Raw genomic sequence first — 57,671 nt, 5'->3', positions numbered from 1 at the left:
CCATCCACCAGTTCCACATCGGCACCGCGGAAGCGGGCGTCGTACCAGAGCGAGTCGAGGCGCACGCGGCCGCGCGCAAACCCGTTGAGCTCCGCGAAGAGCGGATTCACATGGCGCGGCGTACGGAAATCCAGATAGTCGATCTGGAGGTCCACGCCCTTGAGAATGGCTTCGGCCGGCTGGAAGATGTTGAGCATACCGGTGGCCCGTGCCCGCGACACCGCGCCGGGGACATGCTCGTCGGCGAATGACACGCGCGCGGCATCGAGCTTCCAGTCCGTCACGAAACCGCCGCGAGCGACCACCGTGCCGCGCACGTCCCCCCTCCAGTCGTACGGAAACGGCTCGCCGTTGAACCACTTCAGCAGATCCGTGTGCGCCGGCTCGAGATCGAGATTCACGTCGGTCAGGCGCGTAACGAACCCACCCACCCCCCACGTCATGTTGCCGCGGATGCGTGACCGGAGCGATCGCGCATCCATGTTGGTGATCGCGTAGTCGATGATGCTCAGGTTGGCGGGATCGTTCCGCATGCGCAGGAATGCCGTGCCACCCCCCGTATGCGGCACGGTGGGGCTGATCCACGCGAGATCACTGAGCGCCACGGTGTCGAGGTGCAAGCGCACATCGTAGCGCACGGGGAGGTTGCCGCCCCACACGATCTTTGCCTCGCCGCGCGCCTTGCTCCCGGGCAGCGCGAAGTCGGCGTTGTCCACCCACAGGGAATCACCGAGCCGACGGAAGTCCCCCTTGAGGTCCTTGAACCAGAAGGGGGGATACACCCACATCACGTCGAGACGGCGCACCGGGAACACCATCCCCGCACTGTCCGGATGCGCGAGCCGGGTGCGCCCGAGCGCCATGTTGCCGCGCACGAAGCGGTACACGCGCACGGTCCGTCCGTCGTCCTGCCGCACTTCGCCGTCGAGGCGCGTGAGGTTGAACGTGAGCGCGCTGTCACGCTTGGCGCCCTTCAGCGAATCCGCCAGCTGCCACGGCAGCCGCATCACGAATGTCGCCTCGTGCAGCGACGTGGTGTCGATCACGATGTACTTGCCGAACCGGCTCGTGCTCGGCGTCTTCTTCTTGCTGCGGTTGCGCTGCAGCGCGCGCCGCCAGTTCCAGTCGTCCTGCCCGTAGTCCACGAGGGTGATCACTGGACGCGTCACGTCCAGTGACCGGATCACGATGCGCGCGTCGAGCAGGTCACGCGGCTCGTACGTGAGCTTGATGGGACCGGTGGTGAGGAACGGCGTGCCATCGGGTGCGCGCAAATCCACGCTATCGATGGTGATGTCGCGAAAGAGGTTGCCGCCCACGGCGCCCACGTACAGCCGACCCGGCACCGCGGCCCGCGCCAGCGGCAGGACGGTGCGCAGGATCAGGGCGCGCCCACCGCGCGTTTGCGTGAGCGCCACGAGGCCACCCACGATCCCCGCCAGCAGTAGCAGCAGCACGGCTGCCGTGCCCAGCACGATGGTGCGACGCCGAGGGGCCATCAGAACGCCTGCCCGATCCAGATGCTCGGATTGAGGCGCCCGAACAATCCGGTGCGACGCGACGGGCGATAGGACCCGGGGCAGCTGCCGCTCGCCTGGAAAGGCGGCTGACCGCTTACGTCCGATGCGGCGACGACCAGCGTGTTGCCTGGGCTCACGCAGTAGAGCGGCGCCACGCCACCCTGCAGCGGCGCGTTGAAGTACGCCGCGCCGGCGGGGAGCGCGTACGGGTTGTAGCCGAAGTCAATACGGATCGCGCCGAACGGTGACGCCACGCGCACCCCAAGGCCCGGCGTGATCTTCACGAGCGGCCCATCGGCACGCAGGTCAGCGCCACGCTGCGACGCCTCCCCGCGGTTCCAGAGGCGCCCGCCGTCCACGAAGGCGGCAAGCTGCAGCAGCCGGGGGAGCAACGGGCTCGCCCATTGCGCCTCGAGATTCCCCACCACCAGCGTATTGCCGCCGGTGGGGACCACGCGTTCGGCCACGCTGCGCTCGTCGGCGCGATAGTACGTGATGCCATTCACCACGTCGGTGGTGTATCCGCTCACGATGTAGACCGCGGGGCCCAACTCGTTCTGGCGGAAGCCACGCACCGTGGTCGGCCCCCCCGCGTACAATCGCTCCTGCGGCGGAATGAAGTTGCCCACCCCGTTGCCGCTCCCCTGCCCCTGCACCATCCCGGCGCGCAGGTGGGCGGTGAGGGTGGCCCCCGCAATCCGGCGATACCACGAGACGTCACCCGTCGCGCGGTTGAACTGCTGCGTGCGGTCGGAACCGATCCACGTGCTGGCGTGCCGCACGGAAGCCCGCACGATCGTGCCCCCGGTGGGACGCAGTGGATCGTTGAGCCGCTCCCGCGAGATGGAGTATTCCAGGGCAGCGAGGCGGTTGTTGCGCTGCAGGAAACTGCGCAGCTCCGCATCGCAGGCGTTGAATACCGCACAGAAGAACGCCGGCTCCGCCTCGGTGCGTCCGAGCTCCAACTGATAACTGAGGGAGCTTGGCGTGCGCGGCGAGGGGCGGAGCGCGAAGGGGTCCGACAAGGAAATCACACCGCCGATCGGCGTGCGCCGGAGATACGCCTTGTACTCCGACAGCGTGGAGCTGAACACCGTGAGCGACGGCACCCGGGCCTGGTCGGCGCGTACCGGCTGCCGCAACGTCATCGACGTGTAGTAGTTGAGCGTGCGGCTGTATGGATCGCTGCGCGCCTGTCCCTGGCAGAAGTCACTCGCGCCGTCGAGGGGCGCACCGAGACCGATCTTGCTGACGCGCGCCGTGAGTTCGAGACGTTGGGCGAACGGCAGAAAGTCGCGATCGGTGAGTGTGCCCTGGGCACGGAAGCAGTCGAGTGTGGCCCACCCCACTCCACCGCGTGCCGCGTAACGGTCACTCTCCAGAAGCCGCGCCGTGAGGTTCACGATCGTGTCGCCGGGCGGCTGGAGGCTGTCGGGCCGCAGCTCCACACGCTGAAAGGCGTCGGTCTGGTAGAGATTGCGCTGGGCGTCGATGATCTGCCGCACCGAATACCAAGCGCCGGAGCGCAGCGCCATGGTGCGACGGATGGTCGCATCGGATACATGCCGCGGCCCGCTGCTCGTGTCCACCTCGAGTGCGATGCGCCCCACGCGCGCCCGCGCACCGGGCACCACGGTCACTTCCACATCGGCGGTGCGCTGCCGAGTGTTGGTGGTGTAGGCCAGCAGCGCCTCCGCCTGTGGCCACCCTAGATTGCGGAGGCGCCGCACAAGCGTATCGCGGCCCGCCTCGAGCGCACTGCGATCGAAGAGACCGCCCACCCGCAGGGGGAAGTCGCGCGTGGCATCGGTGATCTGCGCATCGCGATCGGCGCCCCGCAGCGCGAACGCCGACACGCGCATCGGCTCCCCCTCGCGGACGGTGAACGTGATGTCGATCACCATGGGCTTCACCGTCGTGACGGTGGTGTCCACCTGCACATCGGGATAGCCGCGACGACGGTAGAGCGTCTCCAGGCGTTGCACGTCACGCGCGAACTCCACCGGATCGAGACAGCGACGGGTGCCAAGGAGCGGCACACCGGGCATGGTGGACGGGGTCGTGGCCACTGTCGCCGCGAGGACCGATGCAGGATATTCGCGATTGCCGGCGAAGCGGAGCGCCCGCACCTCACGATCACCACGGTCACAGGAGAGATCCTGCGCGGCGAGCGGAGCGGCGGCCAGCAGCACACCGTACGCAACGGCGGCAGAGAGGAGATGGAGGAATAATCGCACGTTCTATAGCCTACAAAGCTCAACCAGCACGCCCACCCCGTCAACCACGTCATGCGCCTCGCTTCGCGCCCTGTGTCGTCCGCCGCCGTTCGTTTCGCACCGTGCGTGCGCCCGCTCGCACGTGCACTCGCGTTACCTCTCGCGCTGCCGATCGCGGCGCTGCTGACGGGGGCCTGCCGTCAGGGCGACTCATCGCCGGCCCGCCGTGCGGTGGTGGACTCTCGCGACTGGTCCGATCCGGTCTCCCTCGATCCGGCGCGCGCCCCCGACGTGCCGTCGGGGCGCGCGGTCGCCTACCTCTTCGACGGACTCACCCGCTTCTCCCCCGCCGGGGCGGTGGAACCGGCGCTGGCCACCCGATGGGAGGTGTCGCCCGACGGCCTCAGCTACACCTTCCACCTGCGCGCGGGCGTCCGCTTCCACGACGGGTCGCCGCTGCTGGCGCGGCACGTGGTGCAGTCGTTTCGCCGGGTACTCGACCCGGCCACCAAAGCCGGCACGGTATGGCCGCTCTACCCCATCAAGGGCGCCCGGTCGATGGCCGACGGCAAAGGCACGACGCTCGGCGTGGCCGCCACCGACGACACCACCGTGGTGATCACGCTCGAGGAACCGCTGGCCATCTTCCCCAAGCTGCTGGCCATGCCGGTGGCATCGATCGTCCCCGACAACGTCGGCGCCGACTTCAGTGAAAAGCCGGTCGGCACCGGGCCGTGGCGGCTGGTGGAGTGGAAACACGACGACTACCTCAAGTTTGCGAAGAATCCCACCTACTTCGGTGGCGCACCGGCCATCGACACGCTGATCGCGCGCATCATCCCCGAACCCTCTACCGCGGTGGCGGAGTTTGAGGCGGGCACGGTAGACCTGCTATACGTGCCGGAGGACCAGACGCGTGATTGGGAGGACACGGACGACAAGAAGGGACGCCTCGTGAGCGCTCCGGCGCTCCGCCTCTGGTACATGGGGGTGAATACCACGCGCGGTCCGCTCAAGGACGTGCGGGTGCGGCAGGCGATTGCGCAGGCGCTCGACGTACCGACGCTGCTCTCACAGCTCCTGGCCGGCCGCGGCACTGTGGCCGCCGGGGTGATCCCCCCGTCCCTCGCCGGCGCCGATGCGTCGCGCAAGCCGTACGCGTACGACACCGTAGCCGCGCGGCGGCTGCTCACGGACGCCGGCTATCCGAACGGCGTCGACCTTGAGCTGTGGAGCTCACAGACCACGCCGTGGCCCCGCCTCGCGCAATCCATTCAGGCGTACCTCGGCGCCGTGGGAATCCGCCTGAAGCTCGTGCAGCGCGACGCCCCCAGCATGCGCGCCGCCGCCCGCGCGGGCCAGACGGACCTCGTCGTGAAGGATTGGTACGCCGACTATCCCGACGCCGAGAACTTCCTGTATCCGCTGCTGCACTCCGCCAACACCGGCGCCGGCGGCAACGTGAGCTTCTTCAGCAACCCCGACTTCGACCGCCTCGTGAGCGCCTCACGCCGCGAAAGCGACGACGCGAAGCGCACGGCGCTCTACAAATCCGCCGACTCGCTGGCCTACGCCCAGGTGGGGATGGTGCCGCTGTTCTTCTACAATGAAGTGTATGCGGTGCAGCCGTGGATCAGCGGATTCGAAGTGCCGGTGATCTTCAACGGGCAGCGATGGGACAAGGTGAAGCTGGTGGGGATGGAGCAGCGATAGCGGGGAAGAGCGGAGAGGCGCCGACGGGACAACTGACCGCGGTGTCTCGCGGCCGCGGCGGCCGATGGACCGGCTCCCGTGGTCGCGCGCCCGCAGTCGCGCGCCCGCAGTCCCCCGCTTCCGTCGTTAGCTTTTGCGCATGCTCGCGCTGCTTGCCCGCCGCCTCATCCTCTCGATCCCCACGCTTGCGGGCGTGCTCGCCGTCGTCTTCCTGTTGCTCTATGTCGCTCCCGGTGACCCTGTGCAGGCCATGGTCGGTGAGCGCGCCGACACGGCCACGATCACTCGGCTACGCGCGGAGCTCCGGCTCGACGATCCACTGCCGGTGCAGTTCACCAACTATGTCGGTCACATCCTCACCGGTGACCTCGGGCGCTCGTACATCACGGGCCGGCCCATCGTGGATGACATTGCGGAACGTTTTCCGCGCACCTTGCTGCTCGCGGGCGCCGCAATGCTGCTCGCCACCATTTCCGGCATCACCATCGGCGTCCTGGCCGCCATTCGCCCCAACGGCTGGTTCGACCGGCTGGCGCTCGCCGCCACCTATCTGGGCATCTCCTTTCCGGTCTACTGGATCGGCCTGTTGCTCATCGTCCTCTTCGCTGTCACGCTGCGCTGGCTACCGGCATCGGGGTTCGGACGCCTCGAGTACCTGGTGCTCCCCGCGCTCGCTCTCGGTTCGCGTAGCATCGCCTACCTCGCACGCGTCACCCGCGGGGCGATGCGCGAAGTCCTCAGCGCCGACTTCGTGCGCACCGCACGCGCGAAGGGGCTTGCCGAAGGCACGGTGATCGTACGGCACGCCCTGCGCAATGCGCTCATGCCCGTGGTCACCGTCATCGGCCTCGACTTCGGGGCGTACCTCACCGGTAGCATCCTCACCGAGACCATCTTCAGCTGGCCCGGTATCGGCCGCTACGTGGTCATGGCTATCTCGCGCCGCGACCTCCCCGCCGTACAGGGGTCGGTCCTCTTCCTGTCGCTCGTGTTCGTGACCGTCAACCTGATCACGGATGTGGCGTACCGGAAAGTCGATCCGAGAGTGGGGTGAACGGAGCAGCCTCCCACGACGCCCGACCAACCGGCCAGCGGCGTCGGGCGCTGTGCCTGAGCCCGTTCCCCGATTGCCCCGGCGCCCCTCGTGCCGTCGGAAGTTTCGCTGTTTGCCGGTTCCGGCCCTCGCTACATTGCGAGCATGAAGATCTATACTCGCTCCGGCGATGAAGGCGCCACCGCCCTGTTCGGCGGCGGCCGAGTCGGCAAAGACCACCCGCGCGTCGACGCCTATGGCGACGTGGACGAATTGAATGCCTCGCTCGGTATGGCGCGCTCCATTCAGATGATCCCACGGATCGACGAAGTGCTCGTGCCCATCCAGCGTGATCTCTTCGCCATCGGTGCGTTGCTGGCCACCCCCGATCTGGAGAAGATGCGCGATCACCTCACCAAGGCGCGCATCGACGAGGGGCGAATCGACGAGCTCGAGAAGGCGATCGATGCCTGCGAGCAAGAGCTCGAGCCGCTGCGCAGCTTCATCATCCCCGGGGGCACGCCCAAGGCGGCCGCATTGCACGTGGCGCGCACGGTATGCCGCCGCGCCGAGCGCCGCGTGGTGCACCTCGCGGCCGAAGTGGAGCTGCCGCACCTCGTCGTCATCTATTTGAATCGCCTCTCCGACCTGCTGTTCATGTTGGCCCGAGTGGCCAACAAGCGGGCCGGTGCCGGAGAAGTCACCTGGTAGTCCGCAGCACCTGACGATGCCGCCCGCGCCGACCCCGGTGCCCGCGCCACTCCATCTCCCGCTCGACTATCCAGTCTATTGTGAGGCGGGAGCCGTGGCGTACGTGGGGCGCATCGCCCAGCGTGCGGCGCCGTCACACCGCGTGGCCGTGATCACCGATCACACCGTGGCGTCGCATCACGCCGCCGCTCTGGTGGCGCAGTTTCCGGCGGAGCGCACGCGGCTCTTCGCCATCCCGCCCGGCGAGCAGGAAAAGACCCGCGCGCGGTGGGCCGAGCTCACCGATGCGCTTATCGCGTGGGGCGCCGGACGCGACACCACCGTCGTGGCACTCGGCGGCGGCGTGATCGGGGATCTCGCCGGATTCGTGGCCGCCACGTTCATGCGGGGGCTACCGGTGATTCAGGTCCCCACCACGCTGCTCGCCATGGTCGACGCCTCGGTCGGCGGCAAGACGGCACTCGATACGCCCGCAGGAAAGAATCTCGTCGGGGCGTTTCACAATCCGGCGGCGGTCGTGATCGACCCCGGCGTACTGGCCTCGCTCCCGCCGGCCACGCTGCGCAGTGGGTTGGCGGAGATGCTCAAGCATGGCGTGATCGCCGACGCGAGCTATTTCGACGCGGTGCTGCAGGCGCTCCCCGACCTGCTGTCGCTGGGAGCGGCGGCACCGCAATTCGCGCCACTCATTGCCGCCAGTGTGCAGATCAAGGCCAATGTGGTCGCCGAAGACACGCGCGAGGGCGGGCTGCGGCAGATCCTCAACTTCGGCCACACCATCGCGCATGCCATCGAGAAGGTGCAGTGCTACGACATGCGGCACGGCGACGCCGTAGCGATGGGGATGGTGACTGAGGCGCGGCTGGCCGAACAGGTGGGGGTGGCGGCGCCCGGTATTGCCGTGGCCGTGCGCGATGCGGTGCACCGCGCTGGCCTGCCGTGGCAGTTGCCGATCGGGATCGCCCTCGACGCCGTGATCGCCGAAACCCACGGGGATAAGAAGGCCCGGGGTGGGGCCGCACGATACGCGCTCCCGCGCGGCATCGGCGAGATGGAAAGCGCCGAGGGCGAGTGGGCCGTGCCCGTCGCCGACGACCTCGTGCGGACCGCGTTGCTCGAACAGGTCGCCTGACAGGACGGCCCGTCACTAGGAGGCCCGCGCGCCACACGGATGTGGGGCGCGCGGCGGGACGAGCGGCGGGACGAACGCTGGGACGAGCCTAATCGCGACAATCGAAGTCGGCCAGAAAGTGCCCCATCTCCCCGCTAATGTCGCTATACTGATTTGTTAATGATTTAATACGTCACATCCAGAAAATTTTCATTGACCGTCCCGACCGTGACCGTTATCGTGGCGCTCCCACCCAGATCGGGCCGGTCCCGACCCGATCTTCCGCACCATGCACGGCGAGGGCGTATGCAGGCAGCAGCTGCAACCAGGACTACCGAAGCACGCGCCAAGGGCTTCTTCCGTTCCGCTCCTTCCACGGCCTTCGACCAGTATCTCCACGATATTCAGAAGCTCCCCCTGATCACCGATGCGGCCGAAGAGCGCCGCCTCGCCCGCCTCGCCCAGAAGGGTGACGAAGCCGCGGCCGAGCGGCTGGTGACGGCGAACCTCCGGTTCGTGATCAGCTACGTGAAGAAGTATCAGGGGCACGGTCTCGATCTGTCCGAACTCGTTGCCATCGGCAACGAGGGACTGCTCAAGGCGGTCCGCAAGTTCGATCCCGATCAGGGCGTGAAGTTCATCTCCTACGCCGTGTGGTGGGTGCGCCAGGCCGTGCTCAAGGCACTCGCTGAACAGACCCGCTCCGTCCGCATCCCGCTCAACCAGAACTCCCAGCTCATTCGCATGGCGCGCGGCGAGATGATCCTCTCGCAGGTGCTCAACCGCGAAGCCAGCGACGCCGAGCTCGCCAAGCTGCTCGACGAACCGGTGGAACAGGTGCGCAATGCGCGCCAGATCAGCAGCACCGAAGTCTCGCTCGACGCGCCGGTCGACCGGCAGGACCGCGAAGCAAGCACCCTCGGCGAGCGGTTTGCCGGCGAAACCCACGCCGACATCGAGGACGGCACCGACTTCCGCCTCATGCGCGAGTTCATCGACCGCGTCTTCCGGAAGTACCTCACCCCGCGCGAGCGCAAGATCCTCTATCTCTACTACGGGCTCGACGAAGGGGCGGAAGCCATGACGCTCGAGCGCATCGGGGCCCTGATGGGCGTCACGCGTGAACGCATCCGGCAGATCCGCGAGCGAGCCTTCGAGAAGCTCCGCGAGTCGCCCGATGGCAGCGCCCTCGCGGGGTTCTGGGGCGCCGCCTGATCCCGACGGCGGTTCCCACGATCAGGTAACGCGGCAGACAGGAGAAACGGCGGGCACTCGAGAGAGCGAGTGCCCGCCGTTTCTTTCGCCGTCCGCATATCTTGCAGCATGCTCGTTTCGTCCCTCTCCACCATCGTCGGTGCCCGCTGGGTGAAGGTGCGGCGCCCGGAGCTGGCGCCGTACGACGCCGACGGACTGCCCGGCTACCGCGCCACGCCGTCGCTGGCGGTGCTGCCGGGCACGAAAGACGAACTGATCGCCGTCGTGTGTGAACTCGCGCGGCAGGGCGTGCCCTGGGTGCCGCGCGGCGCGGGCACCGGGCTCTCCGGCGGAGCGCTCGCCGACGACGTGGTGCTGATCGGGCTCAATCGCCTCACGCGCATCATCGAGGTGGATCCGGTGAACCGGCTCGCCCGCGTGGAACCGGGCGTGGTCAATGCGAAGCTCTCGCGCGAAACCACGCGCTACGGGCTGCAATATGCCCCCGATCCCTCGAGCCAGACGGTCTGCACGATCGGCGGCAACGTCGCCGAAAATGCCGGTGGGCCGCACTGCCTCAAGTACGGGGTGACCATGAATCACGTGGTGGAGTGCGAGGTGCTGCTCCCCGACGGGACCATCACGCGCCTCGGCGGGGCCTATCGCGAAGCGGATGGGTACGACCTCCTCGGCGCATTCGTGGGAAGTGAAGGCTGTTTCGGCATTGCGACCGAGGTCACCGTACGCCTCGTGCCGCTCCCCGATGCCGTGCACACGTTGCTCGCCGATTTCTCGAGCGTGAACGATGCCGCGCACGCGGTCTCGCGCATCGTCGCCACCGGGATCGTGCCCGCCGCCCTCGAGATGATGGACAACGCCACCATCCGTTGCGTGGAAGCGAGCATCTATGCCGCGGGCTATCCGGTGGATGCCGCGGCGATCCTGCTCTGCGAGGTGGACGGCGTGCCCGACGGCCTCGACGACGACGTGGCCCTCATTCGCGACGCCTGCATGACGAGCGGTGCCCGCGGGGTGCGCGTGGCCACCGAAGCCGCGGATCGCCTGCGCCTCTGGCAGGGGCGCAAGAAGGCGTTCGGCGCCATGGGGCGCCTCGCCCCCGCGCTCGTGGTGCAGGACGCCGTCGTACCACGCACGAAACTGCCCGACGTGCTCGCCGCCATCGACGCCATCGGTGCGCGCCACGGAGTGCGCGTGTGCAACGTGTTCCACGCCGGCGACGGCAACCTGCACCCGAACATTCCGTACAACGCCGACGATGCCGACGAAAGCGCGCGCGTGCACGCGGCGATGTCGGAGATCATGCACGCCTGCGTTCGCGCCGGCGGCACCATCACCGGCGAACACGGCGTGGGGCTCGACAAGTTGCCGTACATGGACTCGCTCTTCGACGCCGAGTCGCTCGACGCGATGTGCCGCGTGCGAAGCGCCTTCGATCCCGATCGGCGCGCCAACCCTGGCAAGGTGGTGCCGGTACATGCCTGTCGTGAATGGCACGGGACGCGCGCGTCGCGGAGCGGCGCCCGCCCATGAGCGGCACCGACACGACGATGATCACACCGGCCTCGGTCACCGAGTTGCGCGACGTCTTGCGTACCGCCACCGAGCCGTTGCGCGTGCAGGGGCGCGGCAGTTGGCTGCACGGCGGCGGCCCGTGGGCGACCGCCCAGGCCTTGTCCACGACGGCATTGCGTGGCGTGGTGGAGTACATCCCGGGAGACCTCGTCATCACCGTACGCGCCGGCACCACGCTCGCGGAGCTCGCCGAGGTGACTGGCGCACACGGGCAGATGCTCGCGATTGCCCCCTACGCCACGCAGGATCGCGCCGCACCCGGGATCGTCGACGCGACCGTGGGGGCCATGATCGCCACGGCGTCCCCAGCGCCGCTCCCCTTGGCCGACATGACCGCGCGCGATCTCGTGCTGGGGGTGCAAGTCGTCACCGGCGACGGCGCCGTGACCAGGGCCGGTGGCCGCGTGGTGAAGAACGTGGCCGGTTTCGATCTGGTGCGACTACACACCGGCGCCTTCGGCACGCTTGGCGTGATCACCGAGGTCAGCCTGCGCCTGCACGCACGCCCGCCGCACGACACCCTCGTGCGCGCCCCGCTGCGCGACTCGGTCGCCGAGGTGATCCCGCGGCTGGTGATGCAGCGGGCGCCGCTCCCCATGCTGCTCGAACTGTCCGCCCACGACGACCCGGTGCTCTGGGCACGCTGCGCCGGCAACGCGGCGCGCACCAGCGCACTCATGGATCGGGTCGGCGCGATGGGCCTCCTCCCACAACACGGGCAACACTGGTCGCTGCGGGAGGAGGGGGGCGCTCACCTCGATGCCGTGCGGGCCACGCCCCGGAACACGGTCGTCGTGCGGGCACGCATGCCACTCTCCGACGCCGTGCCGTTGGTGCGGGCGGCGCGTGAGGTGTTTCCCTCCAGTACGCTGCGCTTCGATCCCGCCACGGGGGGCCTGCGCGTGCTCGTGCCGGTCGCACACGCGTCGGCGCTCGATCACGACATCGCCACCCTGGGTCGACGCGCGGCCGCGGGCGGCGCCACGCACCCCATCTCCGTCGTCGTCGACCAGTACCGCGCCGCGCCGCGTGTCCTCACGCCGATCGAAGCGGAGATCAAGCGGGGCTTCGATGCACGCGGCATACTCAACCCGCTCGCCGCGGTGCCACACACGACCAACGCGCCCGCCGCGTACTGACGTCCTTACCATCATGGCGCCCTCCGCATCGACGACGCGTATCCCCGCACCGGGGTGTGCCCTGCCCGGTTCGCCGCTCGCACAGGCCTCCGCTGGGCTCGACGCCTGCGTACACTGCGGCTTCTGCCTGCAGGCGTGCCCCACCTACGTGAATCTCGAGGACGAAAACGATTCGCCGCGCGGGCGCCTCGTGCTCATGCGGCGCATGCTCGAGGGCAGCATCCCGCTCACCGATGAAGGTGCCGCCCAACACATCGACCGCTGCCTCGGCTGTCGTGCTTGCGAAACCGCCTGTCCGTCGGGCGTGCCGTACGGCGACCTGCTCGAAGCCACGCGCGCCACGATGGCCCCCGCGCGCGGTCTGCCGCTGATCGCGCGGGTGATCCTTGCCGTGTTCAGCAACCACCTGCTGCTGCGCACGGCGCTGCGTGGTGCCCGCGCCTTCCGCGCCACTGGACTGCCGCGGGTGCTCGCCCGCCTGCTCCCCCGCCGCCTCGCCTTCCCCATGGCGATGCTCGCGTCCACCTCTCCGACCCGCATTGTGGGCTCCCGCAGTTCACGCTCCCGCACTGCCAGCGCCCGTCCCTCGAGCTCCCGCAGTGCCGCCGCTCCCCACGCCAGTCCCTCGCGCGTTTCGCTGCTCGACGGGTGCGTGATGTCCGGCCTCTTCGCGCACGTCAACGACGCCACCCACACCGCGCTCCAGGCCAACGGGTTCACACCCTGCACCACCAGCGGCCAGCGCTGCTGCGGTGCCTTGCACGCGCACGCCGGGGATCTGAACGGTGCACGCGCGCTCGCCCGCGCCAATATCGCCGCGTTCGAGCAGTCCGATGCCGCCCTCGTGGTGGTCAACGCCGCCGGCTGCGGTGCGATGCTGAAGCAGTACGGCCACCTGCTGCACGACGACCCCACCTGGGCCGCGCGCGCCGCTGCGCTCTCGCACAAGACACGCGACGTGAGCGAACTGCTCGCGTCCGCCGGCCCCGTGCCCGGCGACCGCGCCGTCCCGGTGCGCGTGACGCACGACGCCCCGTGCCACCAGATGCACGCACAGCGCATCGTGCAACCGCCGCTCGCCGTGCTGCAGGCGGTCCCCGGCCTCGAACTCGTGCCGCTGGAAGACACCGATCAATGCTGCGGCTCCGCCGGCATCTACAACCTGATCGAACCTGGGACCTCCGACGCCGTGCTCGCCCCCAAGCTGCAACGCATCCACGACACCCGCGCCCAGATCGTGGCCTCCGGCAACCCGGGGTGCATGATGCAGATCGGCGCAGGACTGATTCTGGAGCGAAGCGAGACCGCGGTGGCGCACCCGGTCGAACTGCTCGCGGCCAGCTACGAGCGGTGAGCGGTGAGCGGTGAGGGCTGAGAGGGAGCGGTGAGCCCCTCACCACTCGCCCGCGCCGCTCCCCTCTGGCCCCAGAGGAAGCAGGTTCGTAACGTGTGGTATGCCGCGTCTCGTCCTGCCCCTCCTGCTCTCGTCCGCGCTGCTGGCCGCTCACCTCCCGGCGCAGCCCCCCGTGCGCGCCCGCGTGCGCGGTGAGGTGCTCGACAGCATCCGCCAGAAGCCACTGACCGGTGCCACGGTGCAGCTCGTCGCGGCCGACACCCCCGGCCGCATCCTCGCCGCGGTGTCCAACCTCCAGGGGATCTTCCAGTTCGACGATGTGCCCGCGGGCGTCTATCTCGCCGGCTTCCTCCACCCCGTGCTCGACACCCTTGGCGTGGAGAGCAATCTGTTTCGCGTGGAAGTGAGCACGACCGAAACGATCACCATCGGCCTCGGGACCCCATCGGCCGGCACGCTCATCGAGGCCCGGTGCGGCGCGCCGAGCGCCGAGCTCCCGCGCGGCATGTTCTTCGGCACCGTCAGGCAGACCAACGGCACGCCGCTCACGGGGCCGGCCCGGGTACGCGCCCAGTACAACACCAATCGCATCGTGGACAAACGCCTCGAGCGCGTCCCCAATGTGCGCATTGCGAGCAGCAACGCGGAGGGCACCGTGGCGGTCTGCGGCGTCCCCCCCAACGGCACCATCATCGTGCGCGGCTTCGCGGGCAGCGACAGTAGCGGCTTCGCCGAACTCGCGGTTCCGCGCCACGGCCTGCTGCTGCGCGACCTGTACATCGGGCCCGCCACCCGCGTGGCAGCCAAGTCGTCACGTACCTCCAGCACGCTCACCGGCGCCGCCTCCGTGCGCGGGGTGGCGCGCAACCAAACCGGCCAACCGATCACCGGCGCGCGCGTGACGGTGTGGGGCACCGGCGTGGAAGTGGCCAGCAACGCCGCGGGACAGTACCAGATCGTGGCGATGCCCGAGGGTACCTACACCATTGAGGCACGCGCGCTCGGCTACCAGCCGCATCGCGCCACGATCGATCTCAGTGCCGCGCGCGAGAGCGTGGCCGACATGGTGCTCACACCGCTCGTCACCAGCATCGACACCATGCGCGTACGCGCCAACCGCGCGGTACCGCTCGACGAATTCAATCGCCGTCGCAAGACCGGCTTCGGCCACTTCCTCGACGAAGACGACATCAAGAAGAAGGCGCCCACCTACATGGGCGACATCTTCCGTGGCATCCCCGGCGTGGTCACCATGCCCGGCCAGTTTGGACGCGATCGCGTGCTGATCCGCAGCACGGGCATGACCGGTGACTGCGCGCCGGCGATCTTCATCAATGGGTTGTACGTGAATATCGAGGACGGTGACCTCGACAACATCATCAACCCCAAGGACGTGCGCGCGATCGAGCTCTACTCGCGCATTGCCAGCATTCCGCTGCAGTTCCAGACGCGCAACGGCTGCGGCTCCGCCGTGATCTGGACCGGCGCGCGCACCGACGACCCGCCCGCGCGCCGCTGATGCGGCCCTCGCTAGTGCGACCCTCGCTGAGGCGCATGAGACTCGCCGCCTTGCCGGCACTGTGCCTCCTGACTCCGTCGCCCGGGCGGGCGCAGCCCTCGGCGCAGGCCTCGGCGCAAGCGTCGGCGCCACCACTCTCCGCCTTCGCCTCCGCCAAGGCCGAACGATTGATGCGCGAAAAGGCCAGCTGCCTGGGCTGCCACCAGCTCAGGGGCGAAGGCGGCGTGCTGGCCCCATCGCTGCACGACGTACGCACCCGCCGCGATCCCGCCTATATCGCCGCCATGGTGAGCGACCCGCAGCACACCAAGCCAGGCGCCGCCATGCCGCGGGTGCGCATGCCCGCCAGCGAACGCGCGCTCCTCGTGCGCTATCTCGGCGGCGATCCCGCGCGCATCGTGGACCAGCCCGCACCCATGGTTGCAACCACCACGCCCGACGGCAAGGCGCTCTATCGGCAGTGGTGCGCCGGCTGCCACGGCGCCACCGGCAACGGTGACGGCCCCAACGCCAAGGCACTCCCCGTGCCTCCCGCGAAGCACAGCAGCCGTCAGGCCATGAGTGCCCGCAGCGACGACGCCCTCTTCGATACCATCGAGGCCGGCGGCAGCGTGATGAACCGCAGTCACCGCATGCCCGCCTTCGGTGGTTCACTCGGCACACCGGACATTCGTACGCTCGTGGCGTACATCCGCACGCTGTGCAAGTGCCAGGGGCCGCAGTGGTCCCGCGACGGGGGAACACCGTGAGCTCCGCCGCCTCCGCTGCCGTCGCCGTCATCGTGGCCGTTCTCTGCCTATCGGCCTGCTCGGAACCGGCCGCCACAACCGACGAGCCCACCGCACTCACCACCGCCGCCCTCGAAGCACCCGCCCCCGCACCGCAGCCCACCGATTTCGCCGGATCGGCCTCCTGCGTGGGCTGCCACGCGGAGCAATCGAAGGCGTGGAGCGCCTCCACGCACGGGAATGCCGGTGGCGTGCCGGGAAGTCGCACCAACCCCGCAAAGGTGATCGCCCCCTTCGACGGGCGGGTCATCCGCTTCGCCGACGCCACCGTCGTGCCGCGGGTGCGCGACGGCGCGTACGAGTTCGTGGTGCAACGCGCCGGGGAGACCGACACGACCTATCGCGTGACCGGCGTCATCGGCGGCGGGCACATGGAGGGCGGCGGTACGCAGGGCTTCGTGACCAACTGGCGCGACGGCACCGTGCGCTTTCTCCCCTTCGACTGGAGTCGCCACAACCGCACCTGGTTCTGCCATACGGGCACGCGCGTCGATCGGGGATGGCAGCCCATCACCCCTCGCCTGAAGCTCGCCGACTGCGGCGACTGGCCGCCGTCGCGCATCCTCGGCGACGACCCCCGCTTCAGCAACTGCCAGTCGTGCCACGGCAGCAACATCACCGTCTCGTTCGACGAGACCCGCCAGCAGTGGTCCACCGACGTGCGCAGCTATGCGGTGGATTGCGAAAGCTGCCACGGCCCCGCGAAGACGCACGTGCAGCGCATGCAGGCGGGGAGCACCGCGGCCGACATCGGCCTCGTGTCGCTCGCCACCCTCTCCAAGGACGAGTCGGTGGGCACCTGCATGGGGTGCCACGCACTCAAGACCCGCTTGGCCAACGGCTACGTCCCCGGCGCGAAGCTCACCGACTACTACGCGGTCCACCTCACGCAGCTGGGAGACAAGCCCTTCACGCCCGACGGGCGCACGCGGACGTTCGCGTATCAGGAGGGGCACTACGCCAGCGACTGCTATCGCAACGGCGGTATGACCTGCGCGTCGTGTCACGATCCGCATTCGCAAGGCTATCGCACCGTGGACGGCCAGCCCATCCCCGGGCGGGTCGACGACCGGCAGTGCACCAGCTGTCACGCTAGCAAACGTGACAACGTGACGGCCCACACGAAGCACCCCGTGGGCAGCCGCGGCAGCAACTGCGTGTCATGCCACATGCCGTACGAACAGCAGCACGAACTCGGGCGCGCGATCCGGTACGGGCGGAGCGATCACACGATCGCCATTCCGCGCGTGGTGCTCGACGCCTCGCTCGGCCTCGTAGGCGCCTGTCGCTCCTGCCACGCCAACCAAAGCGTGCAGGCGCTCGACGCGCAGGCCACCGCGTGGTGGGGCACCCTCAAGCCGCACGAGCCCGCGGTGGCCGGGGTGCTCGCCGCGCGTGGCGTGACCGACGAAACGCGGGCGACACCCCTGCTGTTGCACCCCACCTCCCGCCACGTACCGGCGCAGATCGCCGGGCTGGGCGAATGGCTCGATCGGTTCGGCACGGCCCCGCGCAGCGACCTGCCGGCAGCGGCCCAGGAGCGCCTCACCGCGCTGGCCGACAGCCCGGAGCTCGATATCCAGGCCCTCGCGCTGGCCACCCTGCACTACACGCGCGGCGACGACCGACGCATCCGGGCGCTGCTCGCGCGGCACCTCGAACCCGAAGCCAACCGGAGCGCGCTGCGCCGCCGCTGGGCCGCCGTCCTGGGGGGGATCGGCGACGCCGCCCGGGAGGCCGGCCGCTTCGATGCGGCCACGGCCGCCTACCGCGCCGCACTCGAAGTCACCCCCAACGCCCCGGCGCTGCTCGTGAACCTCGGCCTCGCCCATGCCGCCCGCGGCGATGTGGATCAGGCGCTGACGGCCTACCAGCGTTCGCTCCGGGCCGACCCCCGCCAGCCGCTGGCAGAGGTCAACCTGGGGGTGACGCTGGAGCAGCGGGGCGACGCGGCCGGCGCGCAGGCCGCCTACGAACGCGCCATCGCCCTCGACCCCACCATGGCCCTCCCGTACCTCAACCTCGGCACCACCTTGCTGCGGGCCGACCGGGCCGCCGAGGCGCGTCCATGGCTGGAACAGGCGCTGGCGCGCGATCCCGGGCTGGCAAGCGGCCATTTCCAACTGGCTCTGGTGCACCTCAAGGCGGGCGACCTGGCCGGCGCCGAGCGCGCCGTCCGCCGCTCGCTGGCCCTGGATGCAGCGAACCCCGAGGCCGCCAAGCTGCTCGACGCGTTGCTCGAGGCGAAAGGGGCGGGTCGCTGACGGCGGACCGCTGACGGCGGACCGCTGACGGCGGACCGCGGTTCGTCCCACGGAGTCCGTGACCTGAGGCCGGACTTCCCGATACGCCGTTTTCAGTAGACGACAAGACGCGAAAAGAGGGGACGAACGCCCCGAATGATTGTTGCCGGTTTGAGACACGAGGCGCATATTCGGGAGCTTGTTCGTCGTACCCGACCTCCACGTCGGGTTCATCCCTCGTACCTGCAGGAGGCAAGGAATGCCCGGAGCTCTTCTCGCGCGAAGCTCACGCTTCGTCGCCGCGTTGCTGCTCGCCCTGGCCGTGCCGTTGGCACGCAGTCATGCCCAGGGGAACCCAGCCATCATCGAAGGCCGCGTCACGGACGCTGCCACCCAGCGCCCGCTCGAAAACGTGCAAGTCACGATCGACGGCACCACGCTGGGCGCGATGACCAACGCATCAGGCAACTACCGCATCACGGGTATTCCCGTCGCCGGCGCCACGGCCGACGTGGTCGTGCGGGTGCGTGCCATCGGTTACTCGCGCGAAACCCGCACGGTGCAGGTCAGCGCCGGCCAGACGGTGAAGCGCGACTTCGCCGTGACCGTGTCGGCCATCCAGCTCAACCAGGTCGTCGTGACCGGTTCGGGCCAGAAGACGGAAGTGAAGCGCCTGGGCAACACGGTGGCCGTCATCCAGCCCCCCGCCAACGCGCCCATCAACGACATCTCGAACCTGCTCACCGCGCGTGAGCCGGGCGTGTCCGGCCTCGTGTCGGGCGGTCTGTCGGGCGAAGGCGCGAAGATCCGCATCCGCGGTAACGCGTCGCTCTCGCAGTCCAACGAGCCGATCATCTTCGTCGACGGCGTGCGTATCAACTCCGGCGGCGGCTTCGGCATCGGCACCGGCGGCGGTGGTTCGCCGTCGCGTATCGACGACATCGACCCCAGCACGATCGAGCGCGTCGAAGTGCTCAAGGGCGCGGCCGCGGCCACGCTGTACGGCACGGAAGCCTCGAACGGCGTGATCCAGTTCTTCACCAAGGCCGGCTCGTCGTCGTCGCCGCGCTGGACGATGCAGCTGCAGCAGGACGCGGTGAGCTTCGGCGACGCCGTGGCCCACAACTCCGGCTTCGCCCGCTCGCAGCCGCGCGCCGACTCGCTGGCGCAGTTCTGGGGCATCCCCGGCCTCAAGGCGTTCCAGGTCTTCGAGGTACCGATCTTCCGCGACTACTTCACGGAAACGGGGCTCGGCAACACGCTGTCCACGAGCGTGCAGGGTGGCGGCCAGTCGCTCACCTACTTCATGAGCGGCCGCTACTACAACGAAAACGGCCCGTTCGGCGGTGAGGACATCGGTCCGGCCCGCGACAAGGTGCGCCGCATCCAGACGTCGGCCAACTTCTCGCTCATCCCGACGAAGAACCTCCGCGTCCGCTTCAACAACTCGTACTTCAACACCGCCAACGAAGCGCCCGAGAACAACAACAACATCTACGGCGTGAACTCGTTGTCGTACATGGCGCGCCCCGAGCTCGCCAACTGCAACCTCTCGTCGTACGTGTCGCCGGGCGTCTGCTCGGGCGCCGGCAACCGCTTCGGCAACCAGGCCTTCATGACGGCCCGCGAAGCGATGTACCAGACGAACAAGTCGAACGTGCAGCGCTACGTGGGTACGCTCGACGGCTCGTACACCGCCACCGAGCGCCTCACGCTGTCGTCGACCTTCGGCTTCGACTACGCCGCGCAGCGCGACTTCGGCTTCTCGCCGTTCGGCTACAACGTCGACCTCTTCACGTCGAACAACCCGGACGGCTCGCGTGCCGTGTTCTCGGGTGGCACGCGCGTGCTCACGCTCGACGGCAAGATCGCCTACAACCGTGACTTCGGCCCGTTCACCACGAGCAACGTCGCGGGTCTGCAGGTCTTCAACAACCGCACGGAAACGAACTCCGGGTCGTCGAACTTCTTCCCGGGCCCCGGCATCGAAGTGGTGGGCGCGGGCGGCCAGAACATCTCGGCCGGTGAGTCGTTCCTCACCACCGTCAACGGCGGCTACTTCGCGCAGTCGCAGATCGGCTGGAAGGATTGGGTGTTCGGCACCGTCGGCGGCCGCTACGACTTCTCGTCGGCGTTCGGCGAAAACGCCGGTGGCGTGTTCTACCCGAAGGTCTCGCTCTCCGTGGTGCCCTCGGATCGCTCGGGCTGGAACAGCACGCTCGTCTCCACGTTCCGCCTCCGTGCCGCCATCGGGCAGTCGGGCCGTCAGCCCGGCGCCTTCGACCAGTTCACCACCTTCGCGCCGCAGGTCACGGCGGTCGGTGCCGGCCTCATTCCGTCGGCGCTCGGCAACCCGGACCTCCGCCCGGAAATCTCCACCGAAATGGAAGGCGGCTTCGAAGCCGGCCTGTTCAACAACAAGGTCGCCCTCGAGTACACCGCGTGGCGCCGCACTGTGGCCGACGCCCTCGTGCCGCGCACCTTCCCCACGTCGGGTGGCTTCCGCAACGCGCAGCTCACCAACATCGGTGAGATCAACGCCAACGGCATGGAAATCGGCCTGCGCTCGCAGGTGATCAACAAGAACACCAACAAGCTCGAGCTGTTCGCCAACGCGGCGTATCTCAACCAGACGCTGGCCAGCCTCGGCGGCGCGCCGGCCATTCGCGTGTCGGGCGGCTACGCGCGCTACCGCATCTACCTCAAGGAAGGCGCGCCGCTCGGCTCGATCTACGAGCCCCGTCTCGCCGGTGCCTGCGGCCAGGTGCCCGCCACCAACTCGGCCAACAAGCCGATCACCTGCTACAACGCGGCGGACCAGATCCCGATCAGCTTCAACGGCCGCGGCACCGCCGCGACGCGTGCGGAACTGCTCGCCTACTTCGCGCAGCCGCGTGACATCCAGACGTCGGCCGTCCAGTCGGCGCTGCAGCCGCTGATCGCCGACTACGACGGCAGCGGCATCCTCTTCGAGCAGAACGTGGGCAAGAGCATCCCCACGTGGACCGGCGCCTTCGGTGGCACGTGGTCGTTCGCGAACCACTGGAAGATCCAGTCCACGCTCGAGTACCGCACCGGCTACATGATCTCGAACCTCACCGACGGCTTCCGCCTCTCGCAGCATCCGTCGATCGGTTCGAACCGCAAGGAATTCTCCGAAATCCAGGCGGTCATGCAGAACCCGGCCAGCACGCCGGAGCAGCGCGTGGCGGCCGCCGAGACGTACATCCGCGGCTATCGTCGCCTCCTGGAGCCGGGCCTGTACCAGGCGCAGAACGGCAACTTCCTGCGCTGGCGCGAACTCGCGGTCACCTACGACCTCGGCGCTGACCTCGCCAAGAAGCTCGGCTTCCGCAACGCGGCCATCACGTTCGCCGGTCGTAACCTGCTGCTCTTCACCAAGTATCCGGGTCAGGACCCCGAGTCGAACGAAAACGGTCGCGGCTCCGTGGGCGCCCTGCAGGACAACTTCCAGAATGCGACGGACGGCTTCGGTCTCCCGATCCCGCGCCGCATTTCGCTCGCGCTCAACCTCAACTTCTGATAGGAGCCCGAACCCGTATGCATCATCGAAACACGATCGGGGGATCGGCACGCCTGCGTAAGGCGCTCGGCACGGCAGCCGCCGTACTGGGTGCCGCCTCGCTGGCCTCCTGCACGGTCTTCTCCACGGAAGTGAAGAACCCCAACGCCGTCACCGAAGACGCCATCGCCACCGCGTCGGCCGCTGCCGGCTCGCTGGTGACGGGCCTGTACGGCGCCGTCAACGCGGCAGGGAACCAGCTCACCGGCACCAGCGGCGCGGCGTCGGACGAGCTCACGTGGGTGGGTTCCCGTGAATACTGGAACCTGCTCGACGTGGGTGACCTGGGTGACCCGCTCAACGAGTACACCGACGGCCAGTATCCGTATGTGAGCCAGGCCCGCTGGATGGCGAACTACGTGATCCCGAAGCTCGAGGGGTACGACAAGACCAACTCGCTGCGCAACCGCGCCGATCTGGCGCAGGCGTATTTCCTGGCGGCCACGATCTACACGCTCATCGGCGAGAACTACGAGAACTTCATCATCTCGTCCGATCGCGTGAACAACGGCGACCCGGTGGGTGAGAACAACATGCGCGTCATGTTCGACTCGGCCATCGTGTACACCGGCAAGGGCATCACCGTGGCCACGGCGCTCAACAACCAGCCACTCCGGGCCCGTCTGCTCGGCATGCAGGCGCGCGCGAAGTGGTCGAAGGCGGTGTGGGCCACGCTGCGCACCCCGCGCGGCTTCCCGGCCAACCCGCTGATCAACGATGCAGGCGCCAACGCCGATGCTGCCGCCGCGCTCGCCGCGTTCGGCAACAACGGCGCGCGCTACCGCTTCGACGTGATCGCACAGAACGCCGGTGGCTGGTTCTCCACGGGCTCCGAGATGAACTCGCGTCTCGAAATCCGCGCCGGCAACCGCTACATCGTGCCGAACGCGGCCGGCACGCGTCCGGTCGATGGAGCCGCGGGTATCGCCATGCGTGACCCCATCACGGGCACCACGGATCCGGTGACGCTCAAGAACATCGACGAGTGCTGCCGCCTCTCCTCCACGGTCAACGTGGGCTGGACGGCGAGCTCGGCGAAGGAAATGCTCCTCATCCTCGCCGAAGCCGCACTCGCCTCGGGCAACACCGCCACGTTCCAGCAGCGCATCAACGAGATCCGCGCGGTGGACGGCCTGCCGGAGTGGACCCCGGCGAGCCCCGTGTCGGCGCGCGACATCCTGGTCCATTCGCGCCAGGTGAACCTGTTCCTGCAGGCCCGTCGCCTCACGGACCACTACCGCTTCCAGATCCGTGCGGATCGTTGGGTGAGCACGCGCGGCAACAAGCCGTGCTTCTTCCCGATCTCGTACAACGAGCGGCAGCAGAACCCCAAGGCCCCGCAGCCGGCGCAGGATCGTCCGGCGGCGTGCCAATAAGCAGCACCATGTAGCAGCGGACCGGTCGGGCTGAGCCCGACCCCCGCACCACGGGATCCGAAACTCCCCGCGGCTCACGAGCATCTCGTGAACCGCGGGGAGTTTCGCGTGTCGGGGGGGAGTCGGGGCTGTGCCTGCGCACGCGCAGCCGCTCTCTGTCCCCCCTCGTGAATCGGTCGTATCTTCTGCGCATGCCCACACCGCAGACTCGCCTCCGCCGCGCCGCTGCCCCGGTGCTCGCCCTCGCCGCGTGGACCACCGCGCTGCCGATCATGGGCTGCTACAGCTACGTGCCCGTGGCCAACGGCACGGCCCCCAGGCCCGGCGACGCCACGTTGCTGCTTACCGCCGCCGGCACGATGGCCGTGCAACAACGACTCGGGGAGAACGTGCGCGAAGTGGACGGCACCATCGTGCGCGTGACCACCGACTCGATCGAAGTGATGGTGTCGCAGGTCAGCACCGTCACGCGCGAACGCTTCCCGCAGAACGGCGCCAGCGCCACCATTGCCCGCGCGCATATCGAGCGCGTCTCCGAACGTGTCTTTTCGAAGCGGCGCACCTGGGGCCTCGTGATCGGCGTGGCCGCCGTGATTGCCACCGCCCTCGGTGCCACAACGGCCGCGAGCGCATCGAGCGACGGGCCGGGCGGCGGCGGAGGCATACAGCCGTAACGGAGGCAACGGCGAACCGCGAATCGCTCCCACCGTTGCCCACTCCCGCTTCACCCGCCGTTCCCCCCACCGTTCCCCCCACCAACCCACCGCTCCCCATGTCTTCCCGCCGCGACTTCCTCGCCACGTCCTCCGCGTCACTTGCCGCCCTCACGCTCACCGGTTGCGCCAAGGCGGGGGCCGACGGGGCCGGCGGCACCAGCGCGGCGTCGGAGCTGCCCCCCGCCATTGCGGCGCTCACGCCCATGACCGACGGCGTGGTACCCATTTCCGTCGACGAGCGGCGCGCGCGACTGGAGAAGGCACGCCGGCTGATGGTGGAGAACAAGCACGATGCGCTCATGCTCGCCGGCGGCACGAGCATGGAGTACTTCACCGGCATGCGGTGGGGCAACAGCGAGCGGCTGCTCGCGGTCGTCATTCCTGCCAAGGGCGCGCCGTTCCTCGTGACGCCCAAGTTCGAGGAAGAGCGCGCGCTCGAGCAGGCGCACATGGGACCGCTCGGCAAGGAAGCCACCGTGTACGCGTGGGAAGAACACGAGAACCCGTACGAGTTCTTCGCCAAGGGGTTGAAGGATCGCGGTCTTTCCACCGCCACGATCGGCGTGGAAGAGACGGTCAAGTTCCAGTTCAGCGACGGGGCCGCGCACATCCCACAGGTCAGAACGGCAAACGGAACCCCCGTCACCGCGGGCTGCCGCATCTTCAAGGACGCGCACGAACTCGCGCTCATGCGGCACGCCAGCAAGGTCACCTTGATTGCCTACGAAGCGGCCTACAAGTCACTCAAGGAAGGGATGACGCAGGATGACTTCGAGGAGCTCGTGCAGGTCGCCCACAAGCGACTCGGCTACAGCGGGAGCGCCGGGGTGCAGGTGGGCAAGTACAGCGCGCTGCCGCACGGCAGTGCCACGCCCCAGGTCGTGCAGGAAGGGAGCATCCTGCTGATCGACGGCGGATGCAAAGTGGAAGGCTACAGCTCCGACATCTCGCGCACGTTCGTGCTGGGCAAGGCCACCCAGCGCATGAAGGACGTCTTCGAAATCGAGTTCAAGGCGCAGAGCGCCGCGCTCGCCGCCGCCAAGCCCGGCGTACCCTGCGAAGCCGTCGATGCCGCGGCACGCCAGGTGATCGTCGATGCCGGTTTTGGTCCAGACTACAAGTTCTTCTCGCATCGCGTGGGACACGGGATGGGCATGGATGGACACGAGTGGCCGTATCTCGTGCGGGGGAATACCCTGCCCCTGGCCCCCGGCATGGTGTTCTCCGACGAACCGGGCATCTACATCCCCGGTGAATTCGGCATCCGTCTCGAGGACGATATGGTGATCACCGAAAACGGTGCCGAGCTGTTCACGCCGCAGTCGGAGAGCCTCGAAAAGCCGTTCTGACATGCGCGCCTGCATCTTCGCTTTCGACGGCGTCCTCGCCGCCACGATCCCGCTGCGCGCGCAGTCGCTGGTGCTCGCCGTCGAAGCCGAAGGGCACGTGATCGATACCGCCCGCGTGGAGTCGGTAATCCCGGGGCGCTCGATGCTCGAGGCAGCGCAGCTCCTGTTGCCGACGGCGGCGAGCGATCCCACACTCGCCGAGCTGGTGGCCATGCGCGCGCAGCGAAGCTATCGGGCGTTGGTGGCGCACGGTGTATCGTTCGACCGCGAGTCCCTTGGCCTGCTGCACGCCGCCGTGGGCCGAGGTGATCGTATCGTGGTACGCGCCGACAGCGAACGGCGCGACGTGGAACCGCTGCTGGCGCTCGCCGGGCTCGAACACGTGGTGCACCTCCTGCGCGCCAGCGACGACCCACCGCGCGGGGTGGTACCATCACTCGAGCGCAGCTGGCAGGCGATTGATCAACGGCTGGAAAGTCTGGCGATCACCGTGAGCGAGAGAACCGCATGGGAAGCGCATGCGGCAACGGCGGCGGTGGCGAAGACGGTCGTTTCTCAGGTAACATTCCCTTCAGGATCGAATTGAGCAGGACCGGCTGTATTGTTTGTCGTATTCAATTACCCTTCGACTTGTGACTGACCCAACTGCACATTCCGCACCTGACTTGCGGTACCCATTGCCGCTGTCTCCCGACGACGTCGAGTCGTACCGTGACCTGCGACGCGAGGCGGTATGGATTGAATCGATGAGTCACTGGAGCAGCATTCACGGCCCCAAAGCGGTCGATGCGCTCAACGGACTCGTCACCAATGACGTCAGCCAGCTTGCCGTGGGCATGGGGCAGCATGCCGTTGCGCTCACCCCCAAGGGCAAGGTCGTGTGCGACATGTACATCGCGCGCACCGACGACGACCGCTTCCTGCTGACCATGCAGCGCCGCTGCGCCCCGGCGTGGATGGAGCTGGCGCGCAAGTACATCAATCCGCGCCTCGCCACCGTCACCGACGAGTCGACGCGATGGGCGACATGGATGATCTACGGCATCAACGCGGTGCAGGCGGTCGCCAACCTTGGGGGGGCCGCATCCACCGTAGAGAACCTCGGCGACGTCATGGTGTGCGGGTTGGCCGATTGGCCAGTGTGGTCACATGGCCTGTGGAACATTGGCACGGGGTGCGTGCGCCTTGCGCGCGTGCCGACTGCGGGGACAATCCCGGGCTTCATGCTGCTGACCGAAGCCACGAATGCCGACCTGGTCCGCGCCCGCCTCGAAGCCTCCGCAATGCGCCGCGCGTCTCGCGATGTGTTGACGCTTGCCCGCGTCGAAGGCGGCCGCCCCGCCTTCGGCATCGACATGGACGAGAACACGATCCCGCAGGAAGCCAACCTCGACACCTTGGGAGCGATCTCGTTCACCAAGGGGTGCTACACGGGCCAGGAAACGGTGGCACGGGTGCACTTCCGTGGTCACGTGAACCGCCATCTCCGGGGCCTCGTGGCCGGTGAACCCATACCGCGGCACGCCCACGTGCTCGACGGCAATGGCAAGGACGTCGGCGAGGTGCGGAGCACCGTGATCTCCCCCCGCCTCGGACCGATTGCGCTGGCGATGCTCCGCCGTGAAGTGCAGCCCGGCGATCCCCTCCGGGTGCAGGCGGGCGAACGGGAGATCGAGGCGAGGATGGTGGTGCTGCCGTTTCCGGAATAGCGGCGCATCGCAAACGGCCCGCCGCCGTCACTCACGGACAAAAAAAGAGCGGGCCACGCTTTCGCGTGGCCCGCTCTTCCGTCAACCGAGCAGCTTAGTGCTTGGTCGTGTCGGCGGCCGGCGCGGCAGCCGAGTCAGCCGGGGCGGCCATCGCGGCCGAATCCATGGCCGGCGCGGGGGCCGGAGCAGCAGCCGGAGCAGCGGCGGCCGAGTCAGCGGCCGGGGCCTCTTCCTTGGCGGAGCAGGCGGCGAGCACGATAGCAGCGGCGACGAGAGCGATGCGCTTCATAGTGGAGGACTCCAACGGTGCGGTGATGTGCGCCGTGCGTCCAGAAAGCGCACGGCCCCCCCGGCTGATGTGCCGACGGGGTCAAGCGACAGAAACATACGGCAGTGCACGCCGCTGTCAAGACTCCTTTCTCGCATTCTCGCGCCGATCCACGATCGCGAAACCGTTGCGAGACAAAGATTTTCAGCTGTTTCAGAAAATAGCGGGTCCCGCGTGACCAGTCGCATGACCCGAAATCCGGTACCCGCACCCCACACCCTCCGCTGAGCAGCGCCGGCCTCCCGGGTCCGCCCATGCGTTCCGGCGCCGCTAACCCGGCGCAGACCGCCAACACCGTGGGCACTACTCGCACGGCTTGTGCGCTTTAGGACCGTGCCTTGATGGAGCGGAGTTCCCGATGCCTCCATCCCCCCGTGCCTCACACGATCGTGCCCCGACTCCCCGAAACCCTCGGCGCGCTCAAGCGCTCCGGCTATGCCGCCAATCGTCCGACATCCGTCAAGGACGAGATCCGTCGCAACCTCATTGCGCGTCTGCAGGATGGCGGGCCGCTCTTTCGTGGCGTACTCGGCTACGAAGAGACCGTCATGCCGCAGATCGTCAACGCCCTGCTCGCGCGGCACAACTTCATCCTCCTGGGGCTGCGGGGACAGGCCAAGTCGCGCATCCTGCGCGCACTCGTCACACTCCTCGATGAGGCCATGCCTGTCGTAGCCGGTAGCGAGGTCAATGACGATCCGTTCGCGCCCATCTCCAAGTTCGCGCGCACCCTCATCGACGAGGCCGGCGACGACACCCCCATCGCCTGGGTCGGCCGAGAGCAGCGCTACGTCGAGAAGCTCGCCACCCCCGACGTCACCGTGGCGGACATCATCGGCGACGTGGATCCCATCAAGGCCGCGCGCGGCGGACACCTGCTGAGCGACGAACTCACGATCCACTACGGCATGCTGCCGCGCGCCAACCGCGGCATCTTCGCCCTCAACGAACTCCCCGACCTCGCGGGCAAGGTGCAGGTCGGGCTCTTCAACATCATGCAGGAAGGCGACGTGCAGATCAAAGGCTATCCCGTGCGGCTCGCACTGGATGTGCTGCTCTGCTTCACCGCCAATCCCGAAGACTATACCGCGCGCGGCAAGATTATCACGCCGCTCAAGGACCGCATCGGGTCGGAAATCATCACGCACTACCCCGAGAGCGTGGAGCTCGGCGTGAGTATCACGCGACAGGAGGCGTGGACCCAGCGCGACCACAGCGTGGACATCCGCGTCCCCGATCTCATCGAGGAAGTGGTGGAGCGCATCGCCTTCGAGGCGCGCGACGACAAGCGCATCGACAAGCGCAGCGGCGTGTCGCAACGCATGCCGATCACCGCGATGGAGAACGTGGTATCGAACGCCGAGGCGCGCGCACTGCGCAACGGCGACGGGGAGGCCGTGCCACGCGTGGCCGACGTGTACGCCGCCCTCCCCGCCATTACCGGCAAGATCGAACTCGAGTACGAGGGCGAACTCGTGGGCGGCGCGGCGATCGCCAGGGAACTCATCCGCCGCGCCTGCGATGCCACCCTGCGCGAACGGGCTGGCGATCTCGACACCGACGAGATCATCATGTGGTTCGACAAGGGCAGCGCGCTGCAGGTGGGCGACGACATTGCCCTCCACGTGGTACGCAAAGGCTTCGACCTGGTGCCCGGCCTGGTTGACATGGTCACCATCCTCGGCCTCGCCAAAAAGGGCGACGACGCAATGATCGTCGTGGCCTGCGAACTCGTGCTCGAGGCGCTCGTGGCGCGCCGCAAGATCTCGCGCAGCGATGCGGGGGCGTACGGACGGGCGGAACGGGAGTCGCGACGGAAGCCGGGACAGGAGTACTTCGGGTGAACTGCAGTCTGGGCTGACCGCAGTAACCCGCTCCCGAAGTCCGCGCGAAGCGCGCCCCGACTGCTGTAATCTCCGGTTAAGCCTGCCCTCGCCACGTTGCGGGATGCGTTCCCGTCTTGCGCTGTCCCTCTCGCTTCTCGCCCTCGCGTCTCAGGCCGGCGCACAGGCCGTCCAGCCCCCCCGCGATTCGGCGGCTCGCCGTATTGAACCCATGACCGTGCGGGGCGCTCGTGCCCCGTCGGTCACGGGTGGCGCCACCGTCGTTACGATCCGCCCCGATTCCCTCCCCGTACCGCTCGCACCGGCGCCACATATCGGCGACGTGCTGCGACAGACGGCATTCGTGCTCGTGCGGCAGAATTCGCGCGGCGAAATGGAGATCGGCGTACGCGGCTCGGACTCGCGTCAGGCGGCGGTCATGCTCGACGGGCTGCCACTCACCGTGGGGTGGGACGCACGCACCGACCCGTCACTCATTCCCACCACGGGCGTGGAGCAGATCGTCGTGGTGCGAGGCCTCGCCACGCTCCTTGGTGGCGCCAACACGCTGGGCGGTGTGATCCGCATGGATCTCAATGGGCCGCTTGCGCGCAGTGCCAAGAGCGCGCCGTCGCTGCAGCTCGGCACCGGCTTCGATCAGTATGCGTCGCGCATCCTGTCGGTGAACGGCGCCGTTCCGCTCTCCGTACGCGGAGGCACGCTGCGCGTCCGCGGCGGGATCACCTCCCGCGCGCGTGAAGGGGTTGCGCTCCCCAGCCGCGCGCTCGGCGATGTGGTGACCGGCGGCACGGCCGATCCCGGCGATCCCGCCAACCGTGCGCTCCGCACCAACACCGACGCACGGCAGGTGGATGGTTTCACTGCGTTGCGCTACGACCATCGCCGCGGCGCGTTCGTGGGGCTCACTGCCACCGGCTACGACACGGAGCGCGGCGTGGCCCCCGAGCAGCACCTCGCGTCGCCACGCTTCTGGCGCTACCCCTCGCAACAGCGCACCCTCGCTATCCTGAGCGGCGGCACGGGGCTGCAGCAAACGCCGATGGGCTATGGCTCCCTCAGCGTCAGCGCCGGACGCAGCAACCAGCGGCTCGACATCGAAAACTTCAGCAGCCGCACATACACCACACTCGCCAGCCGCGAGCTGGGCCGTGAAGCGAGCACGGTGTACCGCCTTGAGGGCACGCACTCGCTGCCGCGCAACGCGCAGTTTCGCCTCGCGGGCACGGTGACCAACGTGGTGTACGACGAAACGCTCAACGCGCAGCGATCTACCGCTTCGGCTTCGCGTTACGAGCAGCAGCTCTCGAGCGTCGGCGCCGAGCTGGATGTACCGCTCGTCGAACGCCTGCTCGTGAGCGGCGGCGTGGTACAGGACGAGTCGCGCACGCCGCAAACCGGTGGCCGTCCGGCGCTGGGCACGCTCGCCCGCGCCGGCTGGCGCGTGGGCTCCACACTCCGCCTCACCGACGGCGTACGCCTCCACGCCTCGGGCAGCCGCCGCGCACGCTTCGCCGCGCTCCGCGAGCTGTACAGCGGCGCGCTCGATCGCTTCGACCCCAATCCTCTGCTCCGTCCCGAAACGCTGCTGGGGATCGAGTCGGGGATCACGCTTTCGGGCGGGGCATTCGCTGACCGCGGCCTGCAGCTGCAGGCGGTGGGCTTCGTGCATCGCCTCGATGATGCTGTGGTGCGTATCACGCTCCCGAATCGGCTCTTCCGCCGCATCAATCGCGATCAGATTCGCAGCGAAGGGATCGAGCTGCTCGCCAGCTACGCCCCCGCCGCCCTCAAGGGCGCCACCATCAGCGCCGACGCCACGCTGCAGCACATCCGCGTGATCGATCAGACGATCACCGGCAACGCCAACAACGAACGCCGCGCCGAACACAATCCCGAGCGCCGAGCATCGTTCGCGGTCACGAGCCCCGCGTGGCGCGGCGTGCGCACGAGCCTCATGGCACGTCACATCGGCGCGCAATACTGCCAGCACCCTGACCTAGGCCGGCAGGTGGAGCTCGGTGCACAGACCATCAGCGACGCCGCGGTCACGCGCACCTTCGCAATACGTTCACGCGGCCTGCTGCAGCGCCTTACCGCCATCATCGCGGTGGACAACATCGGCGACCGCGCAGCATACGACCAGTGTGGTCTGCCGCAGGCGGGAAGGACCGTCCGCTTTGGGGTGACGATCGGATGACGCCGCCGCTGGGCTGAACGACGGGCGGCGTCCCGCACGAAGCGTGGCCCCGTTACCGCACCGTCCCCACGCACGTCGCCGTTTGCTCACCCACTGCGAACTTGAGCACGAGCAGCGCGTCCAGCACCTGCATCCGGCCATCACAGTTTGCATCGGCGGCGGGGAACAGGCGCACGGCGCTGGGGATCTGCACCCCGATCAGCGCCTGCTGAATGAGGAGTGCATCGGCGGCGGTCACGCTGCCGTCGTTGTTCACGTCGCCACGTAGCACCGCGCCGGGGGCGGCGAAGTCGTAGCTCCAGATCCCGCGGCCGTAAGTAGCGGCCACGAGGCGGCTGGTGCGCGGGTTGTACACGAGGTCCGTCACGCGCACGGTGGGTAGCCCGGCATTGCGGGTCCAGGTCACCCCGTCATTCGCCGTTTCGTATACGCCGAACATATTGCCGACGTACAAGCGCCCGCCCGGCCCCCACGCCGCGGCCTGCGTGGACACGTCGGGCAGTGTTCCGGTGATATCGGTCCAGTTCGCGCCGCCATCGCCCGTGAGGTACACGTGCGGACCACCACTGCTACCGAAGAGGACCACTGCGCGGTTGGCATTGGCGGGGTCCACGGCGAAATCCGTGACCGTACGCGATGGGAACGTGGTGGCCGGTACGAGCCAGTTGGCCCCGAAGTCACGCGTGTAGCGCACGTTGCCGTCGTTGGTGCCCACGAAGAGCACGTTCGAATCCGTGGGCGCTACGGCGATGGCATTGATCGTCCCCGAGCCACGCGTGAGATCGGGCGACACCGCCACCCAGTTCCCTCCCTGCGTTTCCGAGCGCATGAGGCGGGCGCCACCGAAATAGAGCCGAGTGGAGCGCGTGGGGTCGAGGACGAACGGCGCGATGAACGCGCGACGCCGTTCCACGGCGGTGTCGACCGCGATACCGGTACGCTGGTTGGTGGCGGTGTTGATGCGCACCATGTTGCCGTTCTGGCTCGATACGTAGTAGATGCTGGGATTGTCGGGGTTGATGGCCGTGAAGGCGCCATCGCCCCCCCACACGCCCGTCCACTGCATCATGCCGTTGCGCGTGATGATGGTCCCGTTGTCCTGCAGCCCCGTGAGCACGCCGGTGGGATCGGTGGGGTGCAGCGACAGGCCGGGATAGTGCAGCGCCGTGGCGAGCCCGCTGTTGACGGATTGAAACGACAGGCCGCGATCCCGCGAGAGGAAGGCGCCGCCGTCGTTGCCCACGAACACGCGGCGCGAATCGTTCTCGTCGACTGCGATGGCGTGCCAGTCTACGTGAATGCGCTCGGCCATCTCACGGAACGTGGTGCCGCCGTCGGTGCTGCGATACGCGCGCACGCCACCCACATACATGATGTTGGCGTCGTCGTGATCGACGGCGATCATCAGGTTGTACTCACTCTGGCCGCCGAAGTTGAGACGGCCGTTGGGCTCCGGCACGCGCAGCCCCGTGGCGTCGAGCGACACGCGCGTGCTGGTGGCATCGTCCCAGCGCCACATGCCGCCAAGCTGACGGTCGGGGCGCCCCGCGAGCATCCACACACTGCCAGGGCGCGCGCGCGACACGGCGATCTCCATGCGGATCACCGAGTCGGTGGTGAACGTGGTCACCGCGTTCCACGACGCGCCGCGATCGATCGAGCGCCACAGGCCGGGAGGCGTGGCGCTCCCCGTCACGCCGTAGCGCGCCGCGTACATGATGTTGGGATCGGTGGGGTGCTGCTTGAGATCACTGAAGGTGAGTGCCGCGGTGACCAGCTGCCAGGTGAGCCCCGAGTTGGTGGAGCGGATGATGCCGCGGTTGGTGGCCGCCACCACCGTGGTGGCGTTGGCGGTCCCGGCACTCGCACGGTCCACCACGATGCTGTAGATCGGCGCCGCACTGGCGGCATTGGTGACCGTCACGTTCTGCGCGTACACCGACCAGGTGGCGCCGCCGTTGGTGCTGCGCAGCACGCCGCACCCTGCCGTACTCTCGTTTTGCTCTCCCGTCCCGACGTACACGATCTCCGGATTGACCGGATCGATCGCAATCGCGCCGGTCACCAGGGAGCATTCCGTGTCAGTGAGCGGCACCCAGCTCGCGCCCTCGTTGGTGCTCTTCCACACGCCACCCGCACTCGTGCCCACATAGAGCGTGTTGCGATCGGTGGGGTGAAAGGCGAGCGTCGGCACACGCCCCGCGTCGAGCTGCGGCAGCGAGCCGTAAAACCCGTTGTCCATGTACAGCCCACGTGGACCGATGCTCACCCACTGCTGCGGCTGCGGCACCGTAACCGAGGAACGAAGCGCCGCGCCGCTCGCTGAGCCGACCGCCGCGAGCCATTTGGCAAACGTGACCCCCGTGTTGGCCTCGGTGCTCCCCGCGGCCCCATCCCACTGCTCGATGAGCGCCTTCCGCCGCGCCTCCGCATCTCCCTCACGCTCCTGCGCAGAAAGAGGAGCGCCCAAGAGCAACGCGCCAAGCAAGCCCGCGGCAACCGCTCCCGCCGTTCCTCCGTTCATCGCCTCTCTCATCGCACCGCTCCCCCTCTGAGCTCAAACACCATCCCATTCGACTTGCCACGCGCCGTCTCGATCACCACCTCGTATCGCCCCGCAGGCAGCGGCATCACCGGCGTCGCCCCGCGATCCACGAGAAACGTGTCGTCGGTGGGCACCGTGAATTGCACCGTACTGTCCGACGTGCGCGGGACACTCATGAGCCGCACCCGTCCGAAGTGCACCGTGTTGAGCGCATCAAAACCGCGGCCGGTCGCAGTCACCACCACCACTTTCCCGCCGCTCACATCGGCACTCGACGGCGCGAGCGACGCCAGCACCGGCGTCACCGATAGGGTGGAGGCGCTGCGTGACGCGCAGCCGCCAAGCAGGACAACGGCCAGCGTCAGCGCGGGCCTGCTGGCGCCGCGGCGCATACGCCCCACGGCTGGCATGGCCGCGGTCATTTCCCGCTCTCCCGTCGCACACGGAGCTCTCCCTCTTTCACTGGCTCCCCGCGGGCCGTGATCATCTCACGCACGCTGAGCTCCCAGTGTTCACCGCTCACGGCAGCGGACGAACGCACGAAGAGCAGCCGCACCAGCGCGCCGTGCGCCGTGCCTGCCGCCCAGGCGCCGGCCACCCGCACGGTGCGGTCGTGCGCCTTGCACGCCACCAAACCTTCGGCGTTCGGCGTGGCCGCATCGCATCCAATGAATGTCCACCCCGCCGCGTAGCCCACGTCACCCGTCACGCTACCGAGCGAAAGCGGGACGCTCCCCTCGAGCGTGAGCGCCACGCGGGCGGTATCGCCACTCGTGGCAGCACGCAGGAGGAGCACCGTGCCCGCCTCGGGCTGCGGGGCCTCGGTGAAGTCAGTCTTCCGGCACGCGCCGCCCAGCACGGCAACGGACAGCAGGGCAATGCGAAAGGGTCTCATTGAAAGCGAGAGGTCGGAGGTCGTTGGTCGAAGGCCGTCACATGCAGAGCGGGATCGCGTCACGGGATGATGATGAACGGGTTGTACACCGATGCCGCGCCCGTCACATCCGTCAGATCACCCCGCAGCAGCTGATTGAGGGTGATCACCACCTGATTCCCCTGGTTGCGTCGCAGCACGCGGGCGCTGAAGCGGAATAGCTGCACCGGGCCCGCCACGGGCGTGGCGCTCGCCCAGGTCACCCGCAGAATGTCCTTATTGTCGGACCGCTGGATGACCACGCCGCTACGCAGCGCTTGCCAGGTCGTCACGTCGAAGGGCGCGAAGAAGCTCGTGCTCGTGCCCGGCCACGAGAACTCCAGATCCGCAGCAGCAAACGGCTGCCCGTCGCGCGATACCAACTCCACCACCATCGAGAAGGTGTCGGCCGGCATGCGGTACGTGGTGAGCGTGGTGCGCACAATCGGTCCCGTGCCGCTGCGCGGGATGAACACTTGGAGCGAGTCCGCCACCGAGGGCGTGCGGCTGCCCTGCGCCACCACGAACGTGCGCCCCGGGAGCAGCCCCGTGATGCGGCCATCGGTCGTGACGCTCGCACGCGATGGGTCACGCACCTCCCAGCGGATGCCCACGTTGGCCATGGGTTGCTGCTGGGCGTTGCGCGCTTGAAAAAACGGCAGGAATGAACTCGTGGTCGTAGCCAATTCGAGTGTACGCCGCGCGGTATCCGCATCACTGACCGCCGTGGTGATGAAGCTCGGCTGTGGGGATCCGTCCGTGGGCAGCACGGCCATCGCCCGTGAGGTGACCGTCGGGAAGTTGTCCGCGGCGAAGAGCACCGGGCTGCTGCCCGTGCCGCTTGCCACGGCAAGCCCGGTAAAGCTGGCGCGCCCCTGATCGTCGGTCAGCACCGTGGCGGCCTGCAAGGCACTGCCCACGCGCGTGGCCCGCACCTGCACGCCCGCTTCCGGCGATGCGTTGCCGAGGGCGTCCAGCAGACGGACGATCGGCGCGGGCACGATGGGCGCAAACAGTTCGACCGTGGCCGGCACGTCGCGCTCGATCGCCATCCGTGTCGGCGCGCCACCCACGATCGATGCACTCACGCTCGGCGTGGTCGCAATCTGGTCCGTCCGGAACGTGAGCGTACGCGTGCCCGCGAGCGCGGTCACGGTGAGGGCATCGAAGCTGGCGCGCCCCTGCGCGTTGGTGATGGCAGTGAGCCCCGACGTGACGGCGTCACCGAGTCCGGTGCCCACCGTAGCGGTGACGACACGGCCGGCGACAGCCGCGTTGTTCCCCTCGCTGTCGCGAAGCTGCAACGCGATCGAGTTGCCCGCCGCGCTCGCAGGGAGGCCACTGCGCAGACGGACCGGAGTGCCCACGTAGGCGAGAGCGACGGGCGGCCCAGCCACCAGGTCCACCACGTTCGACGTGGCCGCGGTCAGCCCCGGCGACGCGAATACCAGCGTGCGTCCACCCACCGTGCCGCCGAGGGCCAGGTCGGTGAATCGCGCCACGCCCCCCGTCACGGCCGCGGTGAGCGTGCCGGTCAGCGTGCCCGAGCCGTTCACCGCGGCGACGACTGAGGCGCTGCTGGTGGTAACCAGATTGTCGGCCGCATCGCGAATTTCCACGACCGGCTGCGTCGTGAGGCGAACCCCCGCCACCGCACCGGCGGGCTGCGTGGTGATCACCACTTTGCTGGCCGCACCAGGGTTGACCGTGACCGACACCGCGCCCGACGTACCACTGCTCGTGGCCGTGATGGTCGCCGTTCCCGCCTTGGCGCCCACCACCTGCCCCGTGGGCGCAACGGTCGCGACCGCTGCATCGCTCGAGCTCCAGGTGAACACCGCGGTGGGGACCAGCTTCCCCTTGTTGTCGCGGTACGTGGCGGAGAGAGAGACCGCACTTCCCGAGAGCAGCGTGGTGGATCCCGACGCCGTGACCTGCACGACCGGCGGGACATCGGGCGCGGCGGGGTCGCCGCCGCAGGCTGCGCCGAAGACCGCGAAGAGCGCCGTCGCGGCCAGCGAGGGAGCACGCCGCACACGCAGCGGCGAGCAGAAACGACCAATCAGCACGGGCGATGGGGCGGAAGGGAGTCAACCACGCGAACCCCACACGCTAGAGGCTGGTACTGCATGCCGCCAGAGCGGCGGGTGCCCTGATCCGGGCCGCGCGTCACGGGAGGCACCTCCCGCACCCCGACCCAACACCTACACCGCGCGCCAGAACCCCGACCGCAGCATGGTGGCCAGCGACGCGCCTAGTAGCACGACCGCACACGTCGCAATCGCCGCCGACGCCCCAACACCTCGCGCCAGGGCACCGATGGCGAATGAGCCGATCGCCTGCGACAGCCCGACAAACACCATGGAGTAGAAGGCCATCAGCCGCCCGCGAAACCGCTCCTCCACCATGAGCTGCAGGACGCCGTTGGAGAGGGCGTTCCACGTGATCATGGCGAGCCCGCTGGCAAACAGGAGGGCAAACGCCGCCGGCACTGCGCGCGTGTAGGCAAACGCGATCAGCAGCGAGGGGAAAAGAAGCGCCGCGCCCATGAGTACCCGCCCCTTCCGGGCCCGGTGCGATATGGGCCCCGCCACCAACAGCGCCGCCACGAGCCCCCCGACACCCACCATTGCCAGCATCGCCCCATAGCCCCCCGCCCCAAGGCCAAGCTGATCCCGCGCCACGACGGGGAGCAGCGTGAGGTATGGCCCACCAAAGACCGCCCCCACCGTTACGAGCGCCAGCAGATCGCGCACATGCCCCGGCTTGAGCAGGTACCGCAGCCCCTCCATCGCCCCGCGGGTACTCTCGCGGAGGAGCCGCGCGGTCGAAGCCCCCGCCGTGAGGGGGGGCGACACGTCGCGCCCGCGCGCGTCCGCCCCGTCGCCGTGCGCTCGCGCCGGCAGCGTGATGAGAAACAGCCCCCAGAGCACCGCCACGAAACTCAGCGCATTCACCCCAAAGCACCACGCAATCCCGAACTGCCCGATGATCCCCCCGCCGAGCGCCGGCCCTACCACGCGGGCCAGGTTGAAGCCGCTCGAGTTCAGCGCAATGGCGGGCTGCAAGTCATCGCGCCCCACCAGCTGGATGATCATGCTCTGGCGGGCCGGGATCTCCACGGCGCTGGCCAGCCCCTGGACGAACTGCAGGACCAGCAACAGCGGGATCGTCACCTGCCCCGTCCAGGTGACCAGCCACAACACCGCCGCCTGCAGCAGGAATACCGCCTGCGTGAAGCGTACGATCCGCAGCCGGTCGCCGCGGTCCACCAGCGCCCCCGCATGCATGCTGAACAGCACGATCGGGAGCGCTCCCACGCTGGACACCAGCCCCACGATGAACGCCGAGTTGGAGAGCTGCAGTGACAGCCACCCCACCGCCATCGTCTGCATCCATGACCCCACCAGGCTTAGCGTTTGCCCCGTCCAGAAAATCCGGAAATTCCGATGACGTCGGAGCACGCGGAATGGATTGGACGACCCGGTGGAGGACGTCCTCTCCGCGACGGGAGGGGGCGAGGGCGCGCGAGTTGCTGATGGCATGGGCAATCTTCTTACAAAGTAGCGGTCGGCAGTGACCAGCGGTCTGCTTCTTCTCATCGGCGCCTCCATCGCCGTACTCGTGACCGGATGGATCTGGTATCCTCGGCACATGGCTCGCCGTGGCGCCCGGGTCCCCGCACCGGCGCCCCCCGATCCACCGTCGTGGCCCGCCGTGAGTGTGGTGCTGGCGACCAGGGAGCCCACCCCCCGCATCGTTCAGCGGCTGCAGAATCTGGGCGAGCTCGAGTATCCCGCGCGGGCGCTGCAGTTCGTGGTGGCCCTCGATGCGACCGTCGCCGAGCGACAAGAAGCCGTCCAGCAGGCGCTCGGCTCTGGCGTCGTGGTCGTGCACGGCGGGGCGGCGGGTAAGGCGTCGGCACTCACCGCCGGGGTGCATGCCGCGGCGCACGAGCTCCTGCTGTTCGTGGATACCGCCCAGCAATTCGCTCCGGATGCGCTGCCCTTGCTCGTGAGCGCAGTCCTACGCGAAGGATGGGGTGCCGCGACGGCCACCCTGCAGCCCACCAGCGGCGACGCCCTGATGGACCGGTACTGGCGCCGAGAACTGGCCGTTCGGCTCGGGCAGGCGAGCCGGCACAGTGTGATCTGCGTAACGGGCTGTGCGTACGTGATGCGGCGGCAGTTCTGGCGCGATATGCCGGTCGGGCTGATCTGCGACGACTTGTGGAGCACCTACTCGGTGGTGACCGGCGGCGCGCGCGTCGCCATCGTCCCCGGAGCACGGGTCGTGGACCCACGAAGGTTCTCGCGAGAGCAGGAATTGGCCCGCAGGCTGCGCACCATGACGGGGCTGCTGCAGTTTGTCCTGTGGTTCCCGGGCATACTGAGCGCCCACCGGAATCCCATGCTGATCGACTTTCTGCTCCACAAGCTGGTACGGCCATTGACCCCGCTGCTGCTCCTGGTCACCGGCCTGGCCACGTTTGGGCTTCTCTGGAGGGAGTCGCCAGGGCTTGCGTCCGTGCTGACCACGGCCGGCGCCTCGGCGGGACTCGCTTCGTGGATTCTGGCAGGAATGGGCGAGGGGCGGCTCCCCCGGATGGCACGGACAGGGATCTTTGCCGGCCAGTTGTTGTTTATGCCGTTGAAGGCGCTGGCATTTGCGGCGGCCGGGCGCTGGGACGTGTGGCGCCCCCACCACTGAGGCCGTCGGCAACTGTTTCTCCTCATTAGCCTTACCGAGCGTCCCCATGCGGTTCCACACGTACACCAAGTTCAACCCCCAGTTGGCCGACGCGGTCGACCTGCAGGCGCTGCTCGACCAGCTCGCCGACTTTCTGCTGCAGTCCGGTTTTGCAGGGGGCGATCAGGGGTATTGGGGCGATCCTGCCGACGAAGAGGCGGACCGATCCATCGACGGCCTCAAGGAGGCGATCCTCCGGGCGCTGATCGAAAGCGGGCAGCTGACCCCCGAAATGCTGCAGGCACTCCGCGGCGAGGGGGACGAGGTGAGCGAGGAGAACCTTGCCCAGCTTCTGGACGGGCTGGTGCAACGGCTCATCCAGGACGGGTTCCTGAGCACCGACCAAGGCGCCAACGTGCCGGCTGGGCACCAACCAGTCACCGGCAAGGGCTCCATTGCCCAGGCAGCGGCGAAGGACGTGCAGTTCAACCTCACGGAGAAGGGCGTCGACTTCCTCGGCTTCAAGACGCTGCGCCACTTGTTGGGGAGCTTCGGCAAGAGCAGCATCGGCAGCCATGACACGCCGCAGCTGGCGACCGGCGTAGAGAGCGACGCGTGGAGCAAGCCGTACGAGTTCGGCGACACGCTCAACCTCGATGTACCGGCCACGCTCGCCAACGCACTGGGGCGCACCGGTTCCCTCGATGTGCCGATCGACCTCGACTACAAGGATCTCATGGTGCGGCAGAGCGAGTACCGCTCGAGCTGCGCCACGGTGCTGATGCTCGACACCAGTCACAGCATGATCCTGTATGGGGAGGACCGGTTCACCCCGGCCAAGAAAGTGGCGCTGGCGCTGACGCACCTCATCAAGACCCAGTTCCCGGGCGATACGATCCGGGTGGTGCTGTTTCACGACAGCGCCGAAGAGATTCCCATCTCCTCGCTGGCACGCGCGCAGGTGGGGCCGTACCACACCAACACGGCCGAGGGGCTCAAGCTGGCGCGGCGCCTGCTGATGGCGCAGAAGAAGGACATGCGCCAGATCATCATGATCACCGACGGCAAGCCCAGTGCGCTGAGTATGCCCGACGGGCAGATCTATAAGAACAGCATGGGGCTCGACGGCTACGTGATCGCCGAAACGCTCCGTGAGGTGGCGGCCTGCCGAAAGAGCAACATCATGATCAACACGTTCATGCTGGCGCGCGATCGGGCGCTGGTGGAGTTCGTGAAGCAGATGAGTCAGATCAGCCGCGGGAAGGCGTATTTCACCAATACGATGAGCCTTGGCCAGTTCGTGCTGATGGACTTCCTGCGGAAGAAGACGAAGCGGGTGAGCTAAAACGAACGGGGCCTCTCTGAGAGAGGCCCCGTGTGATGATGCGGTGTGTACGGCTTACGCTTGCGTGCGACGGCGGCGCGCCGCGATGGCCAGAGCGGCCAGACCCGTCGCGAACAAGGCATAGGTGGACGGTTCGGGCACGGTCTGCACCTGGAAGATCACGTCGTTGTAGTCGTAATCGGAATCGTCCATCGCGTCGTCCTCGGCCCCCACGAAGTAGGTGCGGCCGGTGTTGCCATTGAGACGCGTCCCGAGTTTCGTCTGGGTGAGATCCGCGCCGGTGCCATTGGTGAACACGCCGAACTGGATCGGGCCTGACGAGCTATTGGAGGTGTAGTCCACACTGAACGGGCTGTAGGCACTGATGCTCAGATAGAACCCGTTCACCGCGAAGAACGACAAGCTCGAGATATTGGCATAGAGCAGGTTGTCCGTGAGGGCATCATAGATTGACACCGGTCGGGCAGGATTGGCCCCGGCAAGACGGCCGACCAAGTTGACCGTCCAGTCGCCGGCGCCAAAGTAGAACGGCGTTGCGGCCCCCGCATTGTTCAGATAGGTGTTGGGCGTCGGAACGGCGGTGTACGGCAAGAGGTTGCTTGGCGACTCATTATCGCAGTCCGCCGGCACGAGCGACGTATTCGTGAGGACCGCCCCCACGTTACAGACGCTGCCGCGCGCAACGACGTTGTCGTCTGACGTGCGGTTCCAGAACTCAGCATTCGACGTGCCGTTGGCCGGGGCCCCGAACGCCGTAAAGGACTGGGCACCCACCAGCGACGGAACCACTCCGGCCAACGTGACGGTCAGCAGCCCACCAACAAGATTCAATCTCATCTTCAGATTCTCCACAAAAGGAAAAAGGTTGATCGCTTCGACGAGACCACGTAGAGCAATCACCGTGCCGCGGCGGGAGTGCGCCACTCTGGGGGGGGGGCGGCGGCCTACCAGCCGCCGATTCTGAATAGCATCACCGGCACCGTCCGAAGCATGATCCACACATCCTCGACGACGGATTGTCTCCGCATGTACTCAATGTCGAACGCCACCTTCCGGCGCACATCATCCAACGTCTGATCATACGGATTGGAAATCTGCGCGAGTCCGGTAATGCCGGGCTTCACCCGCTGCCGAACGGGATACTCCTGGATCTGCTCCCGCAACCGCACGAAGATACTCGGGCGCTCAGGTCGGGGGCCGACGATGTTCATGTCGCCGATCAAGACGTTGTACAGCTGGGGGAGCTCGTCGATGCGCGTCTTGCGGATGACGCGACCAACCGAGGTCACTCGGTCATCGTTTTGTTTGGCCCAGACCGCGCGTCCGTTCAGCTCGGCATCAACGCGCATCGAGCGGAACTTGAAAATCGTAAATGGAATCCCGCCCAGATCCTCACGACGTCGCTCATGGAGTGCCCGCATCCGACTCCAGCGACGATCAATCCCCACGCGGACCTGCGTGTACACCACCGGGCCGCGCGAGCTCAATCGAATGAGGACGGCGGCAAGCACCATCACCGGCGCGGCAAGCACAAACAGCAAGGCCGCCACGAGCAGGTTGAACACCCGCGCCGCACGCTCCGAGCGCGGCCGTGGGCCGAAGCCGTCCTCCAGACCGGTCCGCGTGTCTGCCGCGCGGGCGTCGGTGGCGCTCAGGGAAGGAGCATGACCTCGCGGCCGGCCCCCTCGACGACTGCTGGTGACCGGTACGACCGATACGGAACTTTTCATGGGCGGGCTGTGGGTTAGCCCTCGTCGCGTCCGTAGTACCACTGGAGAAAGTTCACGAACGCAAAGAGCAGCGACGACAGGATGAAGAACAGCTGAATGACCAGCTGCCAGTTGATGGTACGCTTCTCCGGAATACGGACGTCGTCGCCGCTCTGTACATCGAGTTGCTCCAAGGTCCGACCGTCCTTCACCGCTTTCTTGGACTCCTTCGCACGGAGCACCGTGAGCGGCCCCCGACTCACCTCCAACTCCGACAGATTGGCGTTGACGGCAGGCCCACCCGCCAACATCAGGAGATCGGAGATGGGCCGATCCGGCGCCGCATAGTAGAACCCCGGCCGCAGCACCGCCCCGAGAATGGAAATGCGAGTCAGCACCCTGGTCCGGACCTCGACATTCCGCAAATACCTCGCCAAATGCGCACTCATCTGCTCGTCCAGCTCCGCCCGTAACACGCCGGCCAGGCGAAGCTCGGGAAGATTGAGGACGGACACCCGGAGGCTGTCACGCACATCGACGGTGTCGGAGCGCACGCTGTCCTGACGGACCGTCACGACGAACCGGTCGCCTACACGGAAGTCGCCCTGCTGCAGTCGAGTGCGGGTTGCGGCGAGCGCTGCGGCAGCCCTGTCGCGCGCAGCGCCCTTCGCCCCGCTGGCCACGGTCCGCTCCAACTGCCCCACCAGCTCAGCCAACTGCGCCCGGGTTGCGCGCTGCGGGCCCGACGAGACCACCGCCTGGCCGCCTGCCCACGATGGGGCAAGCGCCAACGCCCCCGTTACCACTACACCACGCAATGCAGCGCGAACGCCACATACCGTAGCAGCCACGCGCCCGGCGCCGGTGATTTCAGTCATGAGAGTTGGGTGGATCATGAACGACCACGCGGCAGAACCTGCTCACGCGTTGACACACCGTCGGCAAAGCGCGCCGCTGTCTCCTCATCCTGCGCGCTGTACTCCCGGTCGTACGAGTAGTACTGGTACACACCAGTCATCGTGATGCCATTGAGCACGCAGCCCATGACGCGCACCGGCAGGGTGTTCACCACGGCCATCTTGGCCGCGGCCATCTTGCGGTCGGTCACCCCGGCGCGCAGCACCAGCGCCAGATGGCCGGTCGCCGTGGCCAAGGCATAGGCATCGAAGCCGGCGCCGAGGGGCGGCGAGTCCACAATCACCACATCGTATTCGACCGCCATCTGGCTGATGAGCTGGCTGAGGCGTGGCGTGGCCAGCAGTTCCGGTGCACGGCGGCGGCGGGCGCCAGCCGGCATCACCGTCAGGTTGGGGTGCGCGTCGATCGGGTGCAGGACCTCGGCGATCAAGGCCGTGCCGTCCAGGTACTCCACCAGCCCGGGCTTCGCGCTAATGCCGAAGGTCCTCGCCAGACCCCCGCGGCGAAGGTCGCCGTCAATGAGCAACGTGCGCGCGCCAGACTCCACGAAGCTCAGCGCCAGATTGCTGGCGATGAGGCTCTTGCCGTCATTGGGGCCGGGGCTGGTGATGGTCAGCGCGAGCGGCCGCGACGCGTCAATGGCGTAGCGCACGTTCATCCGAATCGTGCGAAACGCTTCCACCACCTGCGCCGCTTCATCGGCCTTGCCACGCTTGCCCTTGCTGCGCATCACGGGCACCACCCCCAGCACGAAGAGGCCCAGATCGTCGGTGGCTTGTTCGGGGTAACGGAAACGCTTGTCCACCTGATCGAGCACGATGGCAAGTACCACCCCCAGCGCCAGCAGGGCACCAGCTGCGCCCAGTATGATGGCCGGAGCCGTGTTGCGCGTCGGCTTGAGGGGCGCCACCGCAGGGTCGAGCACGCTCACATCGGGGATCGTAGCGGCCTCGGCAAGCTTGGCCTCAGCCGCCTTGAGGTTGAGGTTCTTGTACATCTCAGCGTTCACCTCGACCTGACGCTTGAGGCGCTGCTCTTCGATGGTCCGCGAGGGGATACCGCGCAAATCCTTACCGCTCTGCGCAATGCTGCTGGTCAGCGCCTGCTCACGGAGACGTAACTGCGACAGGTACGCCTCGAGGGCGTTGGGAACGGTGGCGGTGCGCAGCGTGACGAGCGCGGTCTGCTCGTCCCGCACTTTCTGGTATTCGTCGGTATAGCTCTCCCGCAGGCGGCGGAGGATGAACTCACGGTCCGCCTGCTCCTGCAGCACCTTGCGCAGATTGTCAGCGGCCGGATCGCTGTTCACGCTGGGCACGCTGAGCACGGCTTCGCGCGCGATGGCCTGGCCCAGTTTCCCCTGCGCCAGAATACGGTCCAGCGCTTCACGATCGCGCTGGTAATGGTCGGCGAGAATCTTGTCCTTGAAGTAGTTCTCGAAGACCGGGCTGTTGGTCATCTCGATGCCCGGCTGAATGGTCTGCCGTTCGCTCGGCTCGGTAACGGTGCGCACCCGAAAGCTTTCCAGCGCCGACTCGGCGTCTTGAAGATTTTGCGCGGCAAAGGCGCGCTGTCCCTCGAGAATGGCGGCCACACTGGCCACGTTTTTTTTCTTGAGTGCCGTGGCCACCACGACAAACTGCTCAACCCACGCATTCAGTGTGGCGGCAGTGCGCTCGGCGTCATCGCCTTGCAACTTGAGGAACAGAAACGACGAACCGTCAGCAAGTGACAGACTCAACTTTTTGATCAGCCGGATCGAGGCTTCGCGCGGCGTCTGGACATTGAACGCCACCTCGGTGCGCCCCGCCAGCAGCTTCGGGGTCGGTTGCCACATAAAGCCAAGCCGCGCGCCGATCGAGTCGTCCACCAGCCCCTGCTCGATGACCAGCCCGGCCTTCGTCTGGAGGGCATAGCGCGCTCCAGTGATCTTCAGCGTATAGTCGCCGGGCCGAAGTCGCCGCGCATCAACACGGAACGAGCGAAAGAGGGTGCTGTCCCCCTTGCTGGCGGGCTCAACAAACAGAGCCAGACTGTTGACCACGGGATCGGCGATGGCGAACGAACGCAGCAAGTCCCGCCAACCGCTGGCCTTGAGCAGTTCGTCCGCCTGAATCGGTCCACGGTCCGTCCTACCATTGTTGACGCCGGTGCCCTGCTCCAGCAGCACGGTCGCCTGCACCTCATACTCGGGTTCGATGAACCTGGTCGCCGCGTAGCCCGCGGCGGCGCCTACGAAACCGAGCACGACCACTAGCCATTTGAACCGATTGATTGCCGCGAGGTAGCGAGCTAGACTCGGTCCCTTGGGCTCCGGGGCCACGGCATCCTCATCGCCTCGCCAGTTGGCTGGGGGGGCACCATCCTGATACGGCTCAATCGCAGCATCACGCGGGGGAACAGGCTGGATCTGCTGTCCGGACATTGATTCAATGACGACTGGGGGAACTGTTGCAAACGTGTGCCTAATGACGGCTACGTAATCTTTTCCGCAACACAGTGATGCATGAGCGCACTACTCACGAAGCAGCTCTGCAACAAAAGGTGACCTTTTGCCGACTGTTGTAGTCACGACACTGCTATATGTTGGTGCAACGCAACGGAACGTGGGGCATGTCGCTCACATGCATCAATACTGAGTAAATGATTGGCGTTGCCGCCATTGGCGGTCACCGCAGCGCACCTCACCACGCAATGACTGATCCATTTCTCCCCGATGCGGCCGCCAAGGCCGTCCCCGACAAGGGGTCAGGGCTCCGCATTCTGGTCGTCGATGACGATCGGACGCTGCGGGAAGGGTGCGTGTCGGTCCTCCAGATGGATGGCCACACGGTGACCAGCACCAGCCGCGGCGAGGAGGCGCTCGAGATGGTCCGCCGCCGCCGCTTCGATCTCGTGCTGGTAGACCTGTACATGCCCACCATCTCCGGGATGGAGGTGCTCAAGGCCGCCGTGGAGGCCCACAAAGACGTGATCGTCGTGGTCATGACCGGCAATCCCACCGTCCAGTCCAGCATCGAGGTGCTCCGCGCTGGCGCGTGGGACTACCTGCCCAAGCCATTCAGCGCCAGCCACCTGCAGGTGCTGGTGGGCCGCGCGGCCCACGCCACCGCCACACGCGAACGCCCACCCGTCAGCAAGCCATCGGCGCTGTTTACCCAAAGCGGCGCTGGCGTGACGATGGAGCTGCTGGGCATTTCGCCCGCCTTCCGCAAAGCGGTCGAGCTGGCCCAGAAGGTGGCGGCCACCGATGCTAGCGTGATGATCAGCGGAGAGAGCGGCACCGGCAAGGAAATGATCGCACAGTTCATCCACCAGCACAGTCGGCGCGCCCAACGCAAGATGGTGCCGGTGAACTGCGCGGCCCTGCCAGACGCCCTCCTCGAATCGGAAATGTTCGGCTATCGCAAGGGCGCCTTCACCGGCGCCGATCGCGACAAGGCCGGACTGCTCGAGGTGGCCAACCACGGCACGCTGTTCCTGGACGAACTCACCGAAATGACCATGCCGCTGCAGGCCAAGCTCCTGCGCGTGCTGCAGGACGGCGTGGTGCGGCGGCTGGGTAGCGAAACGCAGGATGCCGTGGTGGATGTGCGCTTCGTCAGCGCCACCAACCGCGACCCGCAGGAAGCGGTGCAGCAGGGGATCCTTCGCGAGGACCTGTTTTACCGGTTGCGCGTCGTGCCCATCAAGCTGCCACCGCTGCGCAAACGCCTCGAGGACATTCCGTTGTTGGCCGAGTTCTTCCTCAAGCACTCGTGGGAGCGCCACCGCGCCAGTGGCGCGCCGGTGCCGTCGTTCGAGCCGGAGGCCCTCGCGTTTTTGCAGTCACGCCCCTGGCGCGGCAACGTGCGCGAACTGCAGAACGTGATCGAGCATGTGGCGGTGATCGTCGACGCGGGGCGCAGCATTACCCCCAACGACATCCCAGTCTACGACGACATCCCCAATGGTGCCGACGGCGGCGGCGAGACCAGCCTTCCCGCCAACATCATGAACGAGGCCTTCCACACCGCGAAGGACAATCTCATCGCCCACTTCGAGCAGGAGTACTTGTCGCGCCTCACCACGCGTGCCGGCGGCAACATGAGCAAGGCCGCCCGTCTGGCGGGGATCGACCGCACCACCTTGTACCGCCTTATGGAAAAACATGGCTTCAAGCGCGATGGGCTCTCCGGCACAGCCGAATGATGGGTACGCACTCCTGCCGCCTCCGAGGCCCATGAACGCTTCCCCCGAGACCCAAGCCACGGCCGTCGACGGAAGCGCCGAGGCGATCGCGGCACTCGTCGCCCACGGCGCACGCGCGCTTACGTCGACCGCGAAGGGCGGGGCGCGCCGGACGCCATCGCTGCCGGACGCCCTGCCGCTGCTGGTGGGTGTCACGCACGACCTCCGGTCGCCGCTCGCCTCCATGCTGGTGCTGCTGGAGCGAGTGCGTGGCGGGCACGCCGGCCCGGTCACCCCCCAGCAGGAAAAGTTGCTGGGGCTGATCTACTCGGCCGCCCTAGGCGTGGCGAGCCTCACCGGTGATGCGCTCGACATGGCACGCGGGTCGGCCCCGGACCTGTATTCCGGCCCGCCCCGCGAGTTTTCACTACGCGCCGTCTGGCAATCAGTACGAGCGCTGGTGCACCCCATCGCCGAGGAGAGGCAGCTCGTGCTGCGCTGGAGCGGGCCGGCAAGCGATCGGCGTATCGGGCACGCCGGCGCGGTCCATCGGGTGCTGCTCAACCTGGTGACGAACGCCCTCAAGGTCACGGCTCAGGGGTCGGTCACCGTGAGCGCCCGGGCTGCGGGTGAGGCGGAGGTGCGATTCAGCGTGACGGACACCGGACCGGGGCTACCGGCGGCGGTTCGAATCCAGTTGCACCGCGGCGCCGCCCAGTCCGGTGCCCCCCATGTACACAGTACGGGTCTGGGGATTGCCATGTGCCAGCACACGCTGGGCGTGCTGGGGAGCCGCCTCGAACTGGCCGACCAGCCGGGCCACCCGGGGACCACGATCGAGTTCACCCTGGTACTTCCTCCATCGACCGGTGCACTCCCTTAGTTTTTGGTGCACGATCTGTGGGCGCGGGCTTCCCGCACGTGCACACGCTCACCCGCCGTACCGCCACCCTCCCCAGTGTTCGCCTGGAGCAGTAGCTACCGATGAACCAGCCCACCTCCGCAGCCCCCTCGGCGCCCGACGCGCTCGAGATCCGCGACAGCCGCACCGGCGCCACCTACAGCGCGCCCATCCGTACTGAAGGCCCCGAGGGCGATACCTACATTCGCGCCTCCGACCTCAAGCAGGTCAAGCGTGAAGCGGGCGAGTTCGGGACGCTGAGCTACGATCCGGCGTTCATGAACACCGCGTCGTGCCGCAGCGCCATCACGTTCATCGACGGCGACAAGGGAATCCTGCGCTATCGCGGCTATCCGATCGAGCAGCTGGCCGAGAAGGCCACCTTCCTCGAAGTGGCCTACCTGCTGCGCAACGGCGAATTGCCAAACCAGCAGCAGTACGACACCTGGGTGCACGACATCACGTACCACACGTACGTGCATGAGAACATCCGCAAGTTCCTGGAAGGCTTCCGCTACGACGCCCATCCCATGAACATGCTGTGCAGCGCCACGGCCGCGCTGTCGAGCTTCTATCCGCAAGCACGCGATATCTACGATCCGCAGCAGCGCTACATCAGCATGGTTCGCCTGATGGCCAAGCTGCCGACCATCGCCGCCTTCTCGTACCGGCACGTGAAGGGGCTCCCCTTCATCTATCCCGACAACGACCTGAGCTACACGGAGAACTTCCTCTCCATGGTGGCGCGCATGTCGGAGCCCAAGTACGAAGCCAACCCGGTGTTTGCGAAGGCGCTCGAGGTGCTCTTCATCCTGCACGCGGACCACGAACAGAACTGCAGCACCAGCGCGGTCCGTGCGGTCGGCTCCAGCCATGTGGATCCATTCTCGGCGGTGGCGGCCGGCATTGCCGCGCTCTTCGGCCCCCTGCACGGCGGCGCGAACGAAGCCGTGCTGCGCATGATCAGCGACATCGGCGACGTGAAGAACATCCCGGCGTTCATCGAGGCCGTGAAGAGTGGTAAGGGTGAGCAGCGCCTGATGGGCTTCGGCCACCGCGTGTACAAGAGCTACGACCCGCGCGCCCGGATCGTGAAGAAGCTGGCTGACGATGTGTTCGCCCAGGTGGGGATGGACAAGGATCTCGAGATTGCCCTCGAGCTCGAGCGCATTGCCCTGAGCGACGACTACTTCATCGCGCGCAAGCTCTACCCCAACGTGGACTTCTACACCGGGCTGATCTACCGCAGCATGGCGTTCCCCACGGACTTCTTCACGGTGCTCTTTGCCGTGGCGCGCGTGGCCGGGTGGATGGCGCAGTGGGAAGAAATGATCTTGGACAAGGAGCAGAAGATCGCGCGCCCGCGTCAGATCTACACGGGCCACGGCATGCGTGAGTATCAGGACCAGCTCACGGAGAAGCTCCCGAGGGCTCGCAAGGATAGCATTCGCAAGTAGTACGTCCCTCTACGGCGCGGTGATGCGAATTCTCGCAGTTATTGACACCATTCAGGTTTCCGGTCCAGCGCGCCAGCTCATTGCGATCATTCCGACGTTGCAGAAGCGGGGGGTGTCTGTCCGTGTCGCATGTTTCCATCGACAGGGCAGACCCCCTTCGCCTTTTGTGGATCTACTGCAATCCACGGGGATCGACCACGTGGTGATCAATGAACACCGACGCTTTGATGTAATGGCGGCCTGGCGTCTCGCCCATCACGCAATCGCCTGGGATGTCGATCTTGTGCAGACGCATGGCTACAAGCCTTCGGCCATTGCGTTCCTGATGAAGGCGTTGCGAAGGCGCCCTCCATGGATTGCCTTTTTCCACGGGGCCACGACGGAGAACCTCAAGGTTCGCCTCTTTCATTGGCTCGATCAGTTATTGATGCGCTTCTCCAGTTTAATGGTTGTCATGTCCGCGGCGCACAAGGCCGCCGCGCCCCCCGGAGTGCCCTCCGCGATTCTCTACAATGCCGTGCTGCAGCCTCCTCACGCAGAGGCGTTCGAACGACGAAGGCGCTTCAGCGAGCATGTTCCCGCGCGGTACTGCGTCATCGGCCGCTTGAGCAGCGAAAAGGGCGTGGATGTGTTTCTTGAAGCTTGCCACATTATGCGAAGGCAAGGCATTGCATTCAATGCAGACATTGTCGGAGACGGCCCTGACAGGGCGCTCCTCGAGCGACAGGCGGCGGAAGCGGGTCTCTCCGGACTGGTGCGCTTCATCGGCCATGTGCAAGACCCGGAACCCTACTTTCTCGCCAATGACGTACTCGTCATTCCGTCCCGTAGCGAAGGCCTCCCCAATGTGCTGCTTGAAGGGCTGCGCTCCGGTATGCCAGTAGTCGCGACGCCGGTCGGTGCCATTCCAGAAGTGCTGACGTCCTCCCAAGCCGGCGTCCTCGTGCCTGTCGGTGATGCACCGGCACTGGCCGGCGCCATGCTGGCGTGTGCAACTGAGGCGTACATGGCGGACGGTGTAGCGGACCGCCTGTCAATCACTCGCACATTCTCACTCGATGCGCGTGCTTCGCGGCTGGCCCAGCTCTACGACGAGGTGCTTGCACGGGAACCGAGGCGACCCCGGTGAAAATCGAGATGATAGTGCCCACGCTCGAGGTGGGGGGAATGGAGACAATGACGGTGTCGCTCGCCGGTTCACTCAAGCGAGCAGGGCACGACGTGGGAGTCACCTGCCTGAACTTCCGCGGGCCACTGGCCTCGAGGCTCCTCGACGTCGGCATCCGGGTCTCACTCGTGCGTGCACCGGGATTGCGCTCCTCCTTCTGGGCCCCCGGACTCGTTCGTCATCTCCGCACGCTGCGGCCCGACGTGGTGCATACGCACAGTGGTGTATGGGGCCGCGCCTGCCGAGCGGCCCAAATGGCCGGCGTCGATACGACGGTGCACACCGTTCATGGTAAACTCGACAGCGATCCGTTCTACGATATCGTGCTCAAGCGATGGGAAGCGCGCCACAGCACACACATCGTGGCCGTCTCCGAGGCGCTCGAGCAGGACCTGGTGGACCGTGTTGGCCTGCGCCCCCAGAACATCTCGGTCATCGAGAACGGCATTGACACCGCCACCTTCATCGACGATCCGGCGGACCGACAGCGCATGCGGGAGGAGCTGGAGATCGAGGACCGGATGGTGATTGGCGTGGTCGCGCGACTCGCCGCGGTGAAGAACCTCCACGCCCTCATCACCGCATTTCGCGACGTGATGGCACGCATGCCTGCTGCGTATCTCCTGCTCGCCGGCGACGGGCCGCTCTGGCCCGATCTCTCGACGCATGTGGCCCGCCTTGGCCTCAGCGGCGCCGTCCGATTCCTCGGGACGCGCAATGACACGCCACGCATTCATCGGGCATTGGATCTGTTTGTCCTGCCGTCGCTGGCGGAGGGCACATCCATCAGCCTGCTGGAAGCCATGGCATCGAGAACACCGGTCATCGCAACTCCGGTGGGCAACAATGCCAAGGTCCTCGGGCATGGCAAACTCGGGCGACTCACCAGATCGCCCGCCGCCAGCGATCTCGCCCAGGAGATGCTGGCGGTCATCAATGACTGGGAGCCCAGCGTGGCAAAAGCGTCAGCGGCCCAGGCCGCAGTGAAGCAGCACTACAGTGTAGACACCATGCGCGCACATTATGAACAACTCTACGGCAAATAGCCGGTCGGCCCCGGCTCGGCTCATGAAGCGCTTGTTTGATGCGGTGGCCGTGGTCCTGATTGCCCCCCTGCTGGTGATCTGGCATGTCGCCCGCTTCGGCGGGAATGAGATACGAGAGAGTGCGTTTCGCACACTAAGCCAGCTGCTCTCGTTGACCCCCGGCGTTCCCGGGGATTTTCTGCGCCGCGCGTTCTACCGGCGTACACTCCCGGCGGTGGGTGACGGATTATGCCTGTCATTCGGTTCGGTGCTCGCAACGAGCGAGGTCCGCATCGGACACAACGTGTACATCGGTGCGCACTGCAACATTGGGCACTCGACAATCGGCAACGATGTCCTCGTGGGCAGTGGCGTGATGATCCTGGGAGGCCAAAGACAGCACGCCTTTCGGCGGCGCGACATACCCATACGCCTGCAGGGTGGGACATTCGAACCCGTCACGATCGGCAGGGACTGCTGGATCGGAAACGGCGCCATTGTTGGGGCAGACATCGGTGATGGCAGCGTTGTTGGTGCTGGAGCAGTGGTGCTTGAGCGTGTTGAGGCGCTGTCCATCATGCGAGGGAACCCGGCCGTCCGTGTCGGTGTCCGGGAGCATCGTGCATGACCCACCCGCGGTCGAATCGAAGGGCCGTCGCGTGGGTCACGCACTTCTTGCCGTATCCGGCGAACGGGCACGGCGCCCTGCAGCGCACCCACCATCTCATTCGACGAGTGGCAGAGCAGTTCGACGTGCATCTGTTCACGCTCAGCAATCAGCCACAGGCGCACGCGCAGGCGCTCACGCTTGGCGTACAGTCGGCGGTGGTGCAGCCGGTGCCGACCGGAGCGATGCGACTGTTTCGCGCAGCCGGGAGCCTTGCGGGCCGCTTCAGCATCTGGGATGCCCTCTTTTTCAACCGCTCCCTGCACGCGGCACTGCAGGCGTTCTGCAGCCGTCATCAGCCTATCGTCATCGTCGATACGATTTTTCTGCAACGCTATCTGGATGATCTGCTGGCCGGTCCGATCGTGATCAATCATCACAACATCGAATCGCATCTGCTGCGGCAGCGCGCCGATCGCTCGGCAGGCTGGCGGGCGTCGCTCTTTCGCCTGCAGAGCAGACGGACCTCCGCAGCGGAGCAACGCTGCGGCGATCGACACATATCGCAGGTCACCGTATCGCCAGACGACTCTGAGCGCCTGCGCGCGATCCTGTCGACGCCCAGCATCATTGAGGTGCCCAATGGCGTCGACATCGAGTACTTCTCGGATGGTGGTCGCTCCAACGGATCGCCGCGGCCGCATTCCCTCGTGTTTGCCGGCGGAATGGACTGGTACCCCAACAGGGATGCCATGGACTGGGTGAGCAATTCCCTCTGGGCAAGCCTGAAGGCGGCAGAGCCCAGACGATCGTTCACGGTTATTGGCCGTGCGCCGCCACCGTCCATTCAGGCGCTTGCGAGAAATGACGACCAGGTGAAGGTGACGGGGTTCGTCAACGATGTCCGGCCGTACATCGCGGAGGCGTCCGCCTATCTCTGCCCGATTCGCCAGGGCGGCGGCACGCGCCTCAAGATTCTCGATGCGCTGGCCATGGGCATTCCCCTCGTGGCCACGAGGCACGCCGTCGAGGGGCTGGGGTTGATTGATGGCCGGGACTATCTGGAAGCCAACACCGAGCACGACATGCATCGAGCGTTGACGCGGCTCGACAACGATCCGGCCCTGTCCTATTCGCTCTCGCTCAACGGCAGAACGACGGTGGCGGCCCGATTCGCCTGGGACGTGGTGAGCCGTCCGCTGCTCGAGCTATTGGAGGAACTGTCGATTGCATCGACCACCATGCGATGGAATGACTCGGCATAGGTCCTTTCCGAATACGCCGACGTCACCCGTACTCGCGCCTCGGCCGCCATGCGCTGGGCGCGCTCCGGCCGTTCGAAGATCGCGCGCAGTTTTTCTTCCAGGTGCGCGGAGTCTCCAGCCTTGAAGAGCTGGCCGTCGATCCCATCGCGCACATAATGAGGAATCCCATCCACGTCGGACGCGACCACGGGAGTCCCTGCCGCCATCGCTTCGAGCAGGACTCGGCCCATCGCTTCCGTTCGCGACGGAAGGACCAGTACGGCCGCTTCGCCCATTAACGCCACCACGGATTCATTCGGCTGTGGACCCAGGAACTGCACGCGGGCGTCGTGACGCGCACGCTGCCGCCACGGGCCGAGATCCGGGCAGAAGCCGACAATCTTCAAGGTGAGGTGGGGGAAGTCCTCGGCCATCCGCAGAAAGACATCGATCAACAGATCGACGCCTTTGAGCTGAAATGGGAATCCCACGAACAGCATGGTGCCGCTCCGCACGGGTCGGGCGGGTGTAATCCCGGAGATGGCCACGAACTCATGAAAGACATGCGCTCGGTTCGCCAGCGTGCGCGCATTCTGGAGCGGAATGCCGTCGAGTTGCGCGGGATACAGCAATCGAATGACGGCCGCTCGACCGAGCACCAACCGGAGGAGAATCGGCGCGAGCATTCGTTTGGCCTTCCCCAGGAGCGACCCGTCAAATCGCAGGCCCTTGGTTGGATGGCCCGGCAGTTCCACGATGAGGGGGGTCCTCCACAGGAGCGAAAGGACCGTTCCCGCGATGCCGGTGCGATAGGCGCCGTGCGACACGATCGCGTCGTAGGGCCCTCCACTCGCGCGCGCCGCGTGCGCGAGCCGGAGGATGGAGACGAGCTCGCGCCATTTTTTGAACGGCCGGAGGCGATTCCCGACCGTGACAAAGGAGAGGCGAAAGTCCCCCACCGCACGCGCTGCGCGTGCCAGCGCTTCTTGGGTACTGCCGTTGGTCGGGACCAGCACGGCCACGAAGTCACCGCGGAGGTGGTGCGCCAAGAAACTGAGGGCATTGCGCTCTTGTCTTGATGCTGGCGCTACTGTGTCTGGATAGATGTAAAGAATACGGGGCTTTTTTCTCATTTCTATTCACATGTCATTGTGTCACCATGGCCCATCGGCCGCATCCGACGCGCCGCGGCACGCCCGCGGTTTCTGGACCGGTCTGCCTTGGTTGCGCCGGGACCCCGCTTTCGTCCTAGAGGCGGAGGGGGCAACGGGAGCCCATCTCACTCCCTCCAGATGATCGACAACGGCATAGCCGGCGAAAGCCGGTGACGCAAAGCCACGAAGCTTCGACTCCTCCGACGCCGGACGAGTAAAGCTAGTCGGGCTACCGAAATCGTTTGGGGGAATCATGCTACGTCCCACACGGCAACACGTGTACCCAGTCCTGCTCGCATCGGTGTTCGCTCTTGGTTGCGACGCGTCCACCAGTCCTCCTGCGGCTCCGGCCGACCTCGTCGGCGCAGCCACGCTCATTCCCGCCGGAAGCACCGGCGGCTACGCGATCCTTTCGCTTCCGGTCGGCGGTACCGAGTCACTGGCCGACCAGACGCAGTCCACCAAGACGCTGCGACGCCTGTCGCGGACGACGAGCTACGCATCGGCTGACCGCAATGTGGCGACCGTGACGAGCCGCGGGCTCGTGACGGGAGTGGCCAACGGAGGCACTCTGGTCACCGCGACCGCCGGCACGCTGGTCGACACCGTCATCGTGAAGGTCGGCACCGGCCCATCGGCGCTGAACTTTTCGATAGATACCGTCCGCTTCCGAGAGATCGGCATCCAAAGCACAGTCGCGCCTACTGATGCCAGGTACAAGCCGGTCTTCACATCACTCGATCCGGCCATCGCCTCCGTGACGACAACCGGAACCATCACGTCGGTGGCCAATGGGAACACCACGGTCCGCGTGACCAATCTGGTCGGCGCCACGGGCTCGATTGCGGTGGCGGTTGCTGTTCCGGTGGTCGTCCCACCCCCGCCAGCCTCCCTCACCGTCGCGGCGCTGCTCCATCGTCGCGATGGCGCCAGCGGATCCGCGCTGGTATCGAGCGGTGTTCCATTCGCCCCCGGCGTGATCCGCCCAGGCACGGCCAATCGGCTCCGTGTGCTAGTTGGTGGGATTGAGCAGCGCATCTACACGGAGGAGCTCGCCGGCCGGCACAAAGATGGGAGCGTTCGGGCAGTCCTCATCCAGTTTCCGTATAGCGTGACCGCCGGAACCGATGTGAGCGCACAGATTGTTCTGGCGGATACGCCACGCAGTGTCTCGCTTCCGAAGCCGAGTGACTACCGCGGGAATCCGTCCATCGCCCTCCTGCCCCGCGATGCGACCTACCTGACCTCGCTCGACTTCCTCGGCCCGACCCTCACCGTCGCTGAGGCTGGCCTCCGATTTGGTCCGCTCGGCCAGCGCTTTGACGCCGATTTTGTCCAATTCTCGACGCTGCTCTATTCACAACTCGGAGGGACGTGGACGGAGAACTACTACGACCGCACCCAGGCGTACTACGCGATGTGGATGCGCTCGGGGAATCCGCTCTACTGGGACCGAGCCGTCGAGCTCCTTTTGAACTACCGAAAGGACTATCTGGAAGCGAACAACTACGGCACGTCGCCCCACTGGTCCCAAGTCGATGGCCTTGGACTGCACTATCTCACGACGGGAGACGATTCGTCACGCTACGCGATCAGTCGCATCACGCAGACCCTCTGGTACTTCAGAGTTCGCGTTGGACTCGGGACCAAGACCTCAACCGATCTGGAGAACCGCATCCGCGCTCGCGTACTGATGGCGCACCTGTGGCTCTGGAGGCTTTCGGATGCCCCCGCCACGGTCGGTACGGAACTTGAAGAGGCGTACGGAGCCGTATTGGGCGCGCAGGAAGCCGACGGGTCCTACAAGTTCACCGCGTACTGCAATCAGTCCCTCAACTACATGGATGGAATGCTCAACGAAGCGCTCATCCAGATCTACACCCACTACAAGCCGGACCCCCGGATCCTCACGTCGGTGACGCAGAGTACCAACTGGTTGTGGACCCAGTGGATTCCGGCGAGCCAAGGGTTCAAGTATGTGCCAACCGATTGCCCGGGAACGGGGGACACCATTCCAGTGCCCGAGCTCAACAATCTGATCCTCAATGGCTATGCCTGGGTGTTTGCACTAACGGGCAATCAGAGTGCCGCCAGTCGCTCCGATGCAATTTTCCAGGGTGGCATCGAGAAGTCCTTCCTGTATGGATCAAAGCAGTTCAATCAGCAGTACACGACCGGCTGGCGCTTCTTTGGGTATCGAAGCGGCCTAAAGCAGTAAGGCAGTAACGATTCGTGTTCGACCGACGCAACAGCCCGTGCAGCATCCTGCACGGGCTGTTGCCTCGGAATGACCGCTCTCTCCTTGGATTGCGTGAACAACCCACCTCAATGGCTCGACAGGCCCCCCCGGGTCCTCCTCATCCACTGGGGAGGAAATCAACTGCGCGGATCCGAGCGCTGTCTGATCGCGAGCGCCGAAGCGCTTCACGCGGCCGGGTGTGACCTCAGCCTCCTCCGAAACGACGGGTGCATCGACGCGGCACTCTCAGGATGGGTCGACCAGATTGAGCAGTTCGACGCTCCTGAACTACTGATCGCCGGACGGCACACCACCTTGCCTCTCGCGTCGTATCTCAGGTCAGCGCACCAA

Annotated in this window: 42 protein-coding genes, 1 pseudogene and 1 riboswitch (1 of these 44 running past the window's edge); of the genes and pseudogenes, 30 read left to right on the top strand and 13 right to left on the bottom strand. The window is 66.9% G+C overall.

Features of this window, described 5'->3' with window-relative positions:
• Both ACIQ51_RS05000 and ACIQ51_RS04995 read right to left on the bottom strand, forming a co-directional pair.
• A protein-coding gene (locus ACIQ51_RS05000) for a translocation/assembly module TamB domain-containing protein (RefSeq protein WP_396203912.1) crosses the window boundary here: on the bottom strand, positions 1 to 1,499 show its beginning. The gene continues 3,085 nt to the left of window position 1, outside the view; 1,499 of the gene's 4,584 nt are visible here — the first part of the coding sequence; the start codon lies at positions 1,497 to 1,499; its stop codon lies off the left edge, out of view.
• Complete coding sequence (locus tag ACIQ51_RS04995) at positions 1,499 to 3,757, bottom strand: outer membrane protein assembly factor (protein ID WP_396203911.1); 2,259 nt, start codon at positions 3,755 to 3,757, stop codon at positions 1,499 to 1,501. Before ACIQ51_RS04995 ends, ACIQ51_RS05000 begins: the two co-directional genes overlap by 1 nt.
• Before the next feature lie 105 nt (positions 3,758 to 3,862).
• On the opposite strand from ACIQ51_RS04995, the gene ACIQ51_RS04990 reads away from it, so the two are divergent.
• From ACIQ51_RS04990 to ACIQ51_RS04910, 17 genes are all read left to right on the top strand, one after another.
• On the top strand, positions 3,863 to 5,449 hold the full coding sequence (locus tag ACIQ51_RS04990) for an ABC transporter substrate-binding protein (RefSeq protein WP_396203910.1): 1,587 nt from the start codon (positions 3,863 to 3,865) through the stop codon (positions 5,447 to 5,449).
• Between the two features lie 139 nt (positions 5,450 to 5,588).
• A complete protein-coding gene (locus ACIQ51_RS04985) occupies positions 5,589 to 6,503 on the top strand; it encodes an ABC transporter permease (RefSeq protein ID WP_396203909.1) in 915 nt (304 codons plus the stop codon).
• 144 nt (positions 6,504 to 6,647) lie between these two features.
• Positions 6,648 to 7,193: a cob(I)yrinic acid a,c-diamide adenosyltransferase gene (locus ACIQ51_RS04980; RefSeq protein ID WP_396203908.1), complete on the top strand. Its 546-nt coding sequence runs from the start codon at positions 6,648 to 6,650 to the stop codon at positions 7,191 to 7,193.
• Positions 7,194 to 7,209: 16 nt separating this feature from the next.
• On the top strand, positions 7,210 to 8,325 hold the full coding sequence (aroB, locus tag ACIQ51_RS04975; protein WP_396203907.1) for a 3-dehydroquinate synthase: 1,116 nt from the start codon (positions 7,210 to 7,212) through the stop codon (positions 8,323 to 8,325).
• A 285-nt stretch (positions 8,326 to 8,610) separates the two neighbouring features.
• Positions 8,611 to 9,519, top strand: a complete 909-nt coding sequence (locus ACIQ51_RS04970) for an RNA polymerase sigma factor RpoD/SigA (RefSeq protein ID WP_396203906.1) — start codon at positions 8,611 to 8,613, stop codon at positions 9,517 to 9,519.
• Positions 9,520 to 9,627: 108 nt separating this feature from the next.
• Positions 9,628 to 11,049, top strand: a complete 1,422-nt coding sequence (locus ACIQ51_RS04965) for an FAD-linked oxidase C-terminal domain-containing protein (protein ID WP_396203905.1) — start codon at positions 9,628 to 9,630, stop codon at positions 11,047 to 11,049.
• Positions 11,046 to 12,230 carry an FAD-binding protein gene (locus tag ACIQ51_RS04960; protein ID WP_396203904.1) on the top strand — a complete coding sequence of 395 codons (1,185 nt, stop codon included), beginning with the start codon at positions 11,046 to 11,048 and terminating at the stop codon, positions 12,228 to 12,230. The genes ACIQ51_RS04965 and ACIQ51_RS04960 overlap by 4 nt, the downstream gene beginning before the upstream one ends.
• Positions 12,231 to 12,243: 13 nt before the next feature.
• Positions 12,244 to 13,584 (top strand): (Fe-S)-binding protein, encoded by a 1,341-nt coding sequence (locus tag ACIQ51_RS04955; RefSeq protein WP_396203903.1) that lies wholly within the window; start codon positions 12,244 to 12,246, stop codon positions 13,582 to 13,584.
• Between the two features lie 100 nt (positions 13,585 to 13,684).
• Positions 13,685 to 15,103, top strand: a complete 1,419-nt coding sequence (locus ACIQ51_RS04950; protein ID WP_396203902.1) for a carboxypeptidase regulatory-like domain-containing protein — start codon at positions 13,685 to 13,687, stop codon at positions 15,101 to 15,103.
• A 35-nt stretch (positions 15,104 to 15,138) separates the two neighbouring features.
• Positions 15,139 to 15,852, top strand: a complete 714-nt coding sequence (locus ACIQ51_RS04945) for a c-type cytochrome (protein WP_396203901.1) — start codon at positions 15,139 to 15,141, stop codon at positions 15,850 to 15,852.
• On the top strand, positions 15,849 to 18,155 hold the full coding sequence (locus ACIQ51_RS04940) for a tetratricopeptide repeat protein (RefSeq protein WP_396203900.1): 2,307 nt from the start codon (positions 15,849 to 15,851) through the stop codon (positions 18,153 to 18,155). Before ACIQ51_RS04945 ends, ACIQ51_RS04940 begins: the two co-directional genes overlap by 4 nt.
• A gap of 238 nt (positions 18,156 to 18,393) precedes the next feature.
• Positions 18,394 to 21,678 carry a SusC/RagA family TonB-linked outer membrane protein gene (locus tag ACIQ51_RS04935; RefSeq protein ID WP_396203899.1) on the top strand — a complete coding sequence of 1,095 codons (3,285 nt, stop codon included), beginning with the start codon at positions 18,394 to 18,396 and terminating at the stop codon, positions 21,676 to 21,678.
• 17 nt (positions 21,679 to 21,695) lie between these two features.
• Positions 21,696 to 23,093, top strand: a complete 1,398-nt coding sequence (locus ACIQ51_RS04930) for a RagB/SusD family nutrient uptake outer membrane protein (RefSeq protein ID WP_396203898.1) — start codon at positions 21,696 to 21,698, stop codon at positions 23,091 to 23,093.
• A 191-nt stretch (positions 23,094 to 23,284) separates the two neighbouring features.
• Positions 23,285 to 23,767, top strand: a complete 483-nt coding sequence (locus tag ACIQ51_RS04925; protein ID WP_396203897.1) for a hypothetical protein — start codon at positions 23,285 to 23,287, stop codon at positions 23,765 to 23,767.
• 98 nt (positions 23,768 to 23,865) lie between these two features.
• Entirely contained in the window at positions 23,866 to 25,158 is a 1,293-nt protein-coding gene (locus tag ACIQ51_RS04920; RefSeq protein WP_396203896.1) for a M24 family metallopeptidase, read from the top strand.
• A gap of 1 nt (position 25,159) precedes the next feature.
• Positions 25,160 to 25,744, top strand: coding sequence for a hypothetical protein (locus ACIQ51_RS04915; RefSeq protein WP_396203895.1), 585 nt, complete (start codon positions 25,160 to 25,162; stop codon positions 25,742 to 25,744).
• Between the two features lie 79 nt (positions 25,745 to 25,823).
• Complete coding sequence (locus tag ACIQ51_RS04910) at positions 25,824 to 26,867, top strand: YgfZ/GcvT domain-containing protein (RefSeq protein WP_396203894.1); 1,044 nt, start codon at positions 25,824 to 25,826, stop codon at positions 26,865 to 26,867.
• Between the two features lie 94 nt (positions 26,868 to 26,961).
• On the opposite strand, the gene ACIQ51_RS04905 is transcribed toward ACIQ51_RS04910, so the two are convergent.
• On the bottom strand, positions 26,962 to 27,156 hold the full coding sequence (locus ACIQ51_RS04905; protein WP_396203893.1) for a hypothetical protein: 195 nt from the start codon (positions 27,154 to 27,156) through the stop codon (positions 26,962 to 26,964).
• A 413-nt stretch (positions 27,157 to 27,569) separates the two neighbouring features.
• Here ACIQ51_RS04905 and ACIQ51_RS04900 point away from each other — a divergent pair, with 413 nt between their 5' ends.
• Positions 27,570 to 29,039, top strand: coding sequence for a magnesium chelatase (locus ACIQ51_RS04900; RefSeq protein ID WP_396203892.1), 1,470 nt, complete (start codon positions 27,570 to 27,572; stop codon positions 29,037 to 29,039).
• Between the two features lie 103 nt (positions 29,040 to 29,142).
• Positions 29,143 to 31,236, top strand: coding sequence for a TonB-dependent receptor plug domain-containing protein (locus ACIQ51_RS04895; protein WP_396203891.1), 2,094 nt, complete (start codon positions 29,143 to 29,145; stop codon positions 31,234 to 31,236).
• A 52-nt stretch (positions 31,237 to 31,288) separates the two neighbouring features.
• On the opposite strand, the gene ACIQ51_RS04890 is transcribed toward ACIQ51_RS04895, so the two are convergent.
• From ACIQ51_RS04890 to ACIQ51_RS04870, 5 genes are all read right to left on the bottom strand, one after another.
• On the bottom strand, positions 31,289 to 33,760 hold the full coding sequence (locus ACIQ51_RS04890) for a dockerin type I domain-containing protein (protein WP_396203890.1): 2,472 nt from the start codon (positions 33,758 to 33,760) through the stop codon (positions 31,289 to 31,291).
• 8 nt (positions 33,761 to 33,768) lie between these two features.
• On the bottom strand, positions 33,769 to 34,203 hold the full coding sequence (locus tag ACIQ51_RS04885; protein ID WP_396203889.1) for a hypothetical protein: 435 nt from the start codon (positions 34,201 to 34,203) through the stop codon (positions 33,769 to 33,771).
• Entirely contained in the window at positions 34,200 to 34,676 is a 477-nt protein-coding gene (locus tag ACIQ51_RS04880; RefSeq protein WP_396203888.1) for a hypothetical protein, read from the bottom strand. Before ACIQ51_RS04880 ends, ACIQ51_RS04885 begins: the two co-directional genes overlap by 4 nt.
• A gap of 59 nt (positions 34,677 to 34,735) precedes the next feature.
• Entirely contained in the window at positions 34,736 to 36,763 is a 2,028-nt protein-coding gene (locus tag ACIQ51_RS04875; RefSeq protein WP_396203887.1) for an Ig-like domain-containing protein, read from the bottom strand.
• Positions 36,764 to 36,898: 135 nt separating this feature from the next.
• Positions 36,899 to 38,239, bottom strand: coding sequence for an MFS transporter (locus ACIQ51_RS04870; protein WP_396203886.1), 1,341 nt, complete (start codon positions 38,237 to 38,239; stop codon positions 36,899 to 36,901).
• A gap of 109 nt (positions 38,240 to 38,348) precedes the next feature.
• On the opposite strand from ACIQ51_RS04870, the gene ACIQ51_RS04865 reads away from it, so the two are divergent.
• Positions 38,349 to 39,404 carry a glycosyltransferase gene (locus ACIQ51_RS04865; RefSeq protein WP_396203884.1) on the top strand — a complete coding sequence of 352 codons (1,056 nt, stop codon included), beginning with the start codon at positions 38,349 to 38,351 and terminating at the stop codon, positions 39,402 to 39,404.
• A gap of 46 nt (positions 39,405 to 39,450) precedes the next feature.
• Positions 39,451 to 40,728, top strand: coding sequence for a VWA domain-containing protein (locus ACIQ51_RS04860; protein WP_396203883.1), 1,278 nt, complete (start codon positions 39,451 to 39,453; stop codon positions 40,726 to 40,728).
• Positions 40,729 to 40,782: 54 nt separating this feature from the next.
• Here the strand turns inward: ACIQ51_RS04860 and ACIQ51_RS04855 are convergent, their stop codons facing one another.
• The 4 genes from ACIQ51_RS04855 to ACIQ51_RS04840 form a co-directional block, all read right to left on the bottom strand.
• Positions 40,783 to 41,565, bottom strand: coding sequence for a PEP-CTERM sorting domain-containing protein (locus ACIQ51_RS04855; protein WP_396203882.1), 783 nt, complete (start codon positions 41,563 to 41,565; stop codon positions 40,783 to 40,785).
• A 107-nt stretch (positions 41,566 to 41,672) separates the two neighbouring features.
• A complete protein-coding gene (locus ACIQ51_RS04850) occupies positions 41,673 to 42,293 on the bottom strand; it encodes a sugar transferase (protein WP_396203881.1) in 621 nt (206 codons plus the stop codon).
• Positions 42,294 to 42,472: 179 nt separating this feature from the next.
• Complete coding sequence (locus ACIQ51_RS04845; protein ID WP_396203880.1) at positions 42,473 to 43,315, bottom strand: polysaccharide biosynthesis/export family protein; 843 nt, start codon at positions 43,313 to 43,315, stop codon at positions 42,473 to 42,475.
• Positions 43,316 to 43,329: 14 nt separating this feature from the next.
• Complete coding sequence (locus ACIQ51_RS04840; RefSeq protein WP_396203879.1) at positions 43,330 to 45,603, bottom strand: polysaccharide biosynthesis tyrosine autokinase; 2,274 nt, start codon at positions 45,601 to 45,603, stop codon at positions 43,330 to 43,332.
• Between the two features lie 446 nt (positions 45,604 to 46,049).
• Between ACIQ51_RS04840 and ACIQ51_RS04835 the strand changes: the two genes are divergently transcribed.
• The 7 genes from ACIQ51_RS04835 to ACIQ51_RS04805 all read left to right on the top strand — a co-directional run bounded on the left by ACIQ51_RS04835 (position 46,050) and on the right by ACIQ51_RS04805 (position 53,948).
• Positions 46,050 to 47,546, top strand: coding sequence for a sigma-54-dependent transcriptional regulator (locus ACIQ51_RS04835; protein WP_396203878.1), 1,497 nt, complete (start codon positions 46,050 to 46,052; stop codon positions 47,544 to 47,546).
• A 31-nt stretch (positions 47,547 to 47,577) separates the two neighbouring features.
• Positions 47,578 to 48,408, top strand: a complete 831-nt coding sequence (locus tag ACIQ51_RS04830; RefSeq protein ID WP_396203877.1) for a sensor histidine kinase — start codon at positions 47,578 to 47,580, stop codon at positions 48,406 to 48,408.
• Between the two features lie 101 nt (positions 48,409 to 48,509).
• A complete protein-coding gene (locus ACIQ51_RS04825; protein ID WP_396203876.1) occupies positions 48,510 to 49,883 on the top strand; it encodes a citrate synthase in 1,374 nt (457 codons plus the stop codon).
• A gap of 22 nt (positions 49,884 to 49,905) precedes the next feature.
• Complete coding sequence (locus ACIQ51_RS04820; protein ID WP_396203922.1) at positions 49,906 to 51,012, top strand: glycosyltransferase; 1,107 nt, start codon at positions 49,906 to 49,908, stop codon at positions 51,010 to 51,012.
• 8 nt (positions 51,013 to 51,020) lie between these two features.
• Positions 51,021 to 52,097 (top strand): glycosyltransferase, encoded by a 1,077-nt coding sequence (locus ACIQ51_RS04815; RefSeq protein ID WP_396203875.1) that lies wholly within the window; start codon positions 51,021 to 51,023, stop codon positions 52,095 to 52,097.
• Between the two features lie 43 nt (positions 52,098 to 52,140).
• Positions 52,141 to 52,704 carry an acyltransferase gene (locus ACIQ51_RS04810; RefSeq protein ID WP_396203874.1) on the top strand — a complete coding sequence of 188 codons (564 nt, stop codon included), beginning with the start codon at positions 52,141 to 52,143 and terminating at the stop codon, positions 52,702 to 52,704.
• Positions 52,701 to 53,948, top strand: a complete 1,248-nt coding sequence (locus tag ACIQ51_RS04805; RefSeq protein WP_396203873.1) for a glycosyltransferase family 4 protein — start codon at positions 52,701 to 52,703, stop codon at positions 53,946 to 53,948. The genes ACIQ51_RS04810 and ACIQ51_RS04805 overlap by 4 nt, the downstream gene beginning before the upstream one ends.
• Before the next feature lie 20 nt (positions 53,949 to 53,968).
• Here ACIQ51_RS04805 and ACIQ51_RS04800 read toward each other — a convergent pair.
• Positions 53,969 to 54,427 (bottom strand): annotated as a pseudogene (locus tag ACIQ51_RS04800) (glycosyltransferase family 4 protein); the annotation flags it as partial.
• 794 nt (positions 54,428 to 55,221) lie between these two features.
• A riboswitch (cyclic di-GMP riboswitch) is annotated at positions 55,222 to 55,318 on the top strand.
• Between the two features lie 16 nt (positions 55,319 to 55,334).
• Between ACIQ51_RS04800 and ACIQ51_RS04795 the strand changes: the two are divergent.
• The gene (locus ACIQ51_RS04795; protein ID WP_396203872.1) at positions 55,335 to 57,299 is read left to right on the top strand and encodes an Ig-like domain-containing protein; all 1,965 of its coding nucleotides are present in this window, start codon (positions 55,335 to 55,337) and stop codon (positions 57,297 to 57,299) included.
• 69 nt (positions 57,300 to 57,368) lie between these two features.
• On the top strand, positions 57,369 to 57,671 hold a 303-nt coding region (locus ACIQ51_RS04790), incomplete at its 3' end, for a hypothetical protein (protein ID WP_396203871.1).

It is taken from the genome of Gemmatimonas sp. (genome assembly GCF_044344655.1).
Taxonomy (GTDB): Bacteria; Gemmatimonadota; Gemmatimonadetes; order Gemmatimonadales; family Gemmatimonadaceae; genus Gemmatimonas.
Note: the sequence above shows the minus strand (reverse complement) of the source record. Positions and strands in the feature narration are given on the sequence as shown.

Excerpts from the sequence above, each read along its gene's own strand:
- ACIQ51_RS04985 (WP_396203909.1), top strand. The coding sequence starts at position 5,589 with ATGCTCGCGCTGCTTGCCCGCCGCCTCATCCTCTCGATCCCCACGCTT.
- ACIQ51_RS04980 (WP_396203908.1), top strand. The coding sequence starts at position 6,648 with ATGAAGATCTATACTCGCTCCGGCGATGAAGGCGCCACCGCCCTGTTC.
- aroB (WP_396203907.1), top strand. The coding sequence starts at position 7,210 with ATGCCGCCCGCGCCGACCCCGGTGCCCGCGCCACTCCATCTCCCGCTC.
- ACIQ51_RS04970 (WP_396203906.1), top strand. The coding sequence starts at position 8,611 with ATGCAGGCAGCAGCTGCAACCAGGACTACCGAAGCACGCGCCAAGGGC.
- ACIQ51_RS04965 (WP_396203905.1), top strand. The coding sequence starts at position 9,628 with ATGCTCGTTTCGTCCCTCTCCACCATCGTCGGTGCCCGCTGGGTGAAG.
- ACIQ51_RS04960 (WP_396203904.1), top strand. The coding sequence starts at position 11,046 with ATGAGCGGCACCGACACGACGATGATCACACCGGCCTCGGTCACCGAG.
- ACIQ51_RS04955 (WP_396203903.1), top strand. The coding sequence starts at position 12,244 with ATGGCGCCCTCCGCATCGACGACGCGTATCCCCGCACCGGGGTGTGCC.
- ACIQ51_RS04950 (WP_396203902.1), top strand. The coding sequence starts at position 13,685 with ATGCCGCGTCTCGTCCTGCCCCTCCTGCTCTCGTCCGCGCTGCTGGCC.
- ACIQ51_RS04945 (WP_396203901.1), top strand. The coding sequence starts at position 15,139 with ATGAGACTCGCCGCCTTGCCGGCACTGTGCCTCCTGACTCCGTCGCCC.
- ACIQ51_RS04935 (WP_396203899.1), top strand. The coding sequence starts at position 18,394 with ATGCCCGGAGCTCTTCTCGCGCGAAGCTCACGCTTCGTCGCCGCGTTG.
- ACIQ51_RS04930 (WP_396203898.1), top strand. The coding sequence starts at position 21,696 with ATGCATCATCGAAACACGATCGGGGGATCGGCACGCCTGCGTAAGGCG.
- ACIQ51_RS04925 (WP_396203897.1), top strand. The coding sequence starts at position 23,285 with ATGCCCACACCGCAGACTCGCCTCCGCCGCGCCGCTGCCCCGGTGCTC.
- ACIQ51_RS04920 (WP_396203896.1), top strand. The coding sequence starts at position 23,866 with ATGTCTTCCCGCCGCGACTTCCTCGCCACGTCCTCCGCGTCACTTGCC.
- ACIQ51_RS04915 (WP_396203895.1), top strand. The coding sequence starts at position 25,160 with ATGCGCGCCTGCATCTTCGCTTTCGACGGCGTCCTCGCCGCCACGATC.
- ACIQ51_RS04905 (WP_396203893.1), bottom strand. The coding sequence starts at position 27,156 with ATGAAGCGCATCGCTCTCGTCGCCGCTGCTATCGTGCTCGCCGCCTGC.
- ACIQ51_RS04895 (WP_396203891.1), top strand. The coding sequence starts at position 29,143 with ATGCGTTCCCGTCTTGCGCTGTCCCTCTCGCTTCTCGCCCTCGCGTCT.
- ACIQ51_RS04890 (WP_396203890.1), bottom strand. The coding sequence starts at position 33,760 with ATGAACGGAGGAACGGCGGGAGCGGTTGCCGCGGGCTTGCTTGGCGCG.
- ACIQ51_RS04885 (WP_396203889.1), bottom strand. The coding sequence starts at position 34,203 with ATGACCGCGGCCATGCCAGCCGTGGGGCGTATGCGCCGCGGCGCCAGC.
- ACIQ51_RS04880 (WP_396203888.1), bottom strand. The coding sequence starts at position 34,676 with ATGAGACCCTTTCGCATTGCCCTGCTGTCCGTTGCCGTGCTGGGCGGC.
- ACIQ51_RS04870 (WP_396203886.1), bottom strand. The coding sequence starts at position 38,239 with ATGCCATCAGCAACTCGCGCGCCCTCGCCCCCTCCCGTCGCGGAGAGG.
- ACIQ51_RS04865 (WP_396203884.1), top strand. The coding sequence starts at position 38,349 with ATGGCTCGCCGTGGCGCCCGGGTCCCCGCACCGGCGCCCCCCGATCCA.
- ACIQ51_RS04860 (WP_396203883.1), top strand. The coding sequence starts at position 39,451 with ATGCGGTTCCACACGTACACCAAGTTCAACCCCCAGTTGGCCGACGCG.
- ACIQ51_RS04855 (WP_396203882.1), bottom strand. The coding sequence starts at position 41,565 with ATGAGATTGAATCTTGTTGGTGGGCTGCTGACCGTCACGTTGGCCGGA.
- ACIQ51_RS04845 (WP_396203880.1), bottom strand. The coding sequence starts at position 43,315 with ATGACTGAAATCACCGGCGCCGGGCGCGTGGCTGCTACGGTATGTGGC.
- ACIQ51_RS04835 (WP_396203878.1), top strand. The coding sequence starts at position 46,050 with ATGACTGATCCATTTCTCCCCGATGCGGCCGCCAAGGCCGTCCCCGAC.
- ACIQ51_RS04830 (WP_396203877.1), top strand. The coding sequence starts at position 47,578 with ATGAACGCTTCCCCCGAGACCCAAGCCACGGCCGTCGACGGAAGCGCC.
- ACIQ51_RS04825 (WP_396203876.1), top strand. The coding sequence starts at position 48,510 with ATGAACCAGCCCACCTCCGCAGCCCCCTCGGCGCCCGACGCGCTCGAG.
- ACIQ51_RS04820 (WP_396203922.1), top strand. The coding sequence starts at position 49,906 with ATGCGAATTCTCGCAGTTATTGACACCATTCAGGTTTCCGGTCCAGCG.
- ACIQ51_RS04815 (WP_396203875.1), top strand. The coding sequence starts at position 51,021 with ATGATAGTGCCCACGCTCGAGGTGGGGGGAATGGAGACAATGACGGTG.
- ACIQ51_RS04805 (WP_396203873.1), top strand. The coding sequence starts at position 52,701 with ATGACCCACCCGCGGTCGAATCGAAGGGCCGTCGCGTGGGTCACGCAC.
- ACIQ51_RS04795 (WP_396203872.1), top strand. The coding sequence starts at position 55,335 with ATGCTACGTCCCACACGGCAACACGTGTACCCAGTCCTGCTCGCATCG.